Source organism: Alteromonas sp. ABM1_013, from assembly GCF_056160505.1.
This window is the reverse complement of record NZ_JBSWXH010000007.1, coordinates 1-57,671: the sequence shown is the minus strand read 5'-3', so window position 1 is coordinate 57,671 and position 57,671 is coordinate 1. Positions and strand designations below refer to the sequence as shown.

Below are 57,671 nucleotides of genomic sequence, written 5' to 3'. Positions count from 1 at the left end.
CTTTGCACCAACAAAACCAGCTTTATAGTACTATGCAATCGCCACTTATTATTGCCATTTCTGGAGCTTCTGGCTCTGGGAAGTCTCTTTTTACAAAAAATTTGTTTAACGGCTTCAGTGCTCAAGGCCGCCCTGTTCAAGTGCTGCGCGAAGATCACTACTATCGCGCCCAAGATCATCTTCCCATGGAACAGCGTGAGAAGAATAACTACGATCATCCAAACGCATTTGAACACGAGTTATTGAAAGCGCACCTGCAAGCATTGCGTGATGGCCAACCTATCGACTATCCGCATTACTGCTATAAAACGCACACACGTTTACCTGAAACGGAGCGCTTAAACCCCGCACCGGTGATCATACTTGAAGGTATTATGTTGCTTGCACGTACAGATTTATTACCTCTGTACGACGTAAAAATCTTTATCGATACTCCTCTTGATATTTGTTTGATGCGCCGAATGATGCGAGACCTTAAAGAACGAGGTCGTAGCATAGAATCAGTGGCCAAGCAGTACGAAGAAACTGTAAAGCCTATGTATCATCAATTTATCGAACCTAGCCGCTTCACTGCCGACGTAGTAGTGACGCAAGGTGGCAAAAACCAAATCGCATTAGATGTGATCAAATCACACATTCAGCAAGCGCTTCTTTAAGGGAACATTACTATGGTAGGTTTACTGGGCATTGCAGTCCTTCTGGGTATTGCTTTCGCGTTATCATCGGCGAAACGCAGTATAAATTGGCGCACCGTTGGCGGCGCATTTGCTATTCAAGCATCAGTTGGCGCATTTGTCCTGTACTCTGAACCAGGTAAAGAAGTTCTATTAAGCGCAACCAAATTTGTCGCCAACATTATTGCTTATAGCCAAGAAGGCATTAACTTCTTGTTCGGCCCTATTGGCGACAAATCAATTGCTTTTATTTTTGCCTTTAACGTGCTTCCCGTTATTGTCTTTTTCTCTGCACTTATCGCGGTTCTCTATCACCTCAAAGTGATGGGTGTCATCATCAAAGTAATCGGTGGATTCTTACAAAAAGCGCTGGGGACTAGTCGCCCTGAATCCATGTCCTCTGCAGCCAACATTTTTGTCGGTCAAACCGAAGCGCCTTTGGTAGTTCGCCCTTTCATCCCACACATGACGAGCTCTGAACTGTTTGCCATTATGGTAGGCGGGCTAGCGTCAATTGCGGGCTCTGTGATGGCAGGTTATGCTGGAATGGGCGTTGACCTTAAATACTTATTGGCCGCAAGCTTTATGGCTGCGCCAGGTGGCTTATTAATGGCAAAAATCATCTTGCCTGAAACCAGTAAGCCCAATGAAGATTTACACGACGTAGACGCGGAAGATACCGGCTACGCTAATGTATTTGATGCTGCTGCCAGTGGCGCAGCGTCAGGCATGCAGCTTGCGTTAAACGTAGGCGCTATGCTACTCGCTTTCATAGCGTTAATTGCCATGTTTAACGGCCTTATTGGCTGGACAGCAGGGCTATTTGGCTATGAAAACGTTACGTTTGAAGGGATCCTGGGTTATGTACTTCAACCTCTCGCATGGGCAATCGGCGTACCATGGGAGGAAGCACAACTTGCAGGTAGCTTCATTGGTCAGAAAATGGTGGTCAACGAGTTCGTTGCTTACCTTAACTTCTTAGAGAACCAATCGCAGCTATCTGAAGCATCTCAGGCCATTATCACCTTTGCACTTTGTGGTTTTGCAAACTTCTCTTCTATCGCTATTTTGATGGGTGGAATTGGTGCTATGGCACCAACACGCAGAAAAGAAATTGCGAGACTGGGGTTAAAAGCTGTTATTGCTGCAACGTTATCTAACTTAATGAGTGCCGCGCTAGCGGGCTTTTACCTCTCTCTTGGTTAAATTTCATTAATTTGGACCAGTTGGTCAAGATTTTACTAGACTAACTGGTCAGGTTTCTGTAAATTACGCGCAAATTCCTCGCGGGGTTGATTTATGTCAATTTCTGCGACTTTTTTCTGTAGCCCGTCTACCTTTATAATGCCGCAGTCAAAATATACGGGATAAAGTTATGCAATTAGTTGCTGTTGATTACCAAGCGGAAAACGCACAAGAAGAATTCGTGAAGTCACTTCGCGAGACAGGGTTCGGTGTTTTGAAAAATCACCCTATCCAACAGTCATTAGTTCAAGGTATTTACGACAATTGGCAGGGCTTCTTCGATAGTGAAGAGAAGAACGACTACCTGTACAACAAAGGTAAACAAGACGGATTTTTCCCTCAGAGCGTATCTGAGGTAGCTAAAGGCTTTACGAAAAAAGATATTAAAGAGTATTACCACTTCTATCCGTGGGGTCAGTGCCCAGAAGCGCTACATCCACAAATTTCTCAGTACTATGAGGAAGCAAACACATTAGCGAAAGAGCTGTTGGGTTGGATAGAAAAGCATTCTCCTTCAGAGGTGAGTGATAAGTACAGTCAACCGCTAGGTGGCATGATCAAAGATTCTGATCAAACCTTGCTACGTATACTGCACTACCCACCACTAAAAGGTGATGAAGAAGTTGATGCAATTCGCGCTGCTGCTCACGAAGATATTAATTTGATTACTATCTTGCCAGCAGCCAACGAGCCAGGGTTGCAAGTACAAGCTAAAGACGGTAGTTGGATTGACGTTCCTTGTGATTTCGGGAACTTGATCGTGAATATTGGCGACATGCTTCAAGAAGCATCAGGCGGATATTTCCCATCAACTACCCATAGGGTTGTAAACCCAGATGGCACTGACATGACGAAATCTCGTATCTCGTTGCCATTGTTTTTACACCCAAGACCAGATGTTGTTCTTTCAGAACGTCATACTGCAGGGTCATACCTGCAAGAGCGCCTTCGTGAGCTGGGCGTTATATAAATTAAGTTCCTTTTGTAGTGTTATTCTTTTGCCGCAGCTAGTCTGCGGCTTTTTTTTAGTTGCTTGCCAAGGTCGCTAATTTAGAAGAATAGCGTTGTTTTTCTTGTTGGTTTGGTGAATGCTTCACAGCCCTCTCCAAGAAGCGTTGCGCTTCGCTAACATCTCCTAACTCGTGATACGCTTTGGCCATGCCGAATAATATCTCATGACGCGCGTTATCAAGCTTGAGCCCTTTTCTATAATGCGCTATTGCGGCGTTAAGCTTGCCCGCATCAAAATCTTGTTCCCCTAATATGTAATGATAAAAAGGGTTGTTCTTACGCTTTGCTTCAACCATTTGCGTAATCTGCATGGCTTCTTCATTTCTTTCTTGATGCGTATAAAGAATAGATAAATTTTCCCATGCGGTGAGGTTTTCATCATTTAGTGATAGTGCGTGCTTGTAAGTCATCTCAGCCTGCTTATAAGCGTCAACCATTCTATATAAAACGCCAAGGTTGACCCAGCTTTGCTGTAATTCAGGCGTTAATGTAGCAGCGGCACGAAAGTAGCTGTAAGCCCTTGTGTAGCTATTCGCCACCAACGCATCTGCACCTTTGTTGTTGTAGTACATAGACACTATTTTGTTTTTCGCTACTGGCTTTCTGGGAAAGTAGTTGCGTAGCATTTGCGGGTCAAAGTCTACGTCTGCCCATAAGCCTCCAATCGATGTTACGTTGTTAGCCTCAGGCATTGAGACGCGCATATTAATATGCCCATTTAGCAGGCTATACCCTTCTCTTCGTGTCCAATACTCTGGAATATCTACTTCATAGAAGGTCGCGTCTAAACCCACGTGTTCAGCAAGCGCATAGGTCATAATTGAAAGGGATAAGCAGTTTGCCGCGCGGTTGTTAAACGTAGTGTCTGCTGTCGTATTCGCACTATTGCGATAAAGCATGCCGTAATCTGAATGGTCAAAAATAGCTTTCACTAAACCTTTAACGTTTTTCTGCAAAGTGCTTTTGTTATGTACCGCTTTTTCAGCAAAAAACTGAGCGTCTTCACCTAAGTAAAAAATCTCGTCGATGGTCTCTACGGGAAACAAATGGTGCGACGGAAACAGGTTATCGTTTAATAAGGTAGGCGGCGACGCTATATTTTGCTCATCCGTAGACTGGCAAGCACTTAGAAAACAGCAAAGTAGCCAAATTAAAACTAGTCGAGTATTCATATCAGGCACCTATTTTAGTTACTCGATAGTTTAAAATTATAGCACCCAAACCATTTTTTTTACATTTTATTTACAACTTATGCAGTTGTACTTTTATCGCAAAAAAACATCAAAATGGGCTTACTCACTGCTCTGTTACCTCATTCTTATTAATGGTAATCGTTTCTTTAACGGCATTACACAAAGTTAATCATCAAAATATTAAACAGCGCCGTAACTATTCTCAATTCAGTACCTTTCATTGGCTGTCATTTAGTAGTAGGCAAAACGAAGGATGGTGAATTTCATTCAAAGCCCATTTACATATTAAAGGAAAGATTATGAAGAAATTAATGAGTGTGTTGTTTTTGGTTGTTTTAAGCACCAGCGTTTTCGCCGGTCACCACGCTGAAGGTGAGCAAAAAGATATTGTCGATACAGCCGCAAGCAATAACATGTTTTCTACACTGGTTGCTGCCGTAAAGTCTGCTGATTTAGTCACTACATTGAAAGGAGATGGTCCATTTACCGTTTTCGCGCCAACCGATGATGCATTTGCAGCTTTACCTGATGGAACTATTGAAATGCTGCTTAAGCCAGAAAACAAACAAACACTTGTGAAAATTCTTACCTATCATGTTGTAGCCGGCAAAGTAACGGCCAAAGACGTATCTGCGCTTTCTGATGCCACTACAGTGGAAGGAAGTAAAGTTATGGTCTCTACTACTATGAATAAAGTCATGATAAACGATGCTCAGGTTATCAAGGCTGATGTGATGACCAGCAACGGTGTTATTCACGTTATTGATACGGTATTACTTCCAAACGATGTAAAAGCCTCTTTATAAGATGTTCCTCTAAAAAGAAAAGTAAAGATCGCCTTTAGTCGATCTTTGCTTTTCTTAAAATCATCACCGATCTCTCCCAATAACTTCTCCGTAAAAAATCATATGAAACACTGTTTTTATTGTTCTAGCACTATCAGGCGCGTGAGTTGAACAAACAAATCAGTCTCGATGCTATTAGAACTTCAAATAATTAACCCTGCCCTTTGGACTAGAAAAGGAGTTCATATGTTTACGGTTTACACATACAGTATTGCTGGTCTATTAGTGATTAGCTTAACGGTTTTTGTCCAAAACATTGTTGCCGCTGTGGCACATAGAAAACAGTCTCGCTACATCCCCGGTAAAGTTAGCGAAGAATTGAGCCACGATAGTTTTGTATTTAGAAGTCACAGAACCTTTCATAACTCGCTTGAAAATATTCACCAATTTGTGCTGCCCGCCCTGCTTTGCATGTTTCTTGGCGCACAAACAGACCTATTGGCTATCTTGGTTTGGGCCTTCGCACTAAGTCGTATCATTCATATGGCGCTGTACTATGCTGTTGCCACAGAAAAGAACCCTAGCCCAAGAAGCTATTTTTATATGGTAGGAGCTCTATGTACACTTGGCGTTTATGGGCTCGCGTTATTTCAGTTGCTATTCTAGCTAGCTCCCTTGCGCTGTACAAATATCATACAGCGAAGTATTCTTTTATCTATGGAAAGTGCTTTATTCGTTAAAGGTTTTTATAGAGAAGCAGATAACAGTGATAATGAATCCTACGCTTGAATATTACACTTTTGATTAATGTTCTTTTCCAAATTCAGGCGTATTCTTATTAATTGAACACTCACATATGTGTTTAGGAGCCCCAGTGTACATTGACCAAGTCGGCGATCGGACTTTAACTGATTGCAGTGTATTGATTGTCGACGATCAAGCCAGCAGTAGACTTATTTTAGAAACACTACTCGAAGAAACAGTAGAGTGCTTTTCTGTAAGCTCAGGAAAGGAAGCCATTGAGTACTGCAAGCATAACAGGCCAGACTTAATCCTTATGGACGTCTCCATGCCAGAAATGGATGGGCACGAGACCACAGCGCTGCTTAGACAAAAGCCATCCTGTGAACACATACCTATTATTTTCGTTACCTCTTCATCAACAGACGAGGAAGAATCTCGTTGTTGGGGTTCTGGTTGTGTAGACTTTGTAGTTAAGCCTGTGAATGCTTGTACGCTGCGCAATCGCGTAAAGTCGCATCTTCAACACAAGCTCAGAAGTGATTTCTTAGAAAAACTAATTTATATCGACAAACTAACCGGTGCCTACAACAGACACTATTTGGATGACTATCTCCCCCGATTAGTTAAAGATAGCGAACGCAATGCCACCCCATTGTCTTTAGTTATATTTGATGTCGACCACTTTAAGCTATTTAACGATATGTATGGACATTTAGATGGTGATAGCTGCTTATGGAAGGTTAGTAAAACGATAAACGATGCACTCCTTCGTCCTATGGATAAATTGGTGAGAATTGGTGGTGAAGAGTTTTTAGTAATTTTACCAAACACTGATGTGGAGGGAGCAGTAGCTGTCGCCGAGCGCCTATTAGAAACCGTTTACGACCTCAACATTCTACATAGTTCGTCTGAGTACGGGCGCATAACACTGAGTGCAGGCTTAGCGATAAAAACTGCCAACGATGATAAAACGATTGATTATGTCATGCTGGAAGCGGATAAAAACCTGTATGCAGCTAAAACTTCCGGGCGTAATCGCTTAGTATCTCCTTCACTTGCGCCTACGAAAAAAGCATTGAGCCCCAGTTCTTCACAAGCGATAAAAAGTTTCTAGCTGTCGCCTAGCTGAGTGCAACCAACAGCCCCGGTGTGAAGCAGACAGTCCAGCGTAGCCTCTTTCGCTACACCTAATTCCGTCAACTGGGCTAGGAAAAGCTGAAGCGTAGCTAACGCATCATCTAGCGCATTGTGTTCATTGAAAGCTGGAAGATCTAAGCGTTGGCGGCACACACCTAGCGTAGCACTATTACTTGGTAAAACCTGATGCTGCTTGTTTAGCTGATACAGCGCAAGCTGAAGGCTATCAATATAAACCACCTCTAACTTTGGTAAAGCGCACTGTTTAAAAGCTTTGTTCAACGCCATCAAGTCCAACTTAGCGTTGTGAAAAATAAGTATATGTTGTTGAAATAACGGTGTGAGTGCATGGAGCGCCACTTCTAAATTTTCGCCTTTTTGCAAGATGTCAGGGGTTAACCCGTGAATCACAGGGCTTTGCCCTAGGTCTGCGGTAGTGTTGATAACATGATAACCGCTCGTCGATAAATCGATACGGCCCCCCTTGCCACTCACATAACCCACAGAAGTAATTTGCGTTGCTGAAGGGTTAAGCGACGTAAGCTCCAAATCAACTGCGGTAAATGATGTATTGTAAACGCTAAGTTCGCGAAGACGCTTTTTCAGCTTGGTTTTACCCGTGAGCGCCTGTGCGCATGCCTTTATCCACCGTTGAACCATATCGATTAACTCACGCCACCTGAAAACTTCATCACCATAGCTTGATTCGTTCTTTCTATGGCTTTGAAAGCAGCTTTAAGCTGATGTTTTTCAATTGATGATAAGCTTGATATGGACACGCGATTGTCAGTAACTTTATTTTCAAGTTGATGACGCCAGCGCAGACGATTCAGGAACAGCCAAATATCGCTAAGATTCGTTGCATCGCGTTTTGAAAGTTGCGAACGAGCTGATAATGCGTCTAAGCGCGCAAGCGTGTTAGGTAAGGTGACGCCATCGGCCAGTGCGTAAATTCTTGCTATATTATTGATTAAAGCGACAGCTCGGGTCTTTAGGTCAATAACATCTTTTTCTTTTCTTCCTTTCTCATAAACAAACTTCTGGAACATAGAAAGCGGCACAGCTATTTCATTGCTATGCCTGGTAAGGGCTGCTAAGAACATGTTTTGCTGCATTAAAGGGGCGCGCTGTTTTTGAAGCTGCTTAAATAGGCCCACATCACCAGCGGCACACCGTACATCCAAAAAGATATTAAAGTGCATAATGGCGTCTTTAGTGGGCGCTTTTACCCACTGTTTAGCTTCTTCGAGCGCCTCATCGAGAGATAGTCTCAACTTAGGATTACTGGCCATAATATTGCCATCGCAAAGCTTGATGCCGCACTTTGCCAACCCTTTGCATACGTACTCTGCCATTTTCGAAAAGTATTCGGCTTGCACTTCGGTAGGTTGCTTGGCAAGAAGTAGCCCGTTGTCTTGATCTGAGCCCATGGTTTGGTCTTCTCGGGCTTGTGAACCATATACCAACCACGCAAACATCATGGGAGCTTTACCGTTAGCTTGTTGGAAAAAGCCAATGAGCTTTCTGGTCATGATATCGGTTGCTTGCGACAATATTTTCCCAGCAATGTCGTAATCACCTGCCTTTTTAGCATGAGCTGAAAAGTAATGAGGCAGTTGCCACGACAAGCGCGTGAGCTCATAAAGGTTCTCGGCTTTGCTCAGTTCACCAATGATGAAGAGTACGTTCCCCCGCTGATGACGAATGATATCGCTTGCGGTTACCATGCCAAGGGGCACGAGCGTTTGCTGATCAATAACGGGCAAGTGATGAATGTTTTTTTCCGTCATCAGCGCTAAAGCGTCAAACAAGGTCCTGTTACCCATAATCTGAGCTGGGTTAGCTGTCATTATTTGGCTAACCGGAAGATGAGGGTCTAAAGAGGCTGCCACCACTCTCGACCTTAAATCGCGGTCAGTAATGATACCAATTAGCTTCTCTTGTTCAGTTACTAACAAAGAGGAGACTTTTTGCGATGTCATTAACTGAGCTGCCTCCGTGATTGGGGTTTGAGCCTCGACGGAAACAGGGGCTTTTTCGATAATGTCTAAAAGGCCCTTGTAAAGCCACATTGAATTACTATCTGCTATGGCATGGTTTTGCAGAGCGTTATTACTAAGGCCATCAAAAAAATGCCGTATTGTAGGTATTTCTAGTAAAGGTTCTACAGCTAGCGCATCAAAACAATAAACCAGCCCTGGGCTGTCCACCGTTATACTTAGTGGAAAATTACGTTTTTCCATTATATTGATGTAGCCGAAGTAGTCTCCCTCACTTAAATGGCGTAAAGGGGCATCAGAATCTTGGACGGAAAACTGTCCGCTTTGGATAAGGAAAAGTGACACTTTATCCTTTTGTAGTTCCTCAACGTTATCCGCGGTTACGTATACCAGTTCAGTATGTTTTACTAGCTGAAGCTTCTGCTCGCTATCCAGCAAATCAAAAGGTGCGGATGTATTAAGAAAGTCTTCAACTTGTTTAGCCATCGCAGTCATAGAAATTGTCCAGTTCACAAAAAGAAAAAACCAACCTACTCACTTTCGCCAGTAGATTGGTTTTATTTTGCTAAAGCCTATCTTAAGGCAATACTAATTTAGTGCGCTGATGCTTCACCCGCTCCCTTAGGATAACGAATGCTCTCAACCAGTTCTTGAATTTCTTCAGGTGCTTCATCTGTTGCTTTAAACACTAAGAATGCAACAATGAAGTTCACCATCATACCTAAAGTACCAATACCTTCAGGAGAGATACCAAACCACCAGTTGTCAGGCGTATTTGCAGCCGGATTTACAAACTTGAAGTAAATTATGTAAGCCGCAGTAAACGCAATCCCTGAAATCATACCCGCGATAGCGCCTTTGTCGTTCATACGCTTGCTAAAGATACCCATGATAATTGCAGGGAAGAAGCTCGACGCCGCTAAGCCGAAAGCAAAGGCGACCACCTGCGCCACAAATCCGGGCGGATTGATACCGAAGTAACCTGCAATGACAATAGCCACCGCTGCTGCCAATCTAGCGTACATAAGCTCGGCTTTATCGGTAATGTTTGGCATAAAGTTCCGCTTCAGTAAGTCGTGGGACACAGAGGTGGAAATTACCAACAGTAAGCCCGCTGAAGTAGAAAGGGCTGCTGCCACACCACCTGCCGCAACCAGCGCAATCACCCAGGCTGGTAAGTTCGCGATTTCAGGGTTAGCCAATACCATAATGTCGCGGTCAACTTTCATTTCGTTGCGCTCATCACCCGAGTAGAACATTTTGCCATCGCCGTTTTTATCTTCAAACGCGATAAGGCCAGTTTGCTCCCAATTTTTAATCCACGACGGCGCTTCTTCATAGCTGGTGCCCGTCATCTCTGGACCGTTAATGGTTTCAATCATATTCACACGAGCGAATGCTGCAAGCGACGGTGCTGTAGTGTAAAGAATGGCGATGAACGCTAGGGCATAACCTGCAGATTTACGTGCATCGTGAACTTTAGGCACAGTGAAGAAGCGAACAATAACGTGTGGAAGGCCCGCAGTACCCACCATTAGGGCAAAGGTGATAAAGAATACATCGATAGTACTTTTTGTCCCCGAGGTGTATTCATTGAACCCGAGTTCGACAGATAAATTATCGAGTTTCTGCAGCATATGCACCCCCGAACCGTCTGCCAAGGTTGCGCCAAAACCGGTTTGCGGAAGGATATGCCCGGTAACCATCATTGAGATAAATACGGCAGGTACTATGTACGCAAAAATCATTACGCAGTACTGAGCAACCTGTGTGTAGGTGATGCCTTTCATGCCGCCAAGTACGGTGTAAAAGAACACGATAACCATGCCAATAACAACGCCAGACACAATATCCACTTCTAAGAAACGGCTGAATACCACGCCTACGCCACGCATTTGACCTGCAACGTATGTGAAGCAAACAAAGATGGCGCAAAATACCGCAACGGTACGTGCTGTTTGTGAGTAGTAACGATCGCCAATAAAGTCAGGTACCGTAAATTTACCGAACTTACGTAGGTAAGGCGCTAAACAAAGTGCAAGTAGAACATAGCCACCGGTCCAGCCCATAAGGTATACCGCACCGTCGTATCCCATAAATGAGATAAGACCCGCCATTGATATAAACGATGCAGCCGACATCCAGTCTGCCGCTGTAGCCATACCGTTCATAACAGGCGGTACGCCGCCACCCGCCACGTAAAAGTCATTCGTCGACCCAGCGCGAGCCCAAATTGCAATTGCAATATACAGCGCGAACGACGCGCCAACGATAATAAATGTTAAAGTTTGAACGTCCATGATTTACTCCTCATCTACGCCGTAGCGTTTGTCCATGGCGTTCATCTTCGCCATATAGACAAAGATCAAAGCAACAAATACATAAATTGAGCCCTGTTGTGCAAACCAGAAGCCTAATTTAAAGCCAAAGAACTGAATTTCATTTAAGATATCGACAAACAGTATGCCGGCACCAAATGATACGATGAACCAAACGACTAAAAGCTTAGCTAGGAGCGCTAGGTTTTCACTCCAGTAGGCTTTTTTGTCCTCTTCGTTTCTAAATGCCATTGTTTCACCCTCATGTCAGGTTAACTAGTTGTTATGATTTTACAATTCCCTAACGCTCGGCTTTGTTAACGTTATTGCTGCGTTTGAAACTTTTGTACACGACAGAAACAAAGCAGCAAAAGTCAAGCATCTAGGAGGTCGGCTATTACTCTAGACCTGAGGTGTGAAATTCAAAATGAGACCATGGTCGTAGGTAGACCATGGTCGAAATGATTATAATATCAGCACAGTTGTTAAAACTAAGTTAAAGGAAGATTATGGTTTTTGGTTGGGTCACGCTTGCAGTCTTGTACCTTTTTTTGCTGTTTTCATTAGCAAGTTGGGGAGAAAAGAACTCGCCTACAGCAAGAGCACTGACTTCTCATCCCGCCATTTATTCATTAGCCCTGGCAATCTATTGTACCGCTTGGACCTTCTTTGGCATGGTGGGGCAAGCAAGTAGAGATACGTGGATTTACCTGCCAATCATGCTTGGGCCCATCTTAGTCTATGTGCTGGGATACAAGTTTATTTACAAACTGACACTGGTAAGTAAAAAGCAGCATATCACAACCATTTCAGACTTCATTGCGTCTCGCTATGGCAAGCGTCAGACCGTAGCTCTAGTCGTTACTCTTATTGCCCTACTTGCAACCATTCCCTACATTGCGCTTCAGTTAAAGGCGGTAGGCGCCACCTTTCAACTGTTAACTCAACAACCTAACAGCAATGGAATTATCATTGCTGCCACAGGCTTTATCGCTGCCTTCGCGATTTATTTTGGTACGCGCCAAACTGATGTAACAGAATATAGGCGTGGCCTGATGCTGGCCATAGCATTTGAGTCTACCATCAAGCTACTTGCTTTAGTGCTGGTTGCTATTGTGGGTTACAGCGCGTGGAAGCGTACCCAGTCTGGTGCATTTTTCGAAAGTTTTACTAACGAGGTTGCGCTTGCTCAGTTCGGTTCGTTTAGCTTCATTGCACAAACTATTATGGCTGCGGCAGCCATTGTTTGCTTACCTCGTCAGTTTCACGTTGCCATTATCGACAACTTAAGCTTGGGCCACATTCGCACAGCGCGTTGGCTATTTCCTCTTTACTTAACCATTATTTCCGCGGTTATCCCTATCATTGCTATTGCGGGTAAAGCCATCTTTGCTGGTCAAGGCATTGAACCTGACTCCTATGTATTGTCTCTTGCGATGTTTTCGGAGTCTGCACTTCTTCAAGTCATTGTATTTGTAGGTGGTCTGTCTGCGGCTACGGCTATGATCATAGTCGCCACGCTTACCTTAAGCACCATGCTTACCAACGACGTGATATTGCCACGAATTTTAGCGTTCACCGGCAACACCGACGACAAAAAAGACGTATCCAAAAAAATCCGCCTAATTAGACGGATTGTTATCGCCTTTATTTTATTGATGGCTTTTCTATACCACCAGCAGATGACCAGCAGTCGCTCTCTTCACTCTATTGGCCTTATCGCTTTTTCCCTTGTAATTCAGCTAATGCCCGCTATTGTCGGCGGTCTTTACTGGAAACGCGCTCATGCCCACGGCGTCTATGCCGGGCTTATGGTCGGCCTTGTTATATGGGTGCTGTGGTTAGTACTGCCAATTGTAAGTGAACAAGTGTCTCAAATGGAGCAAAACGAATTGATAAGCCAAGGGGCCATGATTAGCTTGGCCGCAAATAGCTTGGTGTATATACTCTTTTCTCATTTCGCTCCCCAGCGCCTTATCGACAGAATGCAGGCAGAAGCGTTCGTTTCTCCCGCCATTTCTAGTAACAACACGGTGAAAGCTCAAGCCACAAACGTTACCGTGTCTGACCTTATCACTTTGCTTTCAACCTTTATGGGAACAGGGCGTTGCGATCAGCTTCTTACCCAATATCAACAGCTAAATAATTGCCAGTTAAGCCACGCAGATACACCTAATGAATCGTTTTTATCATTCTGTGAACGCGCTCTTGGCGGGGTTATTGGCGCCTCTAGTGCAAAGGTACTTTTAGACAGTGCGCTACGTGGCAAAAAAATGGATTTTACTGAGGTAATTAACTTTTTCGACGATACCACGCAGGCGATGCAATTTAATATGACAGCGCTATTAACCTCGCTTGAAAACATGGACCAAGGCATAAGCGTGGTAGACAAACATTTGAATTTGGTCGCCTGGAACAAGCGCTATGCCAACCTATATCCTTACCCAGACAACTTACTTGCTGTTGGCTCTCCAATAGAAAAGCTCATTCGATACAACGCATCCCAAGGCGAGTTTGGAACGCACGATGTTGATACTGAAGTAGAAAAACGCTTAGCGCACTTGCGCTCCGGTATGCCGCACCGCTTTACTCGACAACGCAAAGATGGCCGAGTCATTGAAATGGTGGGAAATCCATTACCTGGCGGCGGTTTTGTAACAAGCTTTAACGACATCACAGGGCATGTGGAAATTCAGCAAGCGCTGGAAGAATCGAACATTGACCTTGAAGCTCGCATAAAGAAACGTACGGAAGAAGTGCATTCGATTAACGCAGAACTTCGCCTTGAAATAGAACGACGCTCCGAGGCCGAGAAAGAACTAATAAGGGCAAGAAAAGCCGCGGAAGACGCGAACGCCAGTAAAACCCGTTTCTTAGCCCTTGCCAGTCATGACGTATTACAGCCGCTTAATGCAGCTAAGCTTTACGTAAGTGCTTTGGAAGAACAGGAACTTTCTGAACAAGCCCAGAATATAGTTCAGAAGCTTGGCCATAGCGTTAGTTCAAGTGAAACGCTCATCGGCACCCTGCTTGATATTGCTAGATTAGATCAAGGAGAGATGAAACCCGATATAGAATCAATTGATGTAAGCGCCCTACTCTCTCCACTAGTTGATGAAATGGCTATGCGTGCCCGTGAAAAGGGGCTTGGTTTCAAAGCCATAATCCGCCCTTGCTGGGTACGAGGAGATAAAACCTATTTATATAGAATTACCCAAAACTTGTTGTCAAATGCAGTGAAATACACCGAAAAAGGGCGGGTTCTTTTCACGGTTAGATCTGTTAAAGAAACCGTTTATTTCAAAGTTATCGATACAGGTATTGGTATTTCTAATGATAAAAAAGACAGTATATTCGGCGATTTCTTTCGCGCCAACGAAAGTAAAGAGCATGGGTTAGGGTTGGGTTTGGGCGTGGTGCGCCGCTTAAGCCTACAGTTGAACAGTGATATCAGCGTTAACTCGAAAGTTGGCAAAGGAAGCTGCTTTGCGTTTTCTCTTACTAAAGCCGCGCCTAAACGGGCTTCTAGTATTGCGGCAAAGCCTCGTAGTACCACGTTTACAGGAATGAATGTACTTTGCGTAGACGACCAAAGGGAAAACTTGGATGCTATGCAAACCCTATTACAAAAATGGGGCGTAAACGTGTTCTTAGCGAATAACTGGGATGATGCACTGAAGGTTTGTGAGGTCATTCAGCCTCAGATCTTACTGATGGATTATCAACTTAGTCACGATAGCGAGAAAAATGGGCTTGCTCTGATTGAAGAAATAAGACATCGACTAAACGTTGTAGTGCCAGCGGCGCTTATAACCGCAACACCAGATGAGAATTTAGTGACTGAGTGTAAAGACCAAGGCGTAAACTTTTTGGCTAAGCCGCTTAAGCCGGCAAAACTACGCGCGTTACTACAAAGTATGACGCGTTATATAAGAGAAGCGAAAAACGTTTAATTATTGTGGAACAATGACGTATCTGCACCACGTTAATTGAATGCTTTTCGTTCTCTACTATTGCACTTTAAATGACGAATAAAGAAGTACTTACAGTAACTCGTCATGTGGTTTAGTTTCTTCCGTCTTAACCACCGGCGTCTCTACACTCGACTTCGCCACAACTTTACCCATGGCCCCCCACTTTTCTTTCGGGTTGAGTAGCACTGGGCGAGTTAGAATCAAGTTGTTGGGGTACATTAGCGTTTCGCGGTCGGCGGTAATTAAACGAGTACTGAATGGCCCAACATCCGCAATAACGCCCTCTATATAGTTATCGCCATCAAGAATGCGCACATAGTTGCCTCTGCTATAGGCTACATTGGTAAGCAAAATAAAGTATGCCGTAATATTGCTGATGAGCGACCAACTTGCAAAAAGTGCAACCCCGGTTACCGTAATGATGGACGTAGAAAGTACAAGTAGGCCTGAGAAATCGATACCCCATGCCAACAGCAGCAGGGAAAGCGATACAGTTGCTACAATCACACGCGCAGCAAAAAGTCCTTTTAAAGCACTGTTAGATTTGAGCTTTGATTTTACGATATTATTTTCTAATTTTGGTAGCAGCTTCCGCGACATTGCCAAATAGATAAGCAGAACTATACCACTGAACACGACGTTTGACTGGTACTGAGTTAACCACGCCAAAAAACCATGCCACCACTCATTCATTTATTTTTTCCTTACTGTTTTTATCACGCATACTGGCTTCTTTATCTATTTTTGCTTTAAAAAGCCAAGGCGCTCTAATGCTAACGTGAATAACAGACAAGTTCATGCATTAAAAGCAATCGACACAACAAGAATTATTCGTAAGACACCCCCTTTCACTTCTATTAGTATGCGCGCAAAAATGACTTGTCTAATTTTAATACCAGTCCGCATAGAAATTAACCTATTGAATGGGCGATTATCTATACAGATTGGTATACTCACGTGCTAACGTGGTAAATGACAGGTCGAATAAACGACAAAATAAATCACAAACTACAGGCTTTTTTATAATGCGCATCGCTATTCTTTCAAGAAATCCACGTCTTTACTCTACTTCACGCTTAGTGGAAGCTGGGCAGGCTCGCGGGCATGAGGTCGACGTTATCGACACAATGCACTGCTACATGGATATTACGAGCGCACGACCGTCTGTTCGCTATAACGGTAAGAAACTACCTTACTATGATGCAGTGATCCCCCGTATCGGCGCATCTGTTAGCTTTTACGGTACTTCTGTAGTTCGACAGTTTGAGATGATGGGGACATACAGCCTCAACGAGTCAGTGGCGATTAGCCGCTCTCGAGATAAACTTCGCTCGCTCCAGCTGCTTTCGCGCAAAGGCATTGGCATGCCTAGAACCGGCTTTGCTCATCACCCGGACAAAATTGACGATGTAATCAAAACCGTGGGCGGCGCGCCAGTGGTTATTAAGCTGCTAGAAGGTACCCAAGGTATAGGCGTTGTATTGGCAGACACCCAAAAAGCCGCAGAATCCATTATTGAAGCATTTATGGGGCTTAATGCCAGTATTTTAGTACAGGAATTTATTAAAGAAGCAGGTGGCTCTGATATACGCTGCTTTGTGGTTGGTGGGAAAGTCGTTGCTGCTATGAAGCGTCAGGCGGCTCCCGGAGAGTTTCGCTCTAACCTTCACCGCGGTGGTCAGGCAAGTTTAGTGCGCCTAAGCCCTGCCGAGCGCAAAACAGCAGTTGATGCTGCGAAAACCATGGGCCTTAATTGTTGCGGTGTAGACATTCTTCGTTCGAACAACGGCCCTGTAGTGATGGAAGTTAACTCTTCACCAGGCTTAGAAGGTATCGAGAAAGCTACCAATAAAGACGTTGCCAGCATGATCATTGAATTTATTGAAAAGAGTGCCGAGCCACATAAAACAAAAACCCGAGGAAAAGGCTAACCCCTTCAACCTACGCAATAACGTAAATATAGGAAAACGTTAGTGGTAAGTGATGTTTTAAAAATTGGGGGCGAAAATATTGCTCCTGGCGAAACAAAAAAGATTGAGTTAGAAATGCCACCGCTGTATACAGCGACCAATATGAGTATCCCCGTTTATGTTAAACGAGGAAAGCGACCTGGTCCTGTTATGTTTGTGAGCGCTGCTATCCATGGTGATGAATTAAATGGCATTGAGATAGTCGGCCGCCTTATCCGGTCAAAAGCGATTGAACGCATTAGGGGCACCTTAATAGCGGTACCCATGGTTAACGTTTACGGCGTTTTAAACCAGTCTCGTTATTTACCCGACAGACGTGATTTAAACCGCAGTTTTCCTGGCAGTAAAAAAGGCTCGCTTGCCGGGCGGTTGGCGAACTTATTCTTCAAAGAGATAGTGAGTAAGTGCGACGTGGGCATCGACCTGCATACAGGCGCTATTCATCGAAGTAATCTGCCACAAATTCGCGCGGATTTGGACGACCCTGAAGTACTTGAAATGGCCAAAGCGTTTGGTGTGCCTGTGTTGCTTAATGCGGAATTACGAGACGGTTCGTTACGCGAAGCGGCCAGTGAAAATGGCGTTAAAATATTGCTCTATGAAGCTGGTCAAGCACTGCGCTATGATGAATTTTCTATTCGCGCAGGTGTAAAAGGTATAATCAATACCATGCGCCACTTAGGCATGCTAAACAAAAGCCGTAGCAAGGGCCATAGCATTGAGCGTTTCATTGCCAGACAAAGTGGCTGGGTCCGCGCGCCTGAAAGTGGATTTGTAAATCACCTAGCCCAACTAGGCGATCATGTTGAAAAAGGTGACAAACTAGCCATTATTGCGGATCCATTTGGCAATTATTTGGACAGCCTTGAAAGCCCAGCTGAAGGCGTTGTAATTGGTAAACAAAATATTCCGCTTACCCAAGAAGGTGAAGCCGTTTACCACATTGCATACTTTTCAGAGCCTGATACTGTTGCCGAACACGTAGAACTATTACAAGACAATTTATTGCCGCCAGAGCAGAACCCTGTTTTATAAATTGGTAAAAAACTGATGAACAATAAGAAAATTGTTGGTGCAGTAGAACTGTGCGACTTGCCCAAACTCGCTATCTCCGACTTAACCGTGCGCGTTGATACAGGTGCGGCAACGTCATCACTTCACGTAGACAATATTGAAGAGTTTGAGCAAGACGGTGAACTATGGATTAAATTTGATATTCACCCAGACATTCATAACGTAGAACGTGTAGTTAGACGGGAAGCGCGCGTTGAAGGCAAAAAGCGCGTAAAAAGTTCAACAGCTACACGTGAGAAACGCTATGTTATCATTACGCCTATCGTTATGGACGGATTCCAATGGGATATCCAGTTAACCCTAACGGATCGCTCTGAAATGACCTACTTAATGCTGCTTGGCAGAGAGGCGATGAGTGGACAGTTTATTGTAGACCCCGAACACGATTTTTTACTTACTGGAAAAGATTAGCCGCTAAAAAAAGGGCTATACTTAAAGTAACCTTTAACAAGGCAATTAGCCGGGCTGGCGCCACGTAAATGAGTTAAAAATATGGATATCAAAGCTAAATCTCTAAGCCGTATCATTTTGTTAATGAGTTTACTTGCGCACTTCGTTGTTTACGGGCAACAGCAACCTTCTGATGAGGTAAGCGCAGACTTGCCTCATACCGTTTTACGATTACCCAACGTCCACCCTGGAAGAGATAGCGTTTATTCATACGCAAAGTCACTGCTAACAGAAGCCTTGCGTGTTACTCAGTCGCAGTACGGTACCTTTGAGCTTATTGTTAGCAACCAAGAAACGGCCCAAGAACGCCAGTTGCGCAGCCTCGAGCACAATATGCTAGACGTAACGTGGAGCGTAACGTCTACTGAGCGCGAGCGTCAGTTTCTCCCTATTCGCATTCCTATCATGGCAGGACTGTTTGGTAAGCGCGCCTTGTTTGTTAAAGAAGGGGATGTGCGACTAAAAAAGGTAAAAAGCCTCATTGACCTACAGGAGTTTCGTGCAGTTTTAGGATACGACTGGCCTGACACAAAGATTTTTCGGGCTAATGATATTCCCGTTTTAGAAACCACCTATCGCGCTTCATTTCGCATTGTTTCGGAAGGGTTCGCCGACATGTTTCCAAGAAGTGTGATGGAAATTAACGAGGAGTTTGCCGATAAAACCTTATCTAAAGGCTTAACTATCGATGACAACCTCATCATTTCATACCCAAGCCCTATCTTTTTCTTTGTTGGCAGTGATAATCAGGCATTAGCAGGGCGTATCGCTGAAGGCCTGCTGATGCTATTTGAAACCGGGAAGTTCCAAGAGTTACTGCTTGCACATAAGAACTTTAAAGAAGGGATGACCTTAATTGATGGGCGTACGGTTATTGAAATCGAAAACCCGCTATTGAGCGAGCAAAGCCGCTTGGCGTTAGAAAAGTTTCTACCTGAATTTGCTATGTCTGAAGCCGTGCTTAAACACGATGTTACTGAACCGGTGGCTCCAGCTCAAGCTGCGAAGCAATAAGTACTGCTTGGGTACGATTGTTGATGCCCAACTTTTTAAAGATAGCGGTAACATGCGCCTTAACGGTGGCTTCAGCAATATCTAAATTAAAGCCAATTTGCTTATTCAACAACCCATCTCGCATGTAGCAAAGCACTTTATACTGAGACGGTGTAAGCGACGCAACTTTGTCAGCAAGTTCAGAAAACGCTTCATCCACCTCATCAACATCTTCGCTTAAGTTTTCAGGCAACCACACATCACCATCTAAAATAGCCTCAACTGCATTGGCTATATCTTGTGCACTGGCCGTTTTTGGAATAAAACCAAGTGCCCCTACGCTAATGATCTTCGAAATAAGGGTAGCGTCTTCCGTTCCAGAAACCACGGCAACAGGAAGTTCAGGAAAGAGTTTACGGATATGCAGCAAGCCAAATAAATCATTGCTGCCTGGCATATGTAAGTCGAGAAGCAATAAGTCGATATCCTCATTATTGAGAATATCGACTGTGGTGTTTAGATCTCCGGCCTCTTTAAGGGTAAGGGCTGGAAGTGACAACGACAACGCGCCTCGTAGTGCATCGCGATACAGCGGATGATCATCAGCGATTAGAAGGGTTATCATTGTCTATATCCTTAATTCTACTTATTCAGACGTTCCTCTATCAGTGTATCAACAACCGATGGATCCGCCAATGTAGATGTGTCACCTAATTGCTCATGCTCATTGGCCGCAATTTTACGCAAAATACGGCGCATGATTTTACCAGAGCGTGTCTTAGGTAGTCCGTTAGACCACTGAATCATATCAGGAGTGGCAATGGGGCTTAACTCTTGGCGCACCCACGCTTTAAGTTCTTTAGTCAGCGCTTCGTCTGCTTCAACACCTTCATTAGGCGTTACATAAACATATATCCCCTGCCCTTTGATATCGTGAGGGAAACCGACTACCGCAGCTTCAGCCACTTTAGAGTGAGCAACAAGTGCACTTTCTATTTCAGCCGTACCTAGACGGTGGCCCGATACATTTAGTACGTCGTCTACGCGGCCAGTGATCCAGTAAAAGCCATCTTCGTCACAACGTGCGCCATCACCTGTGAAGTACACGCCTTTGTATGCGCTGAAGTAGGTGTTAATGAAGCGCTGGTGATCGCCATAAACCGTTCGAGCCTGGCTTGGCCAGCTATCTTTGATCACTAGGTTACCTTCTGCCGCGCCTTCAAGTTCATTACCATCAGCATCAAATAGCGCCGGCTGTATGCCAAAGAATGGGCGAGTGGCAGAGCCAGGTTTCAACTCTGTTGCTCCAGGCAGAGGCAAAATCATGTGTCCGCCAGTTTCAGTCTGCCACCATGTATCGATAATAGGGCAACGACCTTCTCCAATAACACGGTGATACCATTCCCATGCCTCTGGGTTAATTGGCTCACCCACTGTGCCAAGTAAACGAAGTGACGATAAATCACAACCTTCAGCAGGTACGTCACCGTGAGCCATTAATGCACGAATCGCGGTTGGCGCAGTATAAAGACTATTTACTTTGTATTTTTCTACGACCTGCGCAATACGTTTTACGTCTGGATAGGTGGGTACACCTTCGAAGAACACTTGTGACGCAGCGTTTACCATGGGGCCGTAAACCATATAGCTGTGACCTGTAATCCAGCCCACATCCGCAGTACACCAATAAACGTCATCGTCTTTGTAATCGAAAGCGTATTTAAAGGTCATAGCGGAATAGAGCAGATAACCGCCTGTTGTATGAACCACACCTTTTGGCGTACCCGTAGAGCCTGATGTATAGAGAATAAATAGCGGGTCTTCCGCATTCATTACTTCAGGCTCGCATTGTGCTGACATACCGTCCACAGCTTCATGCCACCATACATCGTGCTTCTCGTTCCAGTCTACATCGCCACCCGTTAGCTTATGCACCAAAACATGTGTAATTGACGGGCAGGCATCATCGGCTAACGCTTTATCGACATTTGCTTTAAGCGGAATGCTTCTTCCTGCGCGGCGCCCCTCATCGGCTGTAATAACGACCTTGGCACTACTGTCATTGATGCGGTCGGCAATAGCGTTTGGTGAGAAACCACCAAAAATTACCGAGTGAACCGCACCAATACGTGCACACGCAAGCATCGCGTAGGCAGCTTCAGGCACCATAGGCATGTAAATGGCGACCCGATCACCTTTCGTGACTCCCATCTCTTTAAGTGCATTCGCTAACTTACATACTTCATAATGCACTTGTTGGTATGTCACATCTTGGCTGTCTTGTGGTGAGTCGCCTTCCCAATGAAAGGCAACTTTTGTGGCATTATTGGCCAAGTGTCGGTCAATACAGTTGTAGCTAGCGTTTAACTCACCGTCTTCAAACCATTTAATAGACACATCATTTTCACCAAACATAGTGTTTTTAATTTTGGTTGGCTTTTGGTACCACTCAAGCATAGACGCGTGCTCAGCCCAGAACACTTCGGGTTGCTCTACTGACTGCATATACATCTCGTCATACTGCGACGCAGTCAAATGAGTAGATTGAAGAATGTTCTCAGGCACAGGATAAGTTTTGCTGGCGGTCATAAAGATTGCCTCCAATATCAATAATGTAAAATTCTTGTTGTATGGTGAAACACTCTAGCTATTCACCCACAAAGCAAAATGAGACTTTGGTCTTAGCAGCATAAAACTAAGGTAGTAATAAAAAAGTTAGACTAAAAGTATTACGACTATAGTCTTATGCGACCAACGGCTTATTTAAATTTGCGATAATAAGTACACAATCAGCGATGTTAACGTTGAATTTACATTTATTTAACCACTTTTTTGGAACAGACACGATGAAAGCTAAAATAAAAAATACCGCTACCGCAGTAGCGCTGTGCCTAGCGGCAGCGGGCGGCACAGCACAAGCAGCAACAATCGGCGACACTAGTGTGAAATTCACGGGTTATATTAAAGTTGACGCTATGGTAAGCGACTATTCAGATGGCACCATTGCCTCTGGTAGCGTAGGTCGAGACTTTTATATACCTTCACTAACTCCCGTTGGTGGCGTTGACGAAGACCCACAGTTCGATGCACACATCAGAACATCTCGTTTCCGCTTTGCCACATCAACGCCTACCGCCGAAGGTGACACTATTAACGGTGTATTCGAGCTGGATTTTGTTGTGACTAGCGGCGGTGATGAGCGTATCAGTAACTCCTATACTCCACGAGTACGTCACGCATACTTAACTTACAAGAATTGGTTGGTGGGCCAAACATGGACGACCTTTATGGACGTAGGTTCGTTACCAGAATCACTTGACTTTATTGGTACTACCGACGGCATTACCTTTGGTCGTCAAGTCATGGTGAGATATACCAATGGCGGGTTTCAGATTGCACTAGAAAACCCTGAATCAACCATTACGCCGTTTGGTGGTGGTAGCAGGATAACAAGTGATGACAGTAGTGTTCCAGATTTAGTTGCCGCCTACACCACAAAGCAAGACTGGGGTTATGTAAAAGTCGCGGGCCTAGTTAGACAACTTTCTTATGATAATGCCGCAGGCATCGACGCTGACGAGACTAGCTTTGGCGTGTCGTTAACAGGTAAATATAACTTATCCAATGGCGATGATATTCGCTTCACGTTCAACACGGGTAAAGGTTTAGGCCGATACTCTGCACTGAACGCGGTAAATGGCGCAGTTCTTACTGAAAGTGGCGACTTGGAAGCCATTGACTCAACTGGGTATGGCATTGCGTATCGTCACAAGTGGAGCGAAAAAGCACGCAGCAGCATTATGTTCTCAGCGTTTGAAGCCGACAATGACGTAACGCTTACTGGCTTAAATACGACTGAAAGTACCTACAGCACACGTGTGAACTACTTGTACTCGCCAACGAAAGCGCTAACTGTTGGTGCTGAATATGCGTTCGCAAAACGCGAAATTGAAGCCGGTCTTGAAGGCGACATGAACCGCTTCCAAGTTTCAGCTAAATACGCGTTTTAATAAGTACGCAGCTTTACAAATTAGAACGGCGTTTCTGAGCTCGGAAACGCCGTTTTTTATTGACCGAATGGTTGCTAAATGCGTTTAATGCCTAGTTTATACCGGCCCGCACAGGTAGTGAGCGCGCTAACCTGTATTACACCATCAGAAACAATTAGTCCGCATTTACCTCTCTAGTGCAGTTTAAAACTGCCGGTACGCTTTTATATTGTCGTAAAAATAATTCCCAGTGGTACTGCAAAGAACAATCCACCCACGTAAGCTGCGCCGTACATCTTTCGTTCTGCAGCTAGGACAGATAGCTGGTAGGACAAATTAATAGGAATATTACGCAAAACAGGAACACCATAAATGAGTGTGACACCCAACACATTGTAGATAAGGTGTACCAGCGCTATCTGTAACGCAAAACCGCTGTTCACGCCCGCCACGCCTAACGCAGCAATAAGGGCGGTAATGCAAGTTCCAATATTTGCACCAAGAGTAAACGGGTAGATTTCACGGGCTTTTAGCACCCCTGCCCCCACTAAGGGCACCATGAGTGATGTGGTCGTGGATGATGACTGCACCAACACCGTCATTAAGGCGCCAGATGTGATGCCGGATATGGGCCCCTGCCCTATACTTTTGTGTAGTAAATCCTTCGCTTTTCCTACCATAAGGGACTTCATAATTTTTCCCATATAGGTAATAGAAACCATGATCAGCGCAATACCAATCAGAATTTTAGCGATACCTGGATAAACAGAAGGTAAAAACTCAAGGGACTGAGAAACCAAATTGGTTACTGGCTGTGTGGCCGCCTTTATTGGGTTGAATCCGCTTACGCCCAGCGCTTCTGGAGTATGAATAAGTGTTACAATCTGACCACTCAAATACTCTAAAATACCAAAGGCCATTTCTAGTGGAAGGAATATAAGTACGGAAAGAACATTGAAAAAATCATGAATAGTGGCTGCGTTAAAAGCGCGCTGAAATTCTTCTTTTTTAGCAACATGCCCTAGGCTTACCAAGGTATTGGTAATACTAGTACCAATATTCGCTCCCATCATCATGGGTACCGCGATGGTAATGGGTAAACCACCTGCAACCATACCAACAATAATTGAAGTTACCGTGCTTGAAGACTGAATTAACGCAGTCGAAACCATGCCAATTATAAGGCCCATTATTGGGTTTGATGCAAAATTAAAAAGCTCTCTAGCATGATCACCAGCGGCATATTTGAAACCACTTCCAATCATGCTCACCGCAAGTAACATGACATAAACAAGCAGTGCAAGAAGCAGCCATCGGTGCCAGTTATTGTTCTTTTCTACAGTGCTGGCTGATAGTATTTGTGGGTCAATCATTCAGATAACGAGTACGAGTTAAGACAGAAAAAACCATACTATTACGACCGTGTGACACAAAAATGACGGGATATACCCGCCATTCTTCATCAAATAAGCACTAGCTATTAGAAACCAAGAGGATACCTTCTAAATACATCGTGAATATCATTCAACGTCTCGCTTGAGAGCTCTATATCAAACGCATCAATGTTTTCTTTTAACTGAGGCATTGTTGTTGCCCCAATAATAGTAGACGTAACGCCAGGTACTTGCTGGCACCATGCTAACGCTAATTGCGAGGGCGTTATTCCTGCTTTTTCTGCAATCTTCACATACTCTGCAGTGGCAGCCTGGGCAGGCGCTTTATCTCTGAACAGTCCCATGCGCTGAGCTAGCGTCCACCTGCTACCTTCTGGTCTTGCGCCGTTTTGGTATTTGCCGCTTAGCATGCCTGTCGCTAATGGTGACCACGGTAAATATGCAATATTTTCTAGCTCACACATTTCGATTAAATACGGCCAGTCTTTTGCGTGCAGTAAACTGAACTCATTTTGGATAGATACGGGAAGGGGCATATCGAGCTCTTTGCAAAGGGTAAGAAAAATGTGAATGCCCCAAGGCGTATCATCCGACAGCCCCCAGTGTCTTATTTTTCCTTCGTCTAATGCCCGCTTAATTCCCAAAAGAATATCGCGCATACCCTCTATTTCTTTTTCGCGATTCGTTTTCGTGGGATCCGCGCCATCAGGCCAATGCTTTCCAAAATGTGGCGTTACCCTGTTCGGCCAATGTAGCTGGTAAACATCAATATATTCAGTATTTAAACGCTCTAGCGAATCAGTAAGCGCATTGCTAACTGCATCAGACGTAATGGGGCCAGCATTGCGGATATACTTCAATCCGCTGCCGGCAACTTTAGTCATCAATACAATATCTGAGCGCTTAGCGTCATTTCGCGAGAGCCAATTACCTATAATGCGCTCTGTATCGCCGTACGTATCGGCATTAGGAGGAACGGGATACATTTCCGCGGTATCTAAAAAGTTAACACCTTTATCGAGGGCGTAAGCTATTTGTTCATTTGCATCTTGCTGGGTATTTTGAATACCCCATGTCATTGTTCCTAAACAGATGTCTGACACCTGTAGGTCGCTACTTCCTAAGCGGTTAAACTTCATCTTTGCTTCTACCTTGGCTTATACCTTGTTTATGCAATAGTGAGTCGGCCGCTTTAGAAAATCTACCTACTTTTAGCTTTTAAATGAAAGCTATGAGGCTTTCTTATTGGCCAACTCGGCTTCGACGCTGGCGAGACGCGCCTCAATATCTCTTTTCGACTCGACCATTTCATTCGCCAGTTCTGCGAGTGACTTTAACTCTGCAAACCCTAACTTTCTGGTATCAATCGTTTGATACTGACGCTTGCAGCGATAAAAGAAAGTAAGAAAGTTAACAAATGCGCGATGAAATGTCGCAAAACTCTTGATCAGCACCAGAATTAATACGACAGACGTAAGCGCGGCAATACTTAAGCTATAAATACGCACCTGTGCTTCTTGTTGCTCGATCATGGGTTGCAGGGCGGCATCGACGCCTTTTAGCTGAGTTTCAACATTGTGAGCGCTTTGTCTAAATTCGCCACGAAGCCCTTCATTATGAGTTACGCCGTAGGTAGTAAATGCATCAACTAGCTGTAAAAGCGCTTCTCTATATTGAACCAAAGTGCCGCTCAGTAAAGCAGTACCGCTATATTCAGAAGCTAAACGCTCACTCAACGTCATCATTTGCCTTGCGTAAACCCCTTCTTGGTTTATCTGATAATTGCGCGTTGCCAGTTGAATACCAGTCAACAGTTCACTCGCTCGCGAGTCTTGAGCACGCAGCCCTTCGCTAAGGGTATTTTCTAACTCGGTTATGCGCGCTCTCAAACCATCGTTTTGGCTTAATCCAATCCGTTCTTGAAGCGATACTACCTGTCGAAATGTGCCGCTATAGGCTTCTATCGAAGATGACAGGCTTTCCACGTCAGCCACAGGCAATCTGTACTCATTGAACAAGGGAACCAGAGTTGTTAAGCGACCTTTAAATTCATAGCTCCGCTCAAGGAACTTGTCGTAATAAACGGTCTCGTGGCGCAGAAGAAAGTCTTTTTCATGTCGTCTCATTTGCAGCAGATCTTGCCCCATTCTTAACAACACATCACGCTGCTGGTGTAACCCTATAAGTCGTTGGGTAAAGTAGTGCTGGCTAACAACTAATACCCCCATACCGATAACGCAGACAAGGGTCATTAAAACTAGGCGAGATTTAATAGAATCGAACTTCATGACAAGCTCCTCTTGGGAGAAATTGCGCGCACCAGCTACATAAAAAAAAGCTAATAAACGCTGAAAACACATCAACATACGTCATCAATATAGATGTTTAACGCACGTTTTATTATTAAACCTTTGTAGCATTTTTGAACGTTTTGCTATTTAAAAAAGTCTTATAATTAGGGTGAAACCCCTATGTTCTGGCCCTTCTCAAAAAGTCACTATTGAGGCGTACCTTGCTGCGATGACGTAACCCGATACCAAAGCAAACCGCAGCCTTTAGAATTTGGAGAAGAATATGAAGAAGTTCGCCCTATCTACCTTAGCTGCTGCAATGCTGGCAAGTCCTTCGGCTCACACGCTAGCCGACGCTTACATTGGTTCTCAAATGGCCGATAAACTAGTGTCTCTATCCCCTACAGAATCATTGATGGCGGTTGTTACGTACGATCAAATGTCGCCTCTTGCTGAATCTCAAATTACTCAACTATTAAACTTGGGTATTACAGAAGGTATTCAGTTTAAAAACCTGCCAATTATTGGTGTAGTAGCCACCAAAGCTCAAATTGAAGCTATTGCACAATTTGACGGGGTACGCTCAGTATTCGCAAACCGTGAGATGAGCTTATACAACGCTGACGCGCGTGAAATAACGGGCGTTGCTGATATGCAGGGCGAAGCATTTGCATCGCGCAACAATGTCGAATTTACTGGTAAAGGTTCAACGGTTTTAGTCATTGACTCTGGTGTTGATGCTTCTCATCAAGACCACTTCTTTGGTGATACCGTGGTTGATAATGTGCAAGCGATTTTGAACCCAGGCGCATTGTCTATTGTTGGTATAACTGGCCCAACATTATCTAACCAAGTAAATACAGACTTAAACTCAGGCCACGGTACACATGTGACTGGCACTATCGCAGGTACTGGCGTTATGTCTGGCGGCAAGCACCGCGGCGCAGCACCTGATGCAGATATTATTGGTTATGGTTCGGGTGCAGCGGTAGTGCTACTTGATACCATCGGTGGTTTTGATTACGCGATAAGTAAGCAGTACACCTTTGACAACCCTATCAAAGTTATTAGCAACTCATGGGGTTCAAGCGGCAAGTATGAGCCACTTGGTCCTGTATCATTGGCCAGCTATAAAGCGCACACAATGGGTATGATTAGTGTCTTCGCTGCGGGTAACGATGGCCCAGGTGAAGATTCACATAACCCATACGCGCAAATTCCTTGGGGAATTTCTGTTGGTGCGGGCGATAAGTTTGGCAAACTTGCCGATTTTTCATCTCGTGGTCTTAAAGGCGAGTCTGGTGACTTTACTATGCCAGACGGCACAGATTGGACGTATACAAACGACGTAACCATTGTCGCTCCTGGTGTAGACATTATCTCTACTCGCGCTGTTTTAAATGCGGCAGCTAATGGCGGTGATGGTGATATTGGTGCGATAGAGCCGCAAAATATTCCTTTCTATACCATGATCTCTGGTACCTCTATGGCAACGCCACATGTATCGGGCATTATTGCGTTAATGCTAGAAGCAAACCCAAATCTTGATAACTTAACCATAAAGCGCTTGCTTCAAGAAACTGCTACTAATATGCCTGGCTACGAGCGCTGGGAAGTGGGTGCGGGTTATGTTAACGCGCGCTCTGCGGTTGCCGCGGCCCTTCTTGAAGACATGGATCATAAAGTTACGGTTAATAACCTAGATGGCAAAAGCTTCAAAGCAAATGCACTAGTGACCACCAGCGACCGTGTAGAAAACTTCGATGTTTTTTACTCTCCAGTAGGTGCGCCTGAAGTTATAGAGTTTGAAGTAGGAACAGAAGAAGTACTTGTTAAAGCGTCTGCCGATAGTTTCGCAAACTTAACCAAGCTTGTTCTTGTTGCGCCGGACGGCACTGAATATCGCGGTAACCTTACAACACCAGTGCTTACAACTACCATGCGTGTCGCTGCTCCTGCAATGCCGGGCACTTGGGGCGTATATGTCTATGGATTGACGTCACTGTCGGGTATTGAGGCCGACCCATTAGGTTTAACCAACGGCCCAGGTCTGCCTGAAACCTTCAACGTTACTGTCTCGTTTGAAAATAGTGGTGGCTTTGAAGGTATGGATGATGTTGAAGGTCACCCTCAGCAAAACGCCATTGAATTTGCTGTTAGCGAGCGTCTAATGGATGCCATTAACAGCCGTGGTTTCTCGCCAGATGCCCGCCTTAAACGTAAGGACTTTGCTCGCTATGCGGTAATGGGCGGTGCAGTAAGACAATACCGTGACCTGCTAAACGAAGAGCGCCCTAACATCGGCTCTGTACCTGGGTTTGATAAAGCGTTTGTAGAATCGGTCATGGTCAAAGGTGGTGCACTTAAAGATAAGCTTCGTACACAAGCGCCTGTCCTAAGAAGCGTAGGCGGCAGCGCCGACCCCTTCGCTAGCGTAACCAAGTTAGATATTGCTTATTCGCTGGTGCAAATGTTAGGTCTTGAAGAAGCAGCACTTAGCTTCGACCCCAATGCCGACATCGTTGTTGACTATAACGGCGAACAAATCATTTTAGAAGACCAAGACAACATTCCGGCTGATATGAAGGGATATGTGCAGTTAGCGCTAACCTTGTCTCTCATTAACGCTGAGTTTGGTGTAGAGCAAAGCCCATTTAGCATTGCGCCAACTATGACTGCGAGCTTCGCGCCAGATACAGTGATAACCAGAGCGCATTATGCTGTACTCGCTTCACGCTTTTTCACCCAATATTTTGAATAAAATCGCAAACCACTGAAAACGGTGCCATTATACTAATTGATAATGGCGCTATTTTAGGTTAAATTTTAACCAACACTGAAAGAGGTCATCCTATGATGTTTACTGCGATGAAATTCAGACAACTTACTACTGTTGTTGCCACCACTGCATTACTTCTGCTTTCAACCGCGCAAGCACAGGTAGTTACTCCTGCAACCCTAACTGTCGATGACAATAAGATCCAGGCGAAGCTTGCGCTTACCAGCTTAATCGAAGTTGATTTGACCGTTGAGTTTGAAAACAGCATTGGTCTTAATGCTAACACTATTGATATTACTGCAGAGTTGCTAGACCCAGCAGACTTAACGATTACAGACCGTCTGCCTTCAGCACTAACAAGTGCCGTTTCAGGCTTCCCTGTTCTTGTTTCTATTTCGCCGAAAACGGACGCAGGATTTGGCTTTGAAGGTTTAGCGACGGTTGAGCTTTACACCAAAGCCATTCATTACACCCCAACCATTCCATGGCGCTTGTTTACGTCGCATGACGGCGGGCAGTTTGAAGATATAACTGTACTTATGTCGTCTGGAAGTATTCGCGCGCGCGGTAGCACAGGTCAATTTTCCGATTTCATTATCTTGCTCGACAATCGTCCTTCAACTATTGTCATTAACGACAAAGTTGCCTCTTTAAGTACGACTGTTAATGGTAATCGCGACAAAATAGCACCACTGCTAGAAGCAGCTATTGATAGCGGAATAAATGACATTCAGTCAGCGCTGGCGATAAACGATGACGATGCAGCATTAACTGCGGTTGATAGCCTTATCACACTTGTTGATAGTGCTTCTGGAAGCCAGATTGCCGACGTCTGGCGGTCAAGTGGCGACGTAGTTAATGTGAAAGGTTTGCTTCTTACTCAACTGCAAACATTACGTTTTAGTTTAAGAACGCTGTAAATAGTCCTGTTGACCTTAAATCTACACTGTTTTTTAAACACAGCTACACGGGTTTACGGTCAACTTGGCTTCATGCCTATTCGGGCATGGTCGTAAGTTGCAAAAACAATAAAAATTCAGCGACAGTGACACGATGAGGGTGATGCTATGCCATTACAGTTTGCCTTTACAGAAAGCAACGGCAGCGTTAGTGAACACTTGCTTTTTGAGGGCCGTGAATATCAAGTCGGACGCGCCGATAATGCCGACATCGTTATTCCTCACCCTCAAATCTCACGTTCTCACATTGTTTTACGCGCCGCAAAATATGCTGACAACGACCATATTTGGCAGTTGAACGACACCAGTTCTACAGGGTGCTTCAGCAACGCAGGCATACCCGTAAAACATCTTACGCTAGATAAACCTCACGTTTTGCAACTTGGGCCGATTCCTTGTGAATTCACGCCTGTCGCATTTAACAATGTCGTTAAACTTGATAGCCAACGTGAATGGCGTAAGCAACAGCTAAAACGATATCAAAACCAACTACAGCACTGTAATAACAGTACTACACTTATTAACCTTGCCAGAGAGTGTCTAACTCAGTCGCTTGGGTGCGAACGCGCTTCGCTCATTCTGTTTGATAAAATAAATAACTATCAGCTTGGTGTAGGTTATGAAGATTGGATGCAGGGCGATGACTTTACAGGCAGCCGCACTATTATCAATCAATGTATGCAGACAAATGCCGTTCGCGCTATCGGTAATATTGTTTGCGACAACACGCTTAATAAGCAGCACAGTATAATAAACCACGGTATTCAGGCAGCCGTTTGTGTACCCGTATGTTTGGATGAAAAGCCTATTGGTGTTTTATATGCTGACTCTGTTTTAGGGCGACGTTACTTCACACAAACGGACATAGAATTTGCCACCTCCTTAGCAAATATGATTTCCACGCGTTTGTTATTCCACACAATAGAGCATAAACTTTCACTTATAAGCTAGAATAAAAGCAATAACGTTTAAGCCAGTCGACCATTTGTTATACCTATTGTAGACAGGCCTGCGTGGCGTAAACCCTATTTAAGTTGCTTCGTCACGTTAATTAGTGAAGTGTGGAGAAGGCTTTGAACAGGCCAGATGTATTCTCGTCGCAAAATAATTCCCTTAAAACTGAAGCCTTAGCTTTAGGGCCATCTATTGCGCCAAATTCACGCCTAGCTAACCGTTTTCTTATTGTAGAACAGTTAGGCTGTGGCGCTCAGGCTAATGTTTATAGTGCGCTCGACGAGCTGCTTGATGTGAAAGTGGCGCTAAAAGTGATAGAAGGTGGTGCTAGCGACCCGGTTAAAATGCAAACTATCCGCAATGAAGTCAATATTGCCAGACAGCTTCAACACCCCAATATCATTCGTGTACATGATGTTTTCTCTGACGGAGATACTGCATTCTTTACCATGGCTTTCATAGAAGGGGAGCCTCTTTATACGCGCCTTCAAAAACCTATCAGCAAAGCCGACTTCGATAAGTGGCAACAACAGCTCATTGAGTCCTTACTTGCATGTAAATCCATAGGTATTAAGCACGGCGATATAAAGCCAGACAACATCCTAATTGACCACAATGAAGATATTAAGCTTATCGACTTTGGCATTGGTCAAAGCGCGGCTTCGGGTGTCCAAACCAGCGGGCATCAACGCTACACAGCTCCTGAAGTTATTCAAACCGGAAAAGCAAGTGAGCATTCTGACACCTATAGCCTAGGTAAAGTGTTAGAAGACATGTTGGGCTGTGTTGAAAAAGAAGGCGTTGGCATTTCCCATTACTTGTGGTTGAAAAAGCGCAAAACCTGCATTGCTCAATTAACTCATCACTTACCGGCCAAGAGGCTTTCGCTGGAAGAAGCCTTTAGCGTTAATGGTAGAGCCCTCAGCGTTAAAGGTCATGCCCTTAGCGTTAATGGCAGTGCGACCGTGCCTAACAAAACCCTTGTTGGGTTTTCTATAATTGCTTTACTGGTATTAATTGGGAGTGCCAGTATTTTTTCCTTCACTTGGTATCAAAAAAGTCACCCCAAATTAGCGACAGATAGTCCTATTCAGCTTCTGGTATTGAATGACCCTCAATACCCGCTTTTAGAAACCATTAACACATTACTTCGTTACCCATTGTCTACCCACCCCAACATAGTGTTAGACAACAAAGAACAGACTCAAGCTTGGGTAAGCAATTTAGGGTTATCCCCCTTTACTAAGAATAATGATCGCACTGATTTAGCCGCTACACTTGCAGCTAATACTGTACTGCTTCTTGATGCTACGCCTACCAGTAATAGTACGTATTTGCTTCACGCAAGCTTACTCAGCATGCCTGCCAATACGCCTATTTTTACCGTGTCGCACAATGTGGATGCAAACACCCTTTCTGAGGATTTAGTGGAGTTTTCCAACAAGTTAATTCAGCAACTATTTGATGCTGTTGAAACTCAAGCCCCTCAACCACTCCCTGATTTACGTTATCTAGATGCGTTAGATTCAGCGTGGCAAAAGGGAGAAACGCTAAATAGTACAGATGCAGTCGACGCCATTACCGCGACAACCCCCGATTACCCCGGTGGGTGGGTAGCCACAGCCCGCAATAGGATGAATACTGGCGACTATGATGGTGCCAGACAGGCCCTGCAAACCTTAACCAGCCTTCCCGAATTAGCGCTATATTGGCGACTACAAAGTGAACTTCTACGGGCTGAACTTAATGAAGATTTAGCCCTTGCAAAACAATCGATAGATGCACTGGTTTCTCAATTTCCTAACCGACCAGAATTGCTATCAATGCGGGCCGACATATACCAGTGGGCGGGCGAAGATGCCAAAGCGATGGCCGACTACAAAGCCGCTTTAGCCCTTCGACCGAATAATGGACAACTGTGGTTTGAGCTGGCTCGTTTGCAGATTATTGACGGAGATATAGAAACGGCCACCAGCGATTCGTTAACACGCGCACTGGTGGCATTTCGACAAGCCAAAGATACACAAGGTGAAAGTTTAGTGCTGAATGCCTTTGGTATTGCCTACCTGCGAACGGCCGACAATGTAGCAGCGGCGCGTTATTTTAGGGATGCGCTGGCGCTGCGAGATGCGAAAACACAGCCTTCTCAGCGGGCCAAAACCTTAGCAAACTATGCTATCGCTACTTCACTCACAGGCGACTACACCACTGCTGAAGCGTCGCTAGAAGAAGCAGTAAAGCTGCTTCACGATTTAGGTGACTTAGCACAAGAAGCGCACGTAAACGACACCCTAGGCTTTATGTTTGAAGAACGAGGACAGTTTGCAAGAGCGTTAGATTACTACAAACGAGGCCTTGATATTCGTGTTCAAAACGATGACAAGGTACTTCAGCCCCAAAGCATGAGCAACGTGGCCTATATGCACTTTTTGATTGGTGATATCTCTCTTGCAGAAATATACTGGCAGCAGGCTAAGATGCTATTTGAAAGAAATGGTGATGAATCTCACCTACTTCGAACCCAGCAAAACCTTGCGCAATTGAGTCTAGTAAAAGGTGATAAAAACACCGCTTCAAGGCACTTAACAACTGTAGATAAAAACCTAGGTACTCAGCATAACCAAGAAAAAATGATAAATAATCTTCTGTTCAGCTATTTAAACTTTGCAAACGGAAATTTAGAAGAAGCCACACAACATGCTGCACAGGCAAAACGCTTAGCTCAGGAGTCTGAAGATAGCCGAGCAAAAACAGAAGTTTTGCTCTGGGAGGGTGAAATATGCTTGTTAACTGCAAACTGGTCATGCTTAGAGAAGCGTCTTGAGTCGGTATTGCCCACCATAAGCGAAGAACGTCACGAGCAATTCGCCGTTTATCAATGGTTAACGTTAGGGTTAAAGCATCATCAAGGTAACCTTAACGATGAAAGTGACGACATCTACAAAACGCTTCTAAATAACGACAATGTACCCGCGATCACCGAAACAAAGATTTTGCTCGATATGCAGCAGCGCCTATCTTTAGGAGCTACGAGCAGTATCATGGAAAAGCTTGGCACTCTTATTAAACCTACTTATTATCAACAATACTTGCAGTGGCTGTATATACAAGCGTCGTTAGGTGATGAAGCATCAGTTGAAAAGCTCAAGCAAAAGCTCGCGCTATACCCTTCCTATTGGCGCAATCACCTATACTATCGCGCTATTCCCGGCAAAGAAGATACCGTAAATAAGTTAACAACGCAGTGGCTGTCTCAACTACCTGAAAAACAAGCGGGTGACTACAGGAACGCCTATTTTGAGTGATTTAGCCAAAGAAATAGAGAGCATTAAGGCACTACAGGCAACACTTCAAGCGCGACTAGACGCTGATCAGGAAGTACTTCAGCAGCTTGCGAAACGCCTGTGGGCTCAACAAGAATCCGAAAAAGCTAAACTTTCTAGAGAGTTGCATGATGGTATAGGGCAGTTACTTACTGGGCTGACAAGACGACTGCAGGCGCTCTCATCTTCCTCGCCTGAAATAGAAGCACTACACAGTATCGCTGAAATGGCGCTAAATGACGTGAGGCAGCTATCACGCCTTATGAGCCCCACCATTTTAGACGACCTGGGCCTTAAACCCGCACTAAACTGGCTGTGTCGGAACCTGCTTAGTGGTGAAGATATGGCGTATAACACTGACATAAATCTACCCACAGATCTCTCGAAAGATATAAGCACCTTATTATTCAGAATTGCGCAAGAAACATTGGTAAATGCTATAAAGCACAGTGAAGCAACACACCTTACCCTGACGGTTTCTTACCACCATAACGTTATTCGTTTAGATATTCTTGATAATGGTGTAGGGTTTGATAGTAGAACAATAGAGCCTGGCATTGGTCTTTCAAGTATTCGCGATAGAGCCGAAGCGTTCAACGCTACGCTAGAAATAGATTCAGCTGTAGGGCAAGGCACAAGAACAACAGTAACGGTACCTGTATGACAATTCGAGTAGTGCTAGCCGACGATCATGTACTCATGCGTCAAGGCGTATCTCAAATGCTAAATGCAAACCCAGATATTGAAGTGGTCGGAGAATGTGATGACGGTGTTGAGCTTATTGCAGCGGTGCTAAAACTCTCCCCCGACGTTATTCTGATGGATATTTCTATGCCGCGCATGAGCGGGCTCGTTGCCATTGATAAAATATTGTCTCAGCGCAGTGATGCAAAGATACTTGTGCTGTCTATGCACAACGAAGTGGAATATATAGAGGCCATGCGCGACGCTGGCGCAAAGGGCTACATTTTAAAAGAGTCGTCTGGGGACAGCTTAGTCGATGCGATAAAAAAAGTGGCGGCCAACAAAACCTCTTTCCCCGACGAATTAACCCAGTCATCCACTGAGCAGTGTCAAAAGCACGTATCACCGCTGAGCGTTTTGACGCGAAGAGAGCGAGAAGTCTTTTTCTTAGTTGCCGCAGGCAACACCAGTAAGAAGATTGCTGAACTACTAGATATGAGTCTTAAAACCGCAGAAAATCACCGAAGCAACATTTATAAAAAGCTCAATTTAAGCAGTTCCGCAGAACTTATCAGAATGGCAGGAAAAGCAGGCTTGCTAGAGTAGCTGGAATTTGTTCGGAGCGTACAACTCTATTCTTTCCCCTTTTTACATATTAAGCGAATACTGATTGCAGTAGCTAAAACCCTCAGCACTAAACTTGCTTTAGTGAACTCTCCAAAAGCGAAATCCGTTAAGTAGAACACTACTCTATAGAACTTTTATACGTTAAAAAAGAGAGGGGCCTTGCTTCAGCTACCCCTCTCTAAAAATTACGCGAGGGCCGGTTGTAACATTCAAAACCCTCAGCAGCAGGGATGCTGCTGTGGAGCGCCCATGGATGGGTTTACCGCGTGTTTTGAATGTTACAACCGGCCCTCAACCCTAAGGACTAAAGTTCTGCGTATTGCGTAAGGATAAACGCCGCTTCGCCTCGTGATACGCCATCTTGTGGGTTAAAGAAGGCTTTAAGCGTAGGCTGTAGGTCAAATGGACCTTGCTCTACCTTCACTTCCACCTGCATTATCCCTGCAGCTAAAGCTTGTTGAACATAGCCGCGATACTCAGGTGCAATTGCATCTGTATCTTCAACTTCCACCGCTTCACCAAGCACGATAGCGATAACCTTTTCAGAGTCAAAGCTACTCGCGGCATCTTCAAGACCTAATGTTTGAACCATTGAGTACGCCATTTCTTCCTTACTTACCTCCATATTGCTACCAAAGAAGTCGCCGTCAACTTGCATCACCGGTTGCGTATTCATCTCTAAATCACCTAATACAGCGCCAGTTGCTGTTGCTGAATTTACGGCGGCAGCGTTTTCTGCACTCACATCAGTGAAGTTCACTGTATTACCATCGTTGGTTTGACGAAGATTAGCGCTAAGCGCTAGCGTATCAGCAAGTTCTACACGCGTTAACGGTGCATCTGGTGCAAAACCACTTTCTTTTGCGTCCATTAGCTCATTTGCGACTACGTATTCAATAAATGGTTTAGCAGGGTGACCTTCTGCATCATCAATTCCGGTATAGCCTGATGTAACTAACAAACGAATGTTCACGTCGTTGGTGCCAGGTATACCCACACCGTTTGTAACACCGAGTGGATCAACCGATACACCACTAATGCTGCCAATACCGCGGCTATATAGTTTCCATGTACCCGGCATACCCGGAGCAGCTGTACCAACAGAAGAACCTAAAACAGGTAGGCCAATGCCAGAACCGTAGGTATTTCCTGCCGGGTCTTCTAATACGAACGCTGTTGCCGTTTCAATTGACGCGCTCGCCACCACCATAGATACGTCAGACGTTACCTCAAACTCTTCTACTGGTGACTCACCAACAGGAAGATAAGTGGTAGGTAGCGTAAAGCTATCGCCTTCAGCAACGTTAGCAAATGCGTTAAACTCGCGATTCTTCTTCACTGTATCGCCAAATACTTCTTCACCGTCAAGCACTGCAGTTACCGCAGCATAAGCGTTAACGTAGCCTGCGCCCACTTCCCACTCATCCATGCCTGCCATCGGCGTTGCGGTTTCTTGAAGAATGCGTTTAACGTCTTCCCATTGAAGGTTTGGATTCGCTTCTAGCATAAGAGCAACAATACCTGACACATGCGGTGCTGCCATTGAAGTACCGCTAGATACGGTATAAAACGGTAAGTGCTGTGGCTCAATCATTTCCGCGTCGTCAGCTGCACTTAAACCGCCTAAGCTAGACAGTGATGCACGGGCAGATATGACGTCTACCCCAGGCGCCGTTACGGTAGGACGGTCTTCCCACGTGAACACTTCGCCATCAACAACTGCCTGCCCGCCCTTTCCGTCAACACCACGAGAACTAAAATCAGCTAGCTCGCCTTGTTTGTTGCCCGCAGCCACTGTAATTACCCAAGGTGCCTTTTTAAAATTACCGGTAATAGTTGATTCACCTGGACCTGAGTTACCCGCTGAGAACACGGTAATAATACCGCTGTCAGCCAATGCTTTAGTTACAACGTTGGTTGGGTCGTCTGGGTTGAAGTCTGTACCTACATCGCCTGTGTTACCGAATGAGTTAGAGATAACACGAATGTTGTAATCGAACTGGTGTGTTAACGCGTAGTCGAAGCCACCGATAGTATCTAAAATAAATAAAGCGGCACCCGAGCCATAACCAATGATGTCTGCACCTGGTGCTACACCTGCGTGTAAACCACCGCTCTTGGCGCCGTTACCGCCTACTGTGCCTGCTACGTGAGTACCGTGACCGCCTAGGATATCGGTGTTAGATACGTTTTCTTGGTATGTAATCGGTAAAATGCCGCTGTAGCTATTTAGATTAACCTGCGCTAAAACGTTTTGCACAACGTGATCAGGGAAAGCTAAATCACCGTGGGTACCGTCAACACCCGAGTCGTTTACCACTACACCAATGCCTTTACCTGATACTGGCATGCCGTTAATGCGAATATCGCGGTCAGCCTGTAGTGCCTGTACGCCGGTAATTTGGGTAGACTCATGGTTCTCTAATTCTAGTGGGTCGTTGTTCCACACTGACACAACGTCATCACGTTGATAAAGCGCTTCAACTTGCTGCTTGTTGGCTAACACACCAACAATTGGCACGTTACGCAGGCTAACACCACCAGTGATGCCTAACGATTCAAGTGCTGTAATTTGTTCTGTTGTGGCAGGTCCCTTACCTTCAAATGTAACAATAACTTGTTGTAGTTCTAGTGGCGAAGCAGCAAGTGCATCAGCCAAGGTTTTATCGAAAGTTTTTGCATTCACCATGCTCGCTGGTAGGGCACAAGCAATAGCAACTGATAATACTGTTTTGTTATTAAGGAACTTCATAATACACCTCTCTTTGAGTACCCCTTGAGTATTTAACAACCAAAGAAGCAAAACTATGGGGAGTTCCCCCTATTCGGTGTGATTTATAAAAGCGTTGAAAAATCAGAAATCTAAAAAGAAAAAAGCCCTCACAAATGGAGGGCTAAAAACACCAACTATCGAGAAACATTGATAGGTTGGAGGGAACGAACACAGTAAAAGAAATGAAACGCTTATTAAAATTAAAAATGCTTTACTGTTTGCGCTTCCTCAGTGAGGTAAACGCGAACAAAACTAACATTGCTGATGCGAAGGAAGCAGGTTCACTCACTTGCGTCGAGCCGTTATTGGAGCCACTACTCGGCTCGACAGTTTTAACCAATTGAAACAACCCGCCCGCACAGCGGTCGCTATTTTCAAAGAAAACACAAGTATCGGTTTGCCCTAGTCCAGCTAAACCTGAACTAATAGTAAACTCGTAAGGAACGCTTGAATCTTCAATGAAGAACTCAAAGCCTTCACTGCTTTCATCACCAAACACACCATCATCTAAATCAACTATCGCAAAGTCAGCAATGTCGGCTTCTAAAATATCGTAAGAGACGCCATCAAACTCTAGCTGAAAGAAAAACGATAGCCATGTATTCATATTAAATTGGGTTTCGTTTTCATCGAAGGTGATTTGCCCGATTAAGCTGGTTTCGTCAGCTTCGTCACCTAACACTAATCGAGTGAAATCATAAGTGATTACGCCAGCGAAAGAAGGCGCGGAAAAAAGAACGAACACTGCTGCAATTAATGACTTCATAGAATGGTTACCCATGTGATTTCGTAGGCTCAGTATCAAACCAACTGCTCGAAGTGCAAATAGGGATTTCCCCCTACATAGTGCCAATGGCTAATTAATTGTGAGAATATGCGATGCTTTGCTTTCTACCTAAGAACGCACTTTGATTAGGCGAAAGGGGTAGCGCTTTTTTGTCCGCCACAAGCATGACATGAGCAGCATTTCTAAAAGGTAGAACTCGACTTTTTCCATGTTTGAAGTTGACCGCAACCGCTCCGTCTTTTAAATGCGTAAGCGCTTGAGTATCAATACTGTTGCTTTGTGTTTGCGTCCAATAATCACCTTTTTGGATATTTGGGAAAAATGCGCTTTGTATAAAAGGGCCATTAGATTTAGTTGGAGTTTGAACTAAGGCAATCAACTCTTCTGCATTGGGCAGGCGCCAGTCAGATAAGTTACACACTTTCCGTTTAATTGCTTGCTGCTGAATATGCCTTGTATCGCACCCCGGCTTGTTGAAATAACAGCTCCCTCGCTCTTTCACTCCTTTATGCTGTTCTTCGTCGAACCAACTGTAGCTCCAATAACTGTCAAAAGGCGACTCGTCATCTCTTCCCACCAGCCAAGCAACTTCGAGCTTTCTGTCGTAAACACAATGCCAAGGGCCTTGTTCGTTTGAAATGGCATGGCCATGTGAGTTCAATTTTACAAATCGATACTCCGCTGTTTCTTTAGCAGCAAACATATCAGGCACGCTTTTGAAAAATTGATAAAGCACGGTAAACTGTGTACCAACGAGGACTATAGCGCAAAGGACAAAAAGCTTTTTTACGAATAAAAGCATAGCATTACCCTTACAATTCATAGCTAAGCCGCAAAGGCCTAACATGTCGGGTATGAGCAATTTGAGCGTGATCAAATGCGCTTACCCACAGACAAATTCCATCAGTTAAATTGATGTCTGTCTTTTCTGAAGCTTGCTTCTTTCGCACAATTTCAAGGTTCCAGTAACCGTTTGCATACCTTCCATAAGCACGCACGTCGGCCCGTCCCCCTTCAAGCTGATTAGAACGGTACAAAACGGAGTTGATCAAACTGCCTACTGGTAAATCATCCCGTTTGGGAGAATAAGCTTTGTAGTCAAACCAGCTAGCATAACCTTGAGATTCAAATGAAGGAGCGTTAGGAAGGCGTTTCGGGGTAACATTTTCGCTGCTGTACCATTTCCAGTTTAAGACATAGCTTCCCCCCATATCGCTGTCTTGCTGATAGCCAGCCGTGTACCTTTTTTCGCCTATAATAGGCGCTACGGGCCTGCCGATGTAACTATCGTCGACCAAGTACATCGCATTCGTTCTTACCGCTTTCCACTGCCACAAATCGACGACACCGTCGGATGTAAAGTGATAGCCCTTTTTATGTTTATTAGCAGGTAATTCAGAACGAGGCTGACTACCTAAATGGGCGGTAGCAGCTGCTGCTATATTGCAACTTTGAGAAAACAGTAGCGCAAGTTTATCTTCGTAAAACTCCTTCTCATCGAACTGCTCAAAACCATGACTTTTTACTTGCCAACCGTCATCGGTTTTTACCAAAGGAAGGTGAAGTAAACTTTCCGTAGGATCTTGCCAGCGAATAAAGAAATAAGTTTCAGTCTTATTGTGTAGCGTTTTAAGCGTAACGTCCGACGTCCCTTCATAAAAATTGGCACCAGCAAAAGTTTTTACTGTAACGCCAGGCGCCTTTTGCCAAGCACTCTCATTGGCTTTTCCATCAATTTTGATAAACACATCGTCGGCAACCACTTTAGATCGCAGAGTTGTAGGCGTAGATAATGTGAGCAAGTACAAACTACACGTTACCAATGCAGCCGCCCCTAAATAAAAATAGCCTCGCTTGAAAGTGAAAGGTTCGAAAATAATGTGGAGAAGGTAAGTTACCGGCTTTTGAAAGTAGTATCGCAAGGGGTGTAGCGCAATAAAAATAAGTAATCCTACCGCACTATAATAATGGATAAAGCGCACCACTAAGTGTGTGAGTTCAAAAAAGAATTGTGCCCCACCACTTACTACCGATACGCAAATAAGTGCAGAGCCTATTTGGTTAAATGTTTTTGGTACGGCCTTTTCTTTTCGTTGATTTAGCAGTGCGAAAAGCATTACCGGCATCATCAAAAGCAATAACAGCCCTGAAATCACGTGCCAAATATGCACAAGCCCTTCCGGTAACAGCCAATCAAAATAAAGCCAAAAGTCTCGATGCTGTGACGCAATACGAAAGCCGCTTAACAACTGGGTGAGCACGCAACAGCCTACTACAAGATGGCTAAATAAAAACAGTTTTTTGCGAGTCATTTTCGTACACAAATTTGCCGAATACTTATGCTGCACAATTATGAATTTTTTATGACTCCCCCATCAATAGGGTGTTACCCCCATATCTCATCGCCTCATTTTTTTATCCAATACGCACCAAACAAAACTAAGGTAACAGTCATATGATTATGCGTAGTTATAGAACGATTCTGGCACTGCTTTTATTGAGTTATGCGGGCACGGTAGTATCAGCTACTCATTTATACCGGTTAGCATGGGATAGCGACCCCGCACACGAGGCGATAGTAGGTTTTTCACCTAAGGGGGTTAGCCTTTCACCTTATGTTCTTTATGGAACGTCAACCGATGAAGACCAATGGCAACGGGTAGAAATTAGTCACAAAGCCAGTTTCTTTAGCCTTGAATCTTACTTTGTGCGGCTTACCCGTCTGCCTGCCGACAGTACGATTTACTTCAAGGTATGTGACTTTGATGGTTGTGATACTCCAATGTGGTTTAAAACTGCATCAACTGAACCTACCCCGTTTACAGCTATTGCAGGAGGCGACACACGCACGGGCTGGACGACGCGGCAGGAAGGCAACAAGCTAGTAGCGAAGATTCGCCCCTTGTTTGTTATGCACGGCGGTGACTTCACCAATGGCAATACCCCAATTGAAATGGCGGGTTTTCTTGATGACTGGCAGCTAACTTTTTCAAATGATGTGATAAACGGCAAAGCGTTTAAGCGAATTTATCCCATCATTCCCACTCACGGTAATCATGAAGACACCAACTATGCCACCTTATGTCAGGTGTTCGGTGTCGACTTTGTACGAGACAATTTTTGTGATGAACAAGACACCTACGGCGCGTTAACCGTTAATGCGTTGGCTAGGGTTTATACGCTCAACAGTCAGTACCAAGAAAGTGGATGGCAAGTGTATGCAACCCAGATGAATGATTGGCTTGCGTCAGACTTGCAGTTGAGCCAGCAAGCGCCCTTTTGGCGACTAGCCCAATACCACAAGCCCATCTTCCCTCATTTCGATGGAAAGTCATCGAATAAAGGCTTATTCCTGTGGTGGGCAGCGCTGTTTTACCAACACAATATGAACCTTGTCGTTGAGTCAGATACCCACATTAACAAATTGACCTATCCTATGGCGCCAGAGCAAAACGACATCGCCTTTCGTCGTTCAGACGAAGGCGGCACCGTTTATGTGGGTGAAGGCAGCTGGGGCGCTCCGGCCCGTTCTGCTAATCAGTCTTACCCTTGGACAATTGACCTTGCCAGTATTCAACAGTTTAAAGTGTTGAGCATTACTTCTAGTGAAATACAAGTGCGTACCGCTGAATTTGATGAAGAAGCCAGCACTCTTTCGATGGAGGAAAGAGAAAGGAACCCGTTAGCCTTGCCTGAAAATATTAAATGGTGGGTAGCCAATGACGTAGGCGCTGTTTTCACTCTAACTCAGAACGGCAAAGGTTTAACAACCTACTTACCGCCAAATCAAGAAAATCGACGGGCTTATACGCTTACTGCAAAGCACGATAGTTTTATCTCTAGTGCAAAACCTACGATGAACTACAATGCTTACCCTAGCGGTATGATGGTGGTTAATAACCATATTCAGTATGGTGAAACAAAAGCTCTGATGAGCTTTGATGCAAGTGACATAGCAAAATGTGCCACTCTCGATAGCGCTACCTTGTCTTTTCAATCTAACCCAAGCGAAACGAGTGCCGCTACCGGGTTAGCTAGCGAACTATTTCCCGTGTATCCGAACCCCACAGCACTTGGCATATCAACTGTTACGCCTAGCTTCAATGAAAACACTGTGAACTGGCATAGTGGGCACTCACTCTTTTCAAGCAGTACTTTTGCAAATGTTAACGTCATTGATGCAGGTAATAATATAACCCTTCCTTTAGACGAATCTACTATTCGAACACTGCAGCAGCAGTTTATAGAACACGGTGCGTTTGGGCTTGGAATTTCAACGAACCATCCTCTACAGCAACGCTTTATCGACGCTAGCGAAAACACCAAAGCACCTGTTTTACACGTGGCCTTTTCAGCTACCGAAGATTGCTTTTCAACGCCTAACAACCTTTTAACGCCGCCGCAGACCCTAACAAACTTGCACGCAAGCACGGGCGTTTTTGAAACCTATATTGTTGATGCTATTGAGCACGACAGAACCCTTTCCATTTATTTAGAGCGCGGTTTTGGCGATGCTGATTTGTATGTACAAATTGGCCAAAACGTCAGTTTTCGTAACTATGTATGTCGCTCTAATGGGGTAGACAATACGGAAAGCTGCATCATTGACGTACCGCGTGGAAGCGCCGTTTCTATTGGTATTCATGCTCGCTCTCAATACCAGGGGCTGAGTTTACGAATTACAGATAAATAACTCCGTATATAGGCAATTAAGGTGTGGCTAGCGCTGTAGCTGTATTCGGCTGAAGCGCGCTCCCCTATTGAGAGAGAAGGTTAAACAATGAAAAACGCGATAAATTATTCCCGTCGACAATTTTTTAAAACGGCGGGGTTATCCGCTTCAATTTTAGGCTTTAGAGCTTCAGCGGCGCCCTTTGAAGCGCTGAATACGCCTTTTAAGCTTGATAACAACTACTATTTCCAACATGGAATTGCCAGTGGTGATCCGCTCCCTAACGCTGTAGTCCTATGGACTCGCATCAGTCATATTGCAACTGAAACACTAGTCACACTGCATGTTGCTTTGGACAGTTCGATGAAAAACAGTGTGCTGAAAGAACAGTTAAGCACGTCTGAAAGTCGAGACTATACCGTAAAAGTTGATGTCCAAAACCTTTCGTCGGATACCACCTACTTTTATCAATTTGAAGTCAACGGCTACAGAAGCCGCATAGGCACTACGAAAACGGCACCTGTCACGACAGGCCATGCCCGCTTTGCGGTTGTAAGTTGTTCAAACTACCCAGAGGGCTTTTTCAATGTCTACCACGCCATTACGAACAAGAATGCCGTTGGGGAGATTGATGCCGTCCTTCACTTAGGCGACTACTTATATGAATACGCCGAAGATGAATATGGCGATGGTTCTCGGTTAGGCAGAGCGCCACTGCCTGACAAAGAAATTACCAGTTTGCGTGATTATCGGACTCGGCACGCTCAATATAAAACAGACCCAGACCTTGCATTGTTGCACGCGTCTTATCCCTTTATAACGGTGTGGGATGATCATGAAATTACGAACGATGCTCATCGCACTGGCGCTGAAAACCATAACGAGGGCGAAGGCAACTACCAACTGCGCAAATCGTACGCAATTCAAGCCTATTATGAATGGATGCCTATTCGCGAAGGCAGTATCTACAGGCATTTTGAGTGGGGCTCGCTCCTTGATTTATATATGCTTGATACACGCATTGAAGGGCGCGATCCGCAGGTTGATTCACCTGTTTCAGCAGAACGCTACGATACCAACCGTACACTTCTAGGCAATACACAAGAACGCTGGTTGCTAGACAAGCTCACTACATCTACGTCTACATGGCGCTTTTTAGGGCAACAAGTGATGTTTGGTCAATTCAAAGGACTGAATGCGCCGAACCTAGAAGCAGCCGGCATTCCTGTTACCAAAGATATTCTTGCGCTCAACATGGACCAATGGGATGGCTATCCTGAAGCTAGGCAACGAATTCTGGACGCCATCAAAGCCTATAGAATAGAGAATACGGTTATATTAACAGGTGATATCCACACGTCTTGGGGAATGGAGGTTTTTGAAGACAGCACTAACGGTTACACCTACAACGCTCGTGTTCGCCTTGGTGAACAGCCCTTAGCAGTGGAGTTTGTGACGCCGTCGGTAACATCGCCGGGATTAAGCGACCCTGTTGCAGACCCGCTAGCCACATTGATACCGACAATGAACCCACATATGAAATACGTAGAGCTTAAATCTCACGGCTTTATGATTGTTGATGTTACCCATCAAAAAGTAACCTGTGATTGGTGGTACGTAGATACTATTGATAGTGCTGCATATAAGGCTTATTTGGCAAAAAGTTTGTATACCACCAATGGAAGCCAGCGATTAACTGAACGCAAAGACCTAGGTGTATCCTTTGACTATACGCACACCCCTTTTAAATAAGTTCAGTGGCTGACAGCGGCCAAATCTTAGGGCGATTTAAAAGCGTTGAAGATTAATCAACGCTTTTACTTAGTATTTTCGCTAACTCGTAGTTGCCTTGCGAAAGAGCGATATCGGCAACCGAATTGCCCGCTTTATCCATATGAGCTGGGTTAGCCCCTTTATCGATAAGCGTATTGATAATTTCTTGCCTGTCGAACAGGCTTGCGAACATTAACGCGGTTTGGCCTTGTGCATTTTCTTCGTCAATATCGCAATCGGCAAACACGAGCTGTTTGGCCACGCTTACATGCCCTTTAAAGATGGCCCCCATTAACGCAGTATTGCCGCGATTGTCTTCTTGACATGGGTTAGCGTATGCATTGCTGATAAGGAAGTCTACTGTTTCAGTGTGGCCGTGATAGGCAGCAAGAATAAGCGCGGTATAGCCTTTCTCATCCGCTACGTTAACATCTAGACCAGCTTGATAAAATGCAGCTAGCATGACGCTATCGCCTTCTCGCGCCGCATCAAAATAGCGTGCTTTTAAGGCTTCCATATTAGGCGTAGTTGCACTTTGTTGAGTATTAGCTTGAGTGGTTGTGTCAATTGCCGCATTAGTATAAAAACTGGTCAAGGTGGCAACGACGAACAGTGCTGCCGTAAGTGTTTGCTTCCAAAAAGACATTGTGCCCCCTTACTGGTAAATTAAATTTGGTTACTACTAAACTGTTTTGGCAAAGCAGTTTTAGCAAAGCAGTTAGATAAACATTGTTAAAGGAAAATGGGAGTTACTCAACACTGTGATATAACTCCCAACGTTATTGCTACTTAGCTTATTGCATAAGTGCCGTTAGGCTTTCTGCAACTTGCTTTGCTTTTGCAGCGCGTGCTGCCTGTTGCTCCATCAAGTCTTTTGCAGTTTGGCGAACTTTCGACATTGGCGCTTTAGCTAGTTTAGCTACGCCCTTACCGTAGTTCTTATCTGCGTTGTACATATAAGCACTAATGATTACGCGAATCTCTTCTTCAGGTACCGATGCTAACGCTCCGCCTAAGTTACTAATTAGGTGCGCTTGACCTTCTTTAGTCAGGTTTCTGAAAAACTCACCCGCTTGCTTAAAGTTTTGTTCTTTATAGAACGGAATTTGTTGTGTCATACCTGCAAGCGGCTTGCTTGAATAACGAAACGCTGGATCTTCGTTAAGATCAAGACGACGGCTTGGTTGATAGTTCACATCGCGATTAGAGCTAGTTGTACGAAGCTGACCGTGTTGCTCGTGGTTATTGATAACCGCATTTTTCGGCGCGTTAATAGGAATGCGGTACGCATTAACACCTAAACGATAGCGCTGCGTATCAGCATACGAGAACAAACGACCTTGAAGCATTCTGTCTTCTGATGGCTCAATACCTGGAATTAAGTTGCTTGGTGCAAATGCCGCTTGCTCAGTTTCTTCAAAGAAGTTGTCTGGTACACGGTTAAGCACTAGGCGACCAATTTTCTTAGCAGGAACCAAAGATTCAGGCCAAATTTTAGTCGTATCAAGTGGATTAAACTCGAAATCATCTAACTGTTCTGGCTCTAACTCTTGAAGATACAGATCCCAAGATGCTGTTTCACCTTTTTCACCGATACGGGTATACACATCAGTGGTATGAGGCTGGAAGTCCATACCTTGAACTTTCATTGCTTCTTCAGCAGAGAAGTTCTTAATAGGTTGATTCGCTTTCCAGGTAAACTTCACGTACTTGTAATTACCTTCGTCATCAACAAATTTGAAAGCGTGAACACCTGAGCCGTCCATATTTAAATAGCTTGCTGGTGTACCGTAATCAGAGAAAAGCATGGTTAATGTATGCGTTGACTCTGGCACGTGAGAGAAAAAGTCAAAAATGCGCTTCGCATCTTGCTTGTTCGTTACCGGCGACGGTTTAAATGCGTGAACCATATCAGGGAATTTAATTGCATCGCGAATAAAGAATACCGGGAAGTTGTTGCCGACTAGATCCCAGTTTCCTTGTTCGGTGTAAAACTTCACCGCAAAACCACGTGGGTCACGCAGCGTCTCTGGCGATAAATGTCCGTGAACTACTGATGAAAAACGAACAAATACTTCAGTCTTTTTACCTTCGCCTTGAAATGGTGCGGCAATGGTCTCGTCAGATAGGTCGACATAGTTTTCATAGTAACCGTGAATACCAACACCACGGGCGTGAACTACGCGCTCTGGAATACGCTCACGGTCAAATGCCGCTAACTTTTCAATAAGGTGAGAGTCTTGTAGCAATACTGGACCCCATGGCCCTGCGGTTTGCGAGTTTTGGTTATCGCCTACCGGTGCGCCATTTTGGCGAGTTAGTGTATCTGCGCTTACACCTAAAGTAAGCATACTGGCAGCAACGCCGCCTAATACAAATTTAGTTAAGGTTGATTTCATTGAGGTTCTCACAGCTGTACTCCTACATGAAGGTTGGTACGAGGTTTAGGGGCTTTAACTTCTACACAAACTTGGTCGCCGTAATAGTTATCAGCGTAGTTGCATTGCGTTTGAATTTGTTGATTCGTTGTGGAGGAAACACGGTGGCTATTTGCCGTTGTTAGCTTTTTTAATAGTGCGCTCATTTCGCTCTCCTTGTTAAGTTGAGAGCATTATCATTAATTGAGTAAAACTATTAAAACGAGATAATATGATTCAAACAATCAGACAAACCGATTGTAAATATGCTGGCTAATCGCAATTTTTTATGAACGAGAGTGATGGCTATTGCCGTGGGGAAGTGAAGGTTATCTGTCTTTTTAGGCTAGTAAGTATAGTAGGGCTAAGTGTTTGAGAAGAAATGTGGCAGCGTTTTTGTCAAAACGCCGCGCATGAAATCATTTAATAAACTTAGGCATTAAGCCACGGACCGGTAATGGCCAACGTTTTGGTTGATGAGTAAATATTGACGAAAAGCGTATTGCCATCAGGCGAGAAACACGCACCTGCTAGTTCTGTTTGCGCATGTAATTTGGCAAAGTTGTACACTTCTCCGCTTGGCGTAACACCACGCAAATGGTTATCCACTATGTCAGTGTACTGATCTTCGCACACCAATAAGTGTCCGTTCGGGCACACAGTTAGATTATCGCCAAAGTTGTACAGGTTCTTGTCTTCACTTTCCAAAAACAGCTGAAGCTTGTCTTGTTTACCATCTGCAGAGGGAACAAGCTTCATTACCTGACCTAGCTGCTTTTGCCCGCCATTGGTACAGCAGAAATAAAGCTCATCTTCGCCCCAGTGTATGCCTTCACCCCGAGCAAATAGCGCAGCACCTTTATCATACCCTTGCACACGTAAATCATCATTAGGGCTTTCTGGGTTATCTAAAGCTACCCACTCAACGTCAAACCATGTAGCTACAGGCATAGCATTGCCATTCCAGTTACGTGTATCGAACTGAGGGTTATTTTTAACGACTAATGCTTCTAATTGGCCGCCAGCTGCCAAGTTACCGTACTCATTGGGTACAAAGCGATAAAGCAAGCTGTCGCCTCTATCTTCGGTTAGATAGACAATACCAGTTTTGGGGTCGACACAAGCTGCTTCGTGGTTGAAACGCCCCATGTCTTTAAGAGGTTTAGCTTCAATCAGTGAGTCGGCGTTTGCAGGTACTTCAAAAATGTAGCCGTGATCTTTGTTTACTACATCGCCGTTAGGGCCATGAGGACGGTCTACCGATTCTTCACAGGTTAACCACGTGCCCCAGGGCGTAATGCCGCCGGAACAATTTCTTACGGTGCCAGTCAGGCTAATAAACTCTTTTTCAACCTTTTGCGTGGCAAGGTTATACACCATGGTTGTGGTACCGCCGGGTATAGCAATGCCATTAGCGTAACTATCATAAGCTAAGTCGCTGGTATGCGCTTGAATAGACTTAGGCTGAGCACTTAAATGTTTAGGGTGTAGTTCATGATTGCGTATTAGCGCCAGTTTATTGCTACTACCATCTATAGGTAGACACCCCATTCCATCCGCCCTATCAGGTACATGCATACCGTCAGACATCGCATTGCCAAAACTAGAAATAACTTTATAGCTAAAGCCTTTGGGTAAATCGAGCAGCTTTTGAGGGTCGTCTACGAGCGCGCCATAGCCTTCACTAATTGGCATTGATGCCAAGTTCATTTTCTTACCAAAAGCACTGGTAGCTAGTCCACCAAATGCCAAAGAGCCTACTAAAAACTGGCGTCGTGTAATCATGAAAATCTCGTTAAACAATAAAGCCGGGCATGATAGCCATTAATTGTTATTGTATAACAACAAAGGGATGAAAATTCCACTTCTTATCTTCGTGCTTATCTTATATCGATAGAAGGGAGTGAGTATATACCCGCTGTAACCCGACCTGCAGGGGTGTGGTGTCGAAGCTCTTTTGTAAAAGAAGGGATGGGTTTACAGCGTGTTTCAGCGGGCACAACAATCACGAACTAAATCGCAGGCATAAAAAAAGCGCACCTAAGTGCGCTTTTTTGGCTTGTGTTGCTAAGTCTAGATTAGTCTAGGATCTTAGATACGACACCAGCACCTACTGTACGACCACCTTCACGGATTGCGAAACGAAGACCTTCTTCCATCGCAATCGGAGCAATTAGCTCAACTTTAAATTTAAGGTTGTCACCAGGCATTACCATTTCTACGCCTTCTGGAAGCTCTACAGCACCAGTTACGTCAGTTGTACGGAAGTAGAACTGTGGACGGTAGCCTTTGAAGAATGGAGTATGACGGCCACCTTCATCTTTAGACAGTACGTATACTTCTGCTTCGAAGTTAACGTGTGGAGTGATTGAACCAGGCTTAGCTAGTACTTGACCACGTTCAACTTCATCACGCTTAGTACCACGTAGAAGAACACCAACGTTCTCACCTGCACGGCCTTCGTCAAGAAGCTTACGGAACATCTCAACACCAGTACAAGTAGTCTTAGTAGTGTCTTTGATACCTACGATTTCTACTTCTTCACCAACCTTGATGATACCTTGCTCAACACGACCTGTTACAACAGTACCACGGCCTGAGATTGAGAATACGTCTTCGATTGGAAGGATGAACGGCTTGTCGATTGCACGCTCTGGCTCTGGGATGTATGAATCAAGCGCTTCACCAAGCTCAATGATTTTCTTTTCCCACTCTGCGTCGCCTTCAAGCGCTTTAAGAGCTGAACCTTGGATAACTGGTAGGTCATCACCTGGGAATTCGTATTCGTTAAGAAGTTCACGAACTTCCATTTCTACTAGCTCTAGAAGCTCTTCATCATCAACCATGTCACACTTGTTCATGAATACGATGATGTAAGGAATACCAACCTGACGACCAAGTAGGATGTGCTCACGAGTCTGAGGCATAGGGCCATCAGTCGCAGCTACTACTAGGATACCACCGTCCATCTGAGCAGCACCAGTGATCATGTTTTTAACGTAATCAGCGTGTCCTGGGCAGTCTACGTGTGCGTAGTGACGAGTAGGAGTGTCATATTCTACGTGTGAAGTAGAAATGGTGATACCACGAGCTTTCTCTTCAGGCGCGTTATCGATTTGATCGAAAGCCTGAGCAGAACCGCCGTAAGTTTTAGAAAGAACTGTAGTGATAGCTGCAGTTAGGGTAGTTTTACCGTGGTCAACGTGGCCGATTGTACCCACGTTTACGTGGGGTTTCGTACGTTCAAACTTTTCTTTTGCCATTTCTATTATCCCAGCAAAGTTACATTAAAAAATTTAGAAATTTTACATGAGCTGGGGAGAAATAAACTGGTGCTGATAGGCAGATTTGAACTGCCGACCTCACCCTTACCAAGGGTGCGCTCTACCAACTGAGCTATATCAGCACTGATTTGGAGCGGGCAGCGGGAATCGAACCCGCATCATCAGCTTGGAAGGCTGAGGTAATAGCCATTATACGATGCCCGCAATCCTAATTCTCTGGCCACCTCATAGAGAAAGTGGTGGAGGGGGCAGGATTCGAACCTGCGAAGGCTGAGCCGGCAGATTTACAGTCTGCTCCCGTTGACCGCTTGGGTACCCCTCCAGATTGATGGTGCCGACTGCCGGAATCGAACTGGCGACCTACTGATTACAAGTCAGTTGCTCTACCAACTGAGCTAAGTCGGCACTACATCAAGTGGGTGCGCATTCTAGAGTATTGTTTAACTCTGTGCAAGTGTCTTTTTGAAAATTTTTCAATTTTCTTTTTTGACCAATTTTTCAACTAATCAAAAACTTACGTCGATGTTTACTTTAGAAGTTCACTTCGAGCGTAGCGGGCAAGACCCTGCATCACCAAATGAGCGAGGCGCATGTTATCAGCAGATTTTAAGAATGCAAACACTTTTTTGTCTCCACCCCCTAAAATTATATCAAAATCGGTTTGTTTGCTTGATATGTAATCAATCGCGCTCAAATAAACACCATATAGTGCCGCATGACACCCTGATGCCACACAATCTTCAGTATCGGTTCCCACCCCAAAGGTGGTCGGAATTTCATCATTCGCGTACACTTTTTTAGTAGAAGCTACCAATGCATTACGCATTACTTGAAAACCAGGCACGATCCAACCGCCTAAATGTTGACCATCCACAACAAAATCGACCGTTATTGCCGTACCCACATCCATAACAAAAAATGCTTTTTTTGATTTTTCTGCAGCGCACACCATTGCAAGCCATCTATCAACGCCCATTTTTTGAACATTCGCGTAACTATTTTTTATGCCGAAGGCTTCTTTCTCTGTGTGCTTTTCTACAAAAATAATATTGCGCTCGTTACACATGGTGAATATCTCATCAACCAGCTCCTGATTTCTCACAGAAGCGATATATAAATGAGAAATTTTTTTCTGAGAATCGACAAAAGAGAAAAGAGAATTGGCATCTTCGCATGCATTAGGCTCTTCTTCTGCATGACAAAGCAGTGAATATTTTATTCGGGTGTTACCGATATCCACTAATATGACGTGGTTTTCTTCAATGTTGTTCATATTTTAGTTTTCAATTGCGAAGCAATGCGTAAAACGAAAGGAAAGAGTTCTATCTAAAAATCACAAAGATGAACTACGAAGTACTTTTATAATAAAAATGGCCAAAATTTTCGTAGCTCAGCTATAAAATAAAACGTTAATTACCTCTTAGGCTAACTTCGCCACCGTGGAAACGGGTAATACCGTCTTGCGTTTCAACAAGAAGCGCGCCGCTGGCGTCCACTCCCCTATCAATTCCGGAAAAACGCTTCTCTCCCATTTGCAAAACAATCCGTTTATCTGCGTATAAATCGAGCGCTTCCCAATATGCTGTGAATGGCCCGAAGCCTTGTTGAGTAAATTTAGGCAAATAAAACCACAGAGATTTGATTATTTCTGCCGCTAATGCATTTCTATCAGGGATAGTGCCTAAATAAGAAGCAAGATCGCTATGAGGCTGACCAACATCATATTGATTATCGGGAACACAAACATTTAAACCTATGCCGATAACACTATGCGCCGTTGCACCTATCTGCCCTTCTACCTCAATAAGTACGCCCGCAAGCTTTTTACCCTGCAGATAAATATCATTTGGCCATTTTAATTCAGCATCTTCGACACCAAATTCTTTAAGCGCATCGCAAACAGCTAGACCTACTAATAAAGAAAGCCCAGCCATACTCTGATAACCATCAGGAAAAGACCAATACATAGAAAAAGTTAAGCTGCCGCCAACTGGCGCTAACCAAGAACGGCCGTGTCGCCCTCGCCCATCGGTCTGAATTTCAGCAAAAACAACATCGCCATTTTCAAGATCTTCTCGTTTGCTCGCAATACGCTTCTTCATTTCCGTATTGGTGGAAGGTAAAACCGACTCCACATCAATAACCGCTCGTTTTGTATTCCCTAAATGGCGTTTAATGCTGTCAGCGCTTAACAATGGAAAACCTCGTTCTAATCGGTAGCCTTTACCTTTTACTTTAAATACATCTAAACCCCAATCGGCAAGTTGTGAAATATGACCCGCTACTGCGGTACGTGAAAGGCCAACTTGCTGAGCAATGGTTTCACCTGAATGGAACTGACCGTCAGACAACAAAGCGAGTATATGTTTTCTTATAGCTTTTGATGCTTGTCTCATAGCGAAATAAGTCCTTTGTTTCCTAATAAGCGTACTTCGGGTTCGAGTTGTACGCCAAATTTATCCTGTACGCTTGCTATGATATTTTTCGCCATGGCAATTACATCGCTTCCGGTGGCGCCACCTAAGTTAGTAAGTACCAATGGCTGTGTAGGGTGGCAACGTACTTTGTTCAACGTTCTGCCTTTAAAACCTGCTTGGTCAATTAACCAAGCAGCGGGTATTTTTATTTGTTCTTGTTCATTTCCAGTATTTGATGAACCAGCATTTTCGCTTACAACAAAATGCGGTACCGAGTCATTTTCTTGCGCTATCGCTTCGTAGACTGCTTTTGAGACAACGGGATTCTTGAAAAAGCTACCTGCATTACCTAATTCACTGGGATCTGGCAGTTTGCTTTTTCTAATTTCAATTACCTTACTATACACCTTTTCTGATGTCGGCTCGTTAAGTGCGGCTAATTCTCCATAGCTTGTTTTGAGCTCGTATTGCTTAGGTAATTTGAAGTTTACATGAGTGATAAGTACTTTGTTGGCTAAGGCATGTTTAAACACACTATCTCTATAACCGAACTGACAGTCTGCATTGCTTAGTAATACCTGTTCGCCGGTTTCAAGAAATACACATTCCACCTTATCGATTAACGAATTAACCTCTACACCGTAGGCTCCAATATTCTGAATAGGACAAGCGCCAACCGAACCAGGTATTAACGCTAAATTCTCAAATCCATACCACTTCTCTTTCATACAGAGAGTTACAAAGTCGTGCCAGTTTTCACCTGCTCCTACCCGTAAGTAGTGGTGACTTTCAGTATCGAAGTGACTAATGCCTTTTATTTCGTTTACCAGGATCGTACCATCAAAATCGTCGGTAAAAATCGAGTTGCTTCCACCACCTAAAATATAAATAGCTTTGTTTGTTTCATTCTTATAGGTATTAAAGATAGATTGAAATGAGGCAACGTCGGTAAACGACTGGATGGAATCACACGACGCTGAAAGGCGAAATGTGCTGTAAGCTTGTAGTGAGGGCATAGAATTTTACGAACTGCGAACAATCCGCTAATGGTAGGGTAACGACGCGTTAAATAAAAGCGCAAACATGCAAATAACTCAGCTACTTTGCTGTAAGGTTTTTACTCCTAAAGGTCTTAGTATTGTATTGCATACCATGTCAAAAATAGTATTCACAGTAGTGTTTCTTTAAAAATAGTTCTCAGTAGCGCCCTAGTTCTGTTTTTCTCATAGGCATTTTATCAATCGTGCTATAAATCAGGTCGCTATCAAAGGTGTCATATTTAGCTTTAATTGTACTATCTAGCCCTATAAGCGTTACTTTAGCTTTTGGGTTTAGCTTACCAAGAGAGATATGACATTTAGGGTAACCAAAAACAACAACAGGTTGTTGCTCTACTATACCTATCACCACTAGCTTCCTTTCAGTAAGGGCAACCTCTTCATATTCAGCGAATACATAAAGATCGTCCAGCTCGCTCTTGCTTTGCGCATTGTAGATTAAAACCCTGTTTTTCCAAGCAAGTTCCCCCAGGGTAATCTTACAATGGGCCTTAGCGCTATTTGCAAATGCAAGGCGGAGTAGAAGCCCGTGAGCAGTATAAAAATAATAAAGTAGATAATTTTCATACTTATATTTACTAGTGAACTACCGATTTAGCACAAAATATTGTGGGTCAGAGTACATTTCCCTTAAGACGGCAAAATTAAATTCGCTTGTATCGACATTCCAAGAAGCTCGTTCTCTTGGCGTAATGGTGTTTGACTTACATCGGTAAAACCTAACTCAGTCATAGACATTAACAGACTGTCTATTCGATCACTGTCTAATGCAACTGAAAGTAAATTATCTAGTCGTTTAGCAAGTGTTTTCATTTCGCTGCGGAAGTTTTTGAGTTTGTTCTTTCGCGACTTAAAGTCGATCGACGAAGAAGACATTGTATTTTTAAGCAGATCTGGAAACCCAGTTCCGTATAAGCCGAATTTATTAGAATGAGATATCTGTTGTATTTGCGTATTCAACGAATGACGGTACTTTTCAGCATTGGGGTTATTTTTACCAGTCTTGTGAATAGAATTGACCAACATGGATAACAGATCGAAAGGGCCGTTTTTTACCATAACTTCATCTACGGCTTGGCGAATTAACGCATTGGGCTTAACAATTATTGAATCTTTATGATGTATTACAAAGCAAACCTTCCCGCCTAATTTCAGAGTGCGTGATAGTTCTTCTAAGACTTTACCCATATCTGTATATTCAAAGCCAAATTGTGAAATAGCAATATCTATACTATGGCTTTCTAACGGCAGGGTTTCTGCTCGCGTATTCTGGTAGAAGCGTACCCTCTCTTGCATCAAGTGCTTAGGAATACTCAGTTTAGCGGCATCTACACCTATATAGTTGGGTTGGGTGTACTTGAACTTGTTTAGCGCCAAGTCCGTTAGCGCTCCGTTACCGCAACCTATATCTACAATATTACAGCGTGAGTGATTGTATTCACGGAGAAATTCTTCCCAAAACGAAGCGATTTCTCCCGCATAGTTATCTTTACTGGATTGTGCAAAAGAACTTAGATGTCCCACTTTCCAATAGTCAGACCAATAATCACTCATGTGGTAACCGTCCTTTTACTTCTAATTTAAGAATACTAAATTCGCTGAGCAGTCGAGTATAGACAGGCTAGAGCATAGCTTAAAACTATTTTAAATAAATTTTTATTAATTAATGAACGTATTCCGTTATAGAAACAGCGTATTGGCGAGGAAAGATTGAGAATAGTTTAAACAATGGGGTTTTGCTGGGGGAGGAATGGGGTAAGTGTCGTGACTCTGACCCCATTATTTTTCTCTGGTGCAGAAAGCAAAAAACCCGCCGTTAGGCGGGTTTCTTTTAATGGGACCTGGCAGTGTCCTACTCTCACATGGGGAAGCCCCACACTACCATCGGCGCTAATACGTTTCACTTCTGAGTTCGGAATGGA

General features: G+C 44.3%; 45 protein-coding genes, 4 tRNA genes and 1 rRNA gene. 20 read left to right on the top strand and 30 right to left on the bottom strand.

Annotated features, from left to right (window positions below; genetic code table 11):
• Nucleotides 1-32 precede the first annotated feature (32 nt).
• The 3 genes from udk (at nt 33) to ACXAGK_RS18865 (ending at nt 2,889) form a co-directional block, all read left to right on the top strand.
• Complete coding sequence (udk, locus tag ACXAGK_RS18875; RefSeq protein WP_014950808.1) at nt 33-656, top strand: uridine kinase; 624 nt, start codon at nt 33-35, stop codon at nt 654-656.
• Nucleotides 657-668: 12 nt separating this feature from the next.
• The gene (locus ACXAGK_RS18870; RefSeq protein ID WP_474829791.1) at nt 669-1,880 is read left to right on the top strand and encodes a NupC/NupG family nucleoside CNT transporter; all 1,212 of its coding nucleotides are present in this window, start codon (nt 669-671) and stop codon (nt 1,878-1,880) included.
• Between the two features lie 169 nt (nt 1,881-2,049).
• A complete protein-coding gene (locus ACXAGK_RS18865) occupies nt 2,050-2,889 on the top strand; it encodes an isopenicillin N synthase family dioxygenase (protein WP_474857416.1) in 840 nt (279 codons plus the stop codon).
• A gap of 55 nt (nt 2,890-2,944) precedes the next feature.
• Here the strand turns inward: ACXAGK_RS18865 and ACXAGK_RS18860 are convergent, their stop codons facing one another.
• Entirely contained in the window at nt 2,945-4,102 is a 1,158-nt protein-coding gene (locus ACXAGK_RS18860; RefSeq protein WP_474857415.1) for a tetratricopeptide repeat protein, read from the bottom strand.
• A 320-nt stretch (nt 4,103-4,422) separates the two neighbouring features.
• On the opposite strand from ACXAGK_RS18860, the gene ACXAGK_RS18855 reads away from it, so the two are divergent.
• The 3 genes from ACXAGK_RS18855 to ACXAGK_RS18845 all read left to right on the top strand — a co-directional run bounded on the left by ACXAGK_RS18855 (nt 4,423) and on the right by ACXAGK_RS18845 (nt 6,766).
• Nucleotides 4,423-4,929, top strand: a complete 507-nt coding sequence (locus tag ACXAGK_RS18855; protein ID WP_474804623.1) for a fasciclin domain-containing protein — start codon at nt 4,423-4,425, stop codon at nt 4,927-4,929.
• Between the two features lie 225 nt (nt 4,930-5,154).
• Entirely contained in the window at nt 5,155-5,574 is a 420-nt protein-coding gene (locus ACXAGK_RS18850; protein ID WP_474857414.1) for an MAPEG family protein, read from the top strand.
• 208 nt (nt 5,575-5,782) lie between these two features.
• Nucleotides 5,783-6,766, top strand: coding sequence for a GGDEF domain-containing response regulator (locus tag ACXAGK_RS18845; protein WP_474804617.1), 984 nt, complete (start codon nt 5,783-5,785; stop codon nt 6,764-6,766).
• Here the strand turns inward: ACXAGK_RS18845 and ACXAGK_RS18840 are convergent.
• The 4 genes from ACXAGK_RS18840 to ACXAGK_RS18825 form a co-directional block, all read right to left on the bottom strand.
• A complete protein-coding gene (locus tag ACXAGK_RS18840) occupies nt 6,763-7,449 on the bottom strand; it encodes a 3'-5' exonuclease (protein ID WP_474857413.1) in 687 nt (228 codons plus the stop codon). The two genes, ACXAGK_RS18845 and ACXAGK_RS18840, sit on opposite strands and share 4 nt — an antisense overlap.
• Before the next feature lie 5 nt (nt 7,450-7,454).
• A complete protein-coding gene (locus ACXAGK_RS18835; protein WP_474857485.1) occupies nt 7,455-9,284 on the bottom strand; it encodes a putative nucleotidyltransferase substrate binding domain-containing protein in 1,830 nt (609 codons plus the stop codon).
• A 98-nt stretch (nt 9,285-9,382) separates the two neighbouring features.
• Entirely contained in the window at nt 9,383-11,089 is a 1,707-nt protein-coding gene (locus ACXAGK_RS18830; RefSeq protein WP_474804608.1) for a sodium:solute symporter family protein, read from the bottom strand.
• Nucleotides 11,090-11,092: 3 nt separating this feature from the next.
• Complete coding sequence (locus tag ACXAGK_RS18825) at nt 11,093-11,359, bottom strand: DUF4212 domain-containing protein (RefSeq protein WP_039216401.1); 267 nt, start codon at nt 11,357-11,359, stop codon at nt 11,093-11,095.
• Nucleotides 11,360-11,616: 257 nt separating this feature from the next.
• On the opposite strand from ACXAGK_RS18825, the gene ACXAGK_RS18820 reads away from it, so the two are divergent.
• Complete coding sequence (locus ACXAGK_RS18820; protein ID WP_474857412.1) at nt 11,617-15,060, top strand: PAS domain-containing hybrid sensor histidine kinase/response regulator; 3,444 nt, start codon at nt 11,617-11,619, stop codon at nt 15,058-15,060.
• Between the two features lie 90 nt (nt 15,061-15,150).
• Here ACXAGK_RS18820 and ACXAGK_RS18815 read toward each other — a convergent pair whose 3' ends face one another.
• Nucleotides 15,151-15,774 (bottom strand): mechanosensitive ion channel domain-containing protein, encoded by a 624-nt coding sequence (locus tag ACXAGK_RS18815; RefSeq protein ID WP_474804601.1) that lies wholly within the window; start codon nt 15,772-15,774, stop codon nt 15,151-15,153.
• A gap of 332 nt (nt 15,775-16,106) precedes the next feature.
• On the opposite strand from ACXAGK_RS18815, the gene rimK reads away from it, so the two are divergent.
• The 4 genes from rimK (at nt 16,107) to ACXAGK_RS18795 (ending at nt 19,589) form a co-directional block, all read left to right on the top strand.
• A complete protein-coding gene (gene rimK, locus ACXAGK_RS18810) occupies nt 16,107-17,012 on the top strand; it encodes a 30S ribosomal protein S6--L-glutamate ligase (RefSeq protein ID WP_025257684.1) in 906 nt (301 codons plus the stop codon).
• Between the two features lie 42 nt (nt 17,013-17,054).
• Nucleotides 17,055-18,086, top strand: coding sequence for a succinylglutamate desuccinylase/aspartoacylase family protein (locus ACXAGK_RS18805; RefSeq protein ID WP_474804597.1), 1,032 nt, complete (start codon nt 17,055-17,057; stop codon nt 18,084-18,086).
• Between the two features lie 15 nt (nt 18,087-18,101).
• Complete coding sequence (locus ACXAGK_RS18800; protein WP_474804594.1) at nt 18,102-18,536, top strand: ATP-dependent zinc protease family protein; 435 nt, start codon at nt 18,102-18,104, stop codon at nt 18,534-18,536.
• Between the two features lie 81 nt (nt 18,537-18,617).
• Nucleotides 18,618-19,589, top strand: coding sequence for an amino acid ABC transporter substrate-binding protein (locus tag ACXAGK_RS18795; RefSeq protein ID WP_474857411.1), 972 nt, complete (start codon nt 18,618-18,620; stop codon nt 19,587-19,589).
• On the opposite strand, the gene ACXAGK_RS18790 is transcribed toward ACXAGK_RS18795, so the two are convergent.
• Nucleotides 19,549-20,193 carry a response regulator gene (locus ACXAGK_RS18790; RefSeq protein ID WP_474804589.1) on the bottom strand — a complete coding sequence of 215 codons (645 nt, stop codon included), beginning with the start codon at nt 20,191-20,193 and terminating at the stop codon, nt 19,549-19,551. The two genes, ACXAGK_RS18795 and ACXAGK_RS18790, sit on opposite strands and share 41 nt — an antisense overlap.
• Before the next feature lie 17 nt (nt 20,194-20,210).
• Complete coding sequence (gene acs / locus ACXAGK_RS18785; protein ID WP_474857410.1) at nt 20,211-22,157, bottom strand: acetate--CoA ligase; 1,947 nt, start codon at nt 22,155-22,157, stop codon at nt 20,211-20,213.
• A gap of 257 nt (nt 22,158-22,414) precedes the next feature.
• Here acs and ACXAGK_RS18780 point away from each other — a divergent pair, with 257 nt between their 5' ends.
• The gene (locus ACXAGK_RS18780; protein WP_474804584.1) at nt 22,415-23,578 is read left to right on the top strand and encodes a DcaP family trimeric outer membrane transporter; all 1,164 of its coding nucleotides are present in this window, start codon (nt 22,415-22,417) and stop codon (nt 23,576-23,578) included.
• A gap of 203 nt (nt 23,579-23,781) precedes the next feature.
• Here the strand turns inward: ACXAGK_RS18780 and ACXAGK_RS18775 are convergent, their stop codons facing one another.
• The 3 genes from ACXAGK_RS18775 to ACXAGK_RS18765 form a co-directional block, all read right to left on the bottom strand.
• Nucleotides 23,782-24,930 (bottom strand): Na/Pi symporter, encoded by a 1,149-nt coding sequence (locus ACXAGK_RS18775; RefSeq protein ID WP_474857409.1) that lies wholly within the window; start codon nt 24,928-24,930, stop codon nt 23,782-23,784.
• Nucleotides 24,931-25,037: 107 nt separating this feature from the next.
• On the bottom strand, nt 25,038-26,090 hold the full coding sequence (locus ACXAGK_RS18770) for an aldo/keto reductase (RefSeq protein WP_474857408.1): 1,053 nt from the start codon (nt 26,088-26,090) through the stop codon (nt 25,038-25,040).
• A gap of 90 nt (nt 26,091-26,180) precedes the next feature.
• Nucleotides 26,181-27,239, bottom strand: a complete 1,059-nt coding sequence (locus ACXAGK_RS18765) for a chemotaxis protein (protein WP_474857407.1) — start codon at nt 27,237-27,239, stop codon at nt 26,181-26,183.
• Nucleotides 27,240-27,525: 286 nt separating this feature from the next.
• Between ACXAGK_RS18765 and ACXAGK_RS18760 the strand changes: the two genes are divergently transcribed.
• The 6 genes from ACXAGK_RS18760 (at nt 27,526) to ACXAGK_RS18735 (ending at nt 36,547) form a co-directional block, all read left to right on the top strand.
• Nucleotides 27,526-30,003 (top strand): S8 family peptidase, encoded by a 2,478-nt coding sequence (locus ACXAGK_RS18760; RefSeq protein WP_474857406.1) that lies wholly within the window; start codon nt 27,526-27,528, stop codon nt 30,001-30,003.
• Between the two features lie 92 nt (nt 30,004-30,095).
• Nucleotides 30,096-30,941, top strand: a complete 846-nt coding sequence (locus ACXAGK_RS18755; RefSeq protein ID WP_474857405.1) for a DUF6689 family protein — start codon at nt 30,096-30,098, stop codon at nt 30,939-30,941.
• 147 nt (nt 30,942-31,088) lie between these two features.
• A complete protein-coding gene (locus tag ACXAGK_RS18750; RefSeq protein WP_474857404.1) occupies nt 31,089-31,931 on the top strand; it encodes a GAF domain-containing protein in 843 nt (280 codons plus the stop codon).
• A gap of 122 nt (nt 31,932-32,053) precedes the next feature.
• Complete coding sequence (locus ACXAGK_RS18745; protein ID WP_474857403.1) at nt 32,054-35,239, top strand: protein kinase domain-containing protein; 3,186 nt, start codon at nt 32,054-32,056, stop codon at nt 35,237-35,239.
• On the top strand, nt 35,232-35,921 hold the full coding sequence (locus ACXAGK_RS18740) for a sensor histidine kinase (protein ID WP_474857402.1): 690 nt from the start codon (nt 35,232-35,234) through the stop codon (nt 35,919-35,921). The genes ACXAGK_RS18745 and ACXAGK_RS18740 overlap by 8 nt, the downstream gene beginning before the upstream one ends.
• Entirely contained in the window at nt 35,918-36,547 is a 630-nt protein-coding gene (locus tag ACXAGK_RS18735; RefSeq protein ID WP_474804562.1) for a response regulator, read from the top strand. The genes ACXAGK_RS18740 and ACXAGK_RS18735 overlap by 4 nt, the downstream gene beginning before the upstream one ends.
• 325 nt (nt 36,548-36,872) lie before the next feature.
• Here ACXAGK_RS18735 and ACXAGK_RS18730 read toward each other — a convergent pair whose 3' ends face one another.
• From ACXAGK_RS18730 to ACXAGK_RS18715, 4 genes are all read right to left on the bottom strand, one after another.
• The gene (locus ACXAGK_RS18730) at nt 36,873-39,320 is read right to left on the bottom strand and encodes a S8 family serine peptidase (RefSeq protein WP_474857401.1); all 2,448 of its coding nucleotides are present in this window, start codon (nt 39,318-39,320) and stop codon (nt 36,873-36,875) included.
• A gap of 232 nt (nt 39,321-39,552) precedes the next feature.
• Entirely contained in the window at nt 39,553-40,107 is a 555-nt protein-coding gene (locus tag ACXAGK_RS18725) for a hypothetical protein (protein WP_474857400.1), read from the bottom strand.
• 94 nt (nt 40,108-40,201) lie between these two features.
• Nucleotides 40,202-40,930, bottom strand: a complete 729-nt coding sequence (locus ACXAGK_RS18720; protein WP_474857399.1) for an Lcl C-terminal domain-containing protein — start codon at nt 40,928-40,930, stop codon at nt 40,202-40,204.
• A 10-nt stretch (nt 40,931-40,940) separates the two neighbouring features.
• Nucleotides 40,941-42,440: an ethylbenzene dehydrogenase-related protein gene (locus ACXAGK_RS18715; protein WP_474804554.1), complete on the bottom strand. Its 1,500-nt coding sequence runs from the start codon at nt 42,438-42,440 to the stop codon at nt 40,941-40,943.
• A 143-nt stretch (nt 42,441-42,583) separates the two neighbouring features.
• On the opposite strand from ACXAGK_RS18715, the gene ACXAGK_RS18710 reads away from it, so the two are divergent.
• A complete protein-coding gene (locus ACXAGK_RS18710; RefSeq protein ID WP_474857398.1) occupies nt 42,584-44,821 on the top strand; it encodes a DNRLRE domain-containing protein in 2,238 nt (745 codons plus the stop codon).
• 87 nt (nt 44,822-44,908) lie between these two features.
• The gene (locus tag ACXAGK_RS18705) at nt 44,909-46,552 is read left to right on the top strand and encodes an alkaline phosphatase D family protein (protein WP_474857397.1); all 1,644 of its coding nucleotides are present in this window, start codon (nt 44,909-44,911) and stop codon (nt 46,550-46,552) included.
• A gap of 52 nt (nt 46,553-46,604) precedes the next feature.
• Here ACXAGK_RS18705 and ACXAGK_RS18700 read toward each other — a convergent pair whose 3' ends face one another.
• The 15 genes from ACXAGK_RS18700 to rrf all read right to left on the bottom strand — a co-directional run.
• Complete coding sequence (locus ACXAGK_RS18700) at nt 46,605-47,219, bottom strand: ankyrin repeat domain-containing protein (RefSeq protein ID WP_474804546.1); 615 nt, start codon at nt 47,217-47,219, stop codon at nt 46,605-46,607.
• Between the two features lie 148 nt (nt 47,220-47,367).
• Nucleotides 47,368-48,984 carry a catalase gene (locus tag ACXAGK_RS18695; RefSeq protein WP_474804543.1) on the bottom strand — a complete coding sequence of 539 codons (1,617 nt, stop codon included), beginning with the start codon at nt 48,982-48,984 and terminating at the stop codon, nt 47,368-47,370.
• A complete protein-coding gene (locus ACXAGK_RS18690) occupies nt 48,981-49,157 on the bottom strand; it encodes a hypothetical protein (protein ID WP_474804540.1) in 177 nt (58 codons plus the stop codon). Before ACXAGK_RS18690 ends, ACXAGK_RS18695 begins: the two co-directional genes overlap by 4 nt.
• A gap of 265 nt (nt 49,158-49,422) precedes the next feature.
• Entirely contained in the window at nt 49,423-50,775 is a 1,353-nt protein-coding gene (locus ACXAGK_RS18685; RefSeq protein ID WP_474857396.1) for an alkaline phosphatase PhoX, read from the bottom strand.
• Nucleotides 50,776-51,068: 293 nt separating this feature from the next.
• Complete coding sequence (gene tuf / locus ACXAGK_RS18680; RefSeq protein ID WP_012519826.1) at nt 51,069-52,253, bottom strand: elongation factor Tu; 1,185 nt, start codon at nt 52,251-52,253, stop codon at nt 51,069-51,071.
• Between the two features lie 67 nt (nt 52,254-52,320).
• A tRNA-Thr gene (locus ACXAGK_RS18675) sits at nt 52,321-52,396 on the bottom strand.
• Between the two features lie 7 nt (nt 52,397-52,403).
• Nucleotides 52,404-52,478: transfer RNA gene (locus ACXAGK_RS18670), tRNA-Gly, on the bottom strand.
• 33 nt (nt 52,479-52,511) lie between these two features.
• Nucleotides 52,512-52,596, bottom strand: a tRNA-Tyr gene (locus ACXAGK_RS18665).
• Between the two features lie 7 nt (nt 52,597-52,603).
• Nucleotides 52,604-52,679 (bottom strand) — tRNA-Thr (locus ACXAGK_RS18660).
• Nucleotides 52,680-52,800: 121 nt separating this feature from the next.
• Nucleotides 52,801-53,547 (bottom strand): type III pantothenate kinase, encoded by a 747-nt coding sequence (locus ACXAGK_RS18655; protein WP_474857395.1) that lies wholly within the window; start codon nt 53,545-53,547, stop codon nt 52,801-52,803.
• 136 nt (nt 53,548-53,683) lie between these two features.
• Entirely contained in the window at nt 53,684-54,670 is a 987-nt protein-coding gene (gene birA, locus ACXAGK_RS18650; protein WP_179984680.1) for a bifunctional biotin--[acetyl-CoA-carboxylase] ligase/biotin operon repressor BirA, read from the bottom strand.
• A complete protein-coding gene (gene murB / locus ACXAGK_RS18645) occupies nt 54,667-55,707 on the bottom strand; it encodes a UDP-N-acetylmuramate dehydrogenase (RefSeq protein ID WP_474857394.1) in 1,041 nt (346 codons plus the stop codon). Before murB ends, birA begins: the two co-directional genes overlap by 4 nt.
• A 181-nt stretch (nt 55,708-55,888) precedes the next feature.
• On the bottom strand, nt 55,889-56,221 hold the full coding sequence (locus tag ACXAGK_RS18640; RefSeq protein WP_474857484.1) for a DUF4174 domain-containing protein: 333 nt from the start codon (nt 56,219-56,221) through the stop codon (nt 55,889-55,891).
• Between the two features lie 158 nt (nt 56,222-56,379).
• Nucleotides 56,380-57,303, bottom strand: coding sequence for a class I SAM-dependent methyltransferase (locus tag ACXAGK_RS18635; protein WP_474857393.1), 924 nt, complete (start codon nt 57,301-57,303; stop codon nt 56,380-56,382).
• Between the two features lie 285 nt (nt 57,304-57,588).
• Nucleotides 57,589-57,671, bottom strand: a 5S ribosomal RNA gene (gene rrf, locus ACXAGK_RS18630); the annotation flags it as partial.

Excerpts from the sequence above, each read along its gene's own strand:
- udk (WP_014950808.1), top strand. The coding sequence starts at position 33 with ATGCAATCGCCACTTATTATTGCCATTTCTGGAGCTTCTGGCTCTGGG.
- ACXAGK_RS18870 (WP_474829791.1), top strand. The coding sequence starts at position 669 with ATGGTAGGTTTACTGGGCATTGCAGTCCTTCTGGGTATTGCTTTCGCG.
- ACXAGK_RS18865 (WP_474857416.1), top strand. The coding sequence starts at position 2,050 with ATGCAATTAGTTGCTGTTGATTACCAAGCGGAAAACGCACAAGAAGAA.
- ACXAGK_RS18860 (WP_474857415.1), bottom strand. The coding sequence starts at position 4,102 with ATGAATACTCGACTAGTTTTAATTTGGCTACTTTGCTGTTTTCTAAGT.
- ACXAGK_RS18855 (WP_474804623.1), top strand. The coding sequence starts at position 4,423 with ATGAAGAAATTAATGAGTGTGTTGTTTTTGGTTGTTTTAAGCACCAGC.
- ACXAGK_RS18850 (WP_474857414.1), top strand. The coding sequence starts at position 5,155 with ATGTTTACGGTTTACACATACAGTATTGCTGGTCTATTAGTGATTAGC.
- ACXAGK_RS18840 (WP_474857413.1), bottom strand. The coding sequence starts at position 7,449 with ATGGTTCAACGGTGGATAAAGGCATGCGCACAGGCGCTCACGGGTAAA.
- ACXAGK_RS18835 (WP_474857485.1), bottom strand. The coding sequence starts at position 9,284 with ATGACTGCGATGGCTAAACAAGTTGAAGACTTTCTTAATACATCCGCA.
- ACXAGK_RS18830 (WP_474804608.1), bottom strand. The coding sequence starts at position 11,089 with ATGGACGTTCAAACTTTAACATTTATTATCGTTGGCGCGTCGTTCGCG.
- ACXAGK_RS18825 (WP_039216401.1), bottom strand. The coding sequence starts at position 11,359 with ATGGCATTTAGAAACGAAGAGGACAAAAAAGCCTACTGGAGTGAAAAC.
- ACXAGK_RS18820 (WP_474857412.1), top strand. The coding sequence starts at position 11,617 with ATGGTTTTTGGTTGGGTCACGCTTGCAGTCTTGTACCTTTTTTTGCTG.
- ACXAGK_RS18815 (WP_474804601.1), bottom strand. The coding sequence starts at position 15,774 with ATGAATGAGTGGTGGCATGGTTTTTTGGCGTGGTTAACTCAGTACCAG.
- rimK (WP_025257684.1), top strand. The coding sequence starts at position 16,107 with ATGCGCATCGCTATTCTTTCAAGAAATCCACGTCTTTACTCTACTTCA.
- ACXAGK_RS18800 (WP_474804594.1), top strand. The coding sequence starts at position 18,102 with ATGAACAATAAGAAAATTGTTGGTGCAGTAGAACTGTGCGACTTGCCC.
- ACXAGK_RS18795 (WP_474857411.1), top strand. The coding sequence starts at position 18,618 with ATGGATATCAAAGCTAAATCTCTAAGCCGTATCATTTTGTTAATGAGT.
- ACXAGK_RS18790 (WP_474804589.1), bottom strand. The coding sequence starts at position 20,193 with ATGATAACCCTTCTAATCGCTGATGATCATCCGCTGTATCGCGATGCA.
- acs (WP_474857410.1), bottom strand. The coding sequence starts at position 22,157 with ATGACCGCCAGCAAAACTTATCCTGTGCCTGAGAACATTCTTCAATCT.
- ACXAGK_RS18780 (WP_474804584.1), top strand. The coding sequence starts at position 22,415 with ATGAAAGCTAAAATAAAAAATACCGCTACCGCAGTAGCGCTGTGCCTA.
- ACXAGK_RS18775 (WP_474857409.1), bottom strand. The coding sequence starts at position 24,930 with ATGATTGACCCACAAATACTATCAGCCAGCACTGTAGAAAAGAACAAT.
- ACXAGK_RS18770 (WP_474857408.1), bottom strand. The coding sequence starts at position 26,090 with ATGAAGTTTAACCGCTTAGGAAGTAGCGACCTACAGGTGTCAGACATC.
- ACXAGK_RS18765 (WP_474857407.1), bottom strand. The coding sequence starts at position 27,239 with ATGAAGTTCGATTCTATTAAATCTCGCCTAGTTTTAATGACCCTTGTC.
- ACXAGK_RS18760 (WP_474857406.1), top strand. The coding sequence starts at position 27,526 with ATGAAGAAGTTCGCCCTATCTACCTTAGCTGCTGCAATGCTGGCAAGT.
- ACXAGK_RS18755 (WP_474857405.1), top strand. The coding sequence starts at position 30,096 with ATGATGTTTACTGCGATGAAATTCAGACAACTTACTACTGTTGTTGCC.
- ACXAGK_RS18750 (WP_474857404.1), top strand. The coding sequence starts at position 31,089 with ATGCCATTACAGTTTGCCTTTACAGAAAGCAACGGCAGCGTTAGTGAA.
- ACXAGK_RS18735 (WP_474804562.1), top strand. The coding sequence starts at position 35,918 with ATGACAATTCGAGTAGTGCTAGCCGACGATCATGTACTCATGCGTCAA.
- ACXAGK_RS18730 (WP_474857401.1), bottom strand. The coding sequence starts at position 39,320 with ATGAAGTTCCTTAATAACAAAACAGTATTATCAGTTGCTATTGCTTGT.
- ACXAGK_RS18725 (WP_474857400.1), bottom strand. The coding sequence starts at position 40,107 with ATGAAGTCATTAATTGCAGCAGTGTTCGTTCTTTTTTCCGCGCCTTCT.
- ACXAGK_RS18720 (WP_474857399.1), bottom strand. The coding sequence starts at position 40,930 with ATGCTTTTATTCGTAAAAAAGCTTTTTGTCCTTTGCGCTATAGTCCTC.
- ACXAGK_RS18715 (WP_474804554.1), bottom strand. The coding sequence starts at position 42,440 with ATGACTCGCAAAAAACTGTTTTTATTTAGCCATCTTGTAGTAGGCTGT.
- ACXAGK_RS18710 (WP_474857398.1), top strand. The coding sequence starts at position 42,584 with ATGATTATGCGTAGTTATAGAACGATTCTGGCACTGCTTTTATTGAGT.
- ACXAGK_RS18705 (WP_474857397.1), top strand. The coding sequence starts at position 44,909 with ATGAAAAACGCGATAAATTATTCCCGTCGACAATTTTTTAAAACGGCG.
- ACXAGK_RS18700 (WP_474804546.1), bottom strand. The coding sequence starts at position 47,219 with ATGTCTTTTTGGAAGCAAACACTTACGGCAGCACTGTTCGTCGTTGCC.
- ACXAGK_RS18690 (WP_474804540.1), bottom strand. The coding sequence starts at position 49,157 with ATGAGCGCACTATTAAAAAAGCTAACAACGGCAAATAGCCACCGTGTT.
- ACXAGK_RS18685 (WP_474857396.1), bottom strand. The coding sequence starts at position 50,775 with ATGATTACACGACGCCAGTTTTTAGTAGGCTCTTTGGCATTTGGTGGA.
- tuf (WP_012519826.1), bottom strand. The coding sequence starts at position 52,253 with ATGGCAAAAGAAAAGTTTGAACGTACGAAACCCCACGTAAACGTGGGT.
- ACXAGK_RS18655 (WP_474857395.1), bottom strand. The coding sequence starts at position 53,547 with ATGAACAACATTGAAGAAAACCACGTCATATTAGTGGATATCGGTAAC.
- birA (WP_179984680.1), bottom strand. The coding sequence starts at position 54,670 with ATGAGACAAGCATCAAAAGCTATAAGAAAACATATACTCGCTTTGTTG.
- murB (WP_474857394.1), bottom strand. The coding sequence starts at position 55,707 with ATGCCCTCACTACAAGCTTACAGCACATTTCGCCTTTCAGCGTCGTGT.
- ACXAGK_RS18635 (WP_474857393.1), bottom strand. The coding sequence starts at position 57,303 with ATGAGTGATTATTGGTCTGACTATTGGAAAGTGGGACATCTAAGTTCT.